51 protein-coding genes, 1 tRNA gene and 1 pseudogene (1 of these 53 running past the window's edge) are annotated in these 55,940 nt (G+C 70.2%); 25 read left to right on the top strand and 28 right to left on the bottom strand.

What is annotated here, in order from left to right:
- A partial coding sequence (locus J7I98_RS32100; RefSeq protein WP_214928575.1) for a homocysteine S-methyltransferase family protein occupies positions 1-908 on the bottom strand: 908 nt, incomplete at its 3' end.
- A gap of 206 nt (positions 909-1,114) precedes the next feature.
- On the opposite strand from J7I98_RS32100, the gene J7I98_RS32105 reads away from it, so the two are divergent.
- From J7I98_RS32105 to J7I98_RS32130, 6 genes are all read left to right on the top strand, one after another.
- Complete coding sequence (locus J7I98_RS32105) at positions 1,115-1,879, top strand: IclR family transcriptional regulator (protein ID WP_214928576.1); 765 nt, start codon at positions 1,115-1,117, stop codon at positions 1,877-1,879.
- A 246-nt stretch (positions 1,880-2,125) separates the two neighbouring features.
- Positions 2,126-2,917, top strand: coding sequence for an MIP/aquaporin family protein (locus tag J7I98_RS32110; RefSeq protein WP_214928577.1), 792 nt, complete (start codon positions 2,126-2,128; stop codon positions 2,915-2,917).
- A 39-nt stretch (positions 2,918-2,956) separates the two neighbouring features.
- Entirely contained in the window at positions 2,957-4,492 is a 1,536-nt protein-coding gene (gene glpK, locus J7I98_RS32115) for a glycerol kinase GlpK (protein WP_214928578.1), read from the top strand.
- Between the two features lie 6 nt (positions 4,493-4,498).
- Positions 4,499-6,109, top strand: a complete 1,611-nt coding sequence (locus J7I98_RS32120) for a glycerol-3-phosphate dehydrogenase/oxidase (RefSeq protein WP_214928579.1) — start codon at positions 4,499-4,501, stop codon at positions 6,107-6,109.
- A gap of 119 nt (positions 6,110-6,228) precedes the next feature.
- On the top strand, positions 6,229-6,900 hold the full coding sequence (locus tag J7I98_RS32125; RefSeq protein WP_214928580.1) for a FadR/GntR family transcriptional regulator: 672 nt from the start codon (positions 6,229-6,231) through the stop codon (positions 6,898-6,900).
- Positions 6,901-7,082: 182 nt separating this feature from the next.
- Positions 7,083-8,096: a PAC2 family protein gene (locus tag J7I98_RS32130; RefSeq protein ID WP_214928581.1), complete on the top strand. Its 1,014-nt coding sequence runs from the start codon at positions 7,083-7,085 to the stop codon at positions 8,094-8,096.
- Between the two features lie 399 nt (positions 8,097-8,495).
- On the opposite strand, the gene J7I98_RS32135 is transcribed toward J7I98_RS32130, so the two are convergent.
- From J7I98_RS32135 to J7I98_RS32155, 5 genes are all read right to left on the bottom strand, one after another.
- On the bottom strand, positions 8,496-11,537 hold the full coding sequence (locus J7I98_RS32135; protein WP_214928582.1) for an NPCBM/NEW2 domain-containing protein: 3,042 nt from the start codon (positions 11,535-11,537) through the stop codon (positions 8,496-8,498).
- Positions 11,538-11,639: 102 nt separating this feature from the next.
- Positions 11,640-12,869: a cysteine--1-D-myo-inosityl 2-amino-2-deoxy-alpha-D-glucopyranoside ligase gene (gene mshC / locus J7I98_RS32140; protein WP_214928583.1), complete on the bottom strand. Its 1,230-nt coding sequence runs from the start codon at positions 12,867-12,869 to the stop codon at positions 11,640-11,642.
- Between the two features lie 99 nt (positions 12,870-12,968).
- Positions 12,969-13,805 carry an SCO1664 family protein gene (locus J7I98_RS32145; RefSeq protein WP_214928584.1) on the bottom strand — a complete coding sequence of 279 codons (837 nt, stop codon included), beginning with the start codon at positions 13,803-13,805 and terminating at the stop codon, positions 12,969-12,971.
- Positions 13,769-14,359, bottom strand: coding sequence for a DUF3090 domain-containing protein (locus tag J7I98_RS32150; RefSeq protein WP_214928585.1), 591 nt, complete (start codon positions 14,357-14,359; stop codon positions 13,769-13,771). Before J7I98_RS32150 ends, J7I98_RS32145 begins: the two co-directional genes overlap by 37 nt.
- Positions 14,360-14,427: 68 nt before the next feature.
- The gene (locus tag J7I98_RS32155; RefSeq protein WP_214928586.1) at positions 14,428-15,114 is read right to left on the bottom strand and encodes a histidine phosphatase family protein; all 687 of its coding nucleotides are present in this window, start codon (positions 15,112-15,114) and stop codon (positions 14,428-14,430) included.
- Between the two features lie 59 nt (positions 15,115-15,173).
- Here J7I98_RS32155 and J7I98_RS32160 point away from each other — a divergent pair, with 59 nt between their 5' ends.
- Entirely contained in the window at positions 15,174-16,166 is a 993-nt protein-coding gene (locus J7I98_RS32160) for a magnesium and cobalt transport protein CorA (RefSeq protein ID WP_214928587.1), read from the top strand.
- A gap of 55 nt (positions 16,167-16,221) precedes the next feature.
- On the opposite strand, the gene J7I98_RS32165 is transcribed toward J7I98_RS32160, so the two are convergent.
- Together J7I98_RS32165 and J7I98_RS32170 are read right to left on the bottom strand one after the other, a co-directional pair.
- Positions 16,222-17,013: a ferritin-like domain-containing protein gene (locus J7I98_RS32165; protein WP_214928588.1), complete on the bottom strand. Its 792-nt coding sequence runs from the start codon at positions 17,011-17,013 to the stop codon at positions 16,222-16,224.
- 252 nt (positions 17,014-17,265) lie between these two features.
- Entirely contained in the window at positions 17,266-18,315 is a 1,050-nt protein-coding gene (locus J7I98_RS32170; protein ID WP_214928589.1) for an LLM class F420-dependent oxidoreductase, read from the bottom strand.
- A gap of 140 nt (positions 18,316-18,455) precedes the next feature.
- On the opposite strand from J7I98_RS32170, the gene J7I98_RS32175 reads away from it, so the two are divergent.
- Together J7I98_RS32175 and J7I98_RS32180 are read left to right on the top strand one after the other, a co-directional pair.
- On the top strand, positions 18,456-19,439 hold the full coding sequence (locus J7I98_RS32175; RefSeq protein WP_214928590.1) for an aldo/keto reductase: 984 nt from the start codon (positions 18,456-18,458) through the stop codon (positions 19,437-19,439).
- Positions 19,436-21,958 (top strand): ATP-binding domain-containing protein, encoded by a 2,523-nt coding sequence (locus J7I98_RS32180; protein ID WP_214928591.1) that lies wholly within the window; start codon positions 19,436-19,438, stop codon positions 21,956-21,958. The genes J7I98_RS32175 and J7I98_RS32180 overlap by 4 nt, the downstream gene beginning before the upstream one ends.
- A gap of 4 nt (positions 21,959-21,962) precedes the next feature.
- Here the strand turns inward: J7I98_RS32180 and J7I98_RS32185 are convergent, their stop codons facing one another.
- Entirely contained in the window at positions 21,963-22,625 is a 663-nt protein-coding gene (locus J7I98_RS32185; protein ID WP_214928592.1) for a hypothetical protein, read from the bottom strand.
- Between the two features lie 47 nt (positions 22,626-22,672).
- On the opposite strand from J7I98_RS32185, the gene J7I98_RS32190 reads away from it, so the two are divergent.
- Positions 22,673-22,861: a DUF5703 family protein gene (locus tag J7I98_RS32190; protein ID WP_030907692.1), complete on the top strand. Its 189-nt coding sequence runs from the start codon at positions 22,673-22,675 to the stop codon at positions 22,859-22,861.
- Positions 22,862-22,931: 70 nt separating this feature from the next.
- Here the strand turns inward: J7I98_RS32190 and J7I98_RS32195 are convergent, their stop codons facing one another.
- From J7I98_RS32195 to J7I98_RS32205, 3 genes are all read right to left on the bottom strand, one after another.
- Complete coding sequence (locus J7I98_RS32195; protein WP_214928593.1) at positions 22,932-23,723, bottom strand: chaplin; 792 nt, start codon at positions 23,721-23,723, stop codon at positions 22,932-22,934.
- Between the two features lie 143 nt (positions 23,724-23,866).
- Positions 23,867-24,100, bottom strand: coding sequence for a chaplin ChpH (gene chpH / locus J7I98_RS32200; protein ID WP_214928594.1), 234 nt, complete (start codon positions 24,098-24,100; stop codon positions 23,867-23,869).
- 161 nt (positions 24,101-24,261) lie between these two features.
- Positions 24,262-25,614 carry a M20/M25/M40 family metallo-hydrolase gene (locus tag J7I98_RS32205; RefSeq protein WP_214928595.1) on the bottom strand — a complete coding sequence of 451 codons (1,353 nt, stop codon included), beginning with the start codon at positions 25,612-25,614 and terminating at the stop codon, positions 24,262-24,264.
- Between the two features lie 137 nt (positions 25,615-25,751).
- On the opposite strand from J7I98_RS32205, the gene J7I98_RS32210 reads away from it, so the two are divergent.
- Positions 25,752-25,839 (top strand) — tRNA-Leu (locus J7I98_RS32210).
- A 62-nt stretch (positions 25,840-25,901) separates the two neighbouring features.
- Here the strand turns inward: J7I98_RS32210 and J7I98_RS32215 are convergent.
- The 4 genes and pseudogenes from J7I98_RS32215 to J7I98_RS32230 all read right to left on the bottom strand — a co-directional run bounded on the left by J7I98_RS32215 (position 25,902) and on the right by J7I98_RS32230 (position 30,828).
- Positions 25,902-26,531 carry an MBL fold metallo-hydrolase gene (locus tag J7I98_RS32215; protein ID WP_214928596.1) on the bottom strand — a complete coding sequence of 210 codons (630 nt, stop codon included), beginning with the start codon at positions 26,529-26,531 and terminating at the stop codon, positions 25,902-25,904.
- Positions 26,531-27,615: pseudogene (locus J7I98_RS32220) on the bottom strand (S-(hydroxymethyl)mycothiol dehydrogenase). The gene J7I98_RS32215 and the pseudogene J7I98_RS32220 overlap by 1 nt, the downstream one beginning before the upstream one ends.
- Positions 27,616-27,671: 56 nt before the next feature.
- Positions 27,672-29,315 carry an amidohydrolase gene (locus tag J7I98_RS32225; RefSeq protein WP_214928597.1) on the bottom strand — a complete coding sequence of 548 codons (1,644 nt, stop codon included), beginning with the start codon at positions 29,313-29,315 and terminating at the stop codon, positions 27,672-27,674.
- A 37-nt stretch (positions 29,316-29,352) separates the two neighbouring features.
- Positions 29,353-30,828: an APC family permease gene (locus tag J7I98_RS32230; protein ID WP_214928598.1), complete on the bottom strand. Its 1,476-nt coding sequence runs from the start codon at positions 30,826-30,828 to the stop codon at positions 29,353-29,355.
- 101 nt (positions 30,829-30,929) lie between these two features.
- Here J7I98_RS32230 and J7I98_RS32235 point away from each other — a divergent pair, with 101 nt between their 5' ends.
- The gene (locus tag J7I98_RS32235; protein ID WP_214928599.1) at positions 30,930-31,661 is read left to right on the top strand and encodes a TetR/AcrR family transcriptional regulator; all 732 of its coding nucleotides are present in this window, start codon (positions 30,930-30,932) and stop codon (positions 31,659-31,661) included.
- A gap of 97 nt (positions 31,662-31,758) precedes the next feature.
- On the opposite strand, the gene J7I98_RS32240 is transcribed toward J7I98_RS32235, so the two are convergent.
- From J7I98_RS32240 to J7I98_RS32250, 3 genes are all read right to left on the bottom strand, one after another.
- A complete protein-coding gene (locus tag J7I98_RS32240) occupies positions 31,759-33,222 on the bottom strand; it encodes an amino acid permease (protein ID WP_214928600.1) in 1,464 nt (487 codons plus the stop codon).
- Positions 33,219-33,956, bottom strand: coding sequence for a FadR/GntR family transcriptional regulator (locus J7I98_RS32245; RefSeq protein ID WP_214928601.1), 738 nt, complete (start codon positions 33,954-33,956; stop codon positions 33,219-33,221). The genes J7I98_RS32240 and J7I98_RS32245 overlap by 4 nt, the downstream gene beginning before the upstream one ends.
- Before the next feature lie 88 nt (positions 33,957-34,044).
- Positions 34,045-34,746 (bottom strand): FadR/GntR family transcriptional regulator, encoded by a 702-nt coding sequence (locus J7I98_RS32250; protein WP_214928602.1) that lies wholly within the window; start codon positions 34,744-34,746, stop codon positions 34,045-34,047.
- Between the two features lie 224 nt (positions 34,747-34,970).
- Between J7I98_RS32250 and J7I98_RS32255 the strand changes: the two genes are divergently transcribed.
- Together J7I98_RS32255 and J7I98_RS32260 are read left to right on the top strand one after the other, a co-directional pair.
- Positions 34,971-35,501, top strand: coding sequence for a gluconokinase (locus J7I98_RS32255; protein WP_214928603.1), 531 nt, complete (start codon positions 34,971-34,973; stop codon positions 35,499-35,501).
- Positions 35,498-36,895 (top strand): gluconate:H+ symporter, encoded by a 1,398-nt coding sequence (locus J7I98_RS32260; RefSeq protein ID WP_214928604.1) that lies wholly within the window; start codon positions 35,498-35,500, stop codon positions 36,893-36,895. Before J7I98_RS32255 ends, J7I98_RS32260 begins: the two co-directional genes overlap by 4 nt.
- Here the strand turns inward: J7I98_RS32260 and J7I98_RS32265 are convergent.
- The 4 genes from J7I98_RS32265 to J7I98_RS32280 all read right to left on the bottom strand — a co-directional run bounded on the left by J7I98_RS32265 (position 36,881) and on the right by J7I98_RS32280 (position 40,862).
- The gene (locus tag J7I98_RS32265) at positions 36,881-37,537 is read right to left on the bottom strand and encodes a cytochrome b/b6 domain-containing protein (RefSeq protein WP_214928605.1); all 657 of its coding nucleotides are present in this window, start codon (positions 37,535-37,537) and stop codon (positions 36,881-36,883) included. The two genes, J7I98_RS32260 and J7I98_RS32265, sit on opposite strands and share 15 nt — an antisense overlap.
- Positions 37,521-38,186, bottom strand: a complete 666-nt coding sequence (locus J7I98_RS32270; protein WP_214928629.1) for a molybdopterin-dependent oxidoreductase — start codon at positions 38,184-38,186, stop codon at positions 37,521-37,523. Before J7I98_RS32270 ends, J7I98_RS32265 begins: the two co-directional genes overlap by 17 nt.
- 129 nt (positions 38,187-38,315) lie before the next feature.
- Complete coding sequence (locus J7I98_RS32275; protein WP_214928606.1) at positions 38,316-39,884, bottom strand: APC family permease; 1,569 nt, start codon at positions 39,882-39,884, stop codon at positions 38,316-38,318.
- 27 nt (positions 39,885-39,911) lie between these two features.
- On the bottom strand, positions 39,912-40,862 hold the full coding sequence (locus J7I98_RS32280) for a hypothetical protein (protein ID WP_214928607.1): 951 nt from the start codon (positions 40,860-40,862) through the stop codon (positions 39,912-39,914).
- Positions 40,863-41,280: 418 nt separating this feature from the next.
- Between J7I98_RS32280 and J7I98_RS32285 the strand changes: the two genes are divergently transcribed.
- Complete coding sequence (locus tag J7I98_RS32285) at positions 41,281-41,706, top strand: ASCH domain-containing protein (RefSeq protein WP_214928608.1); 426 nt, start codon at positions 41,281-41,283, stop codon at positions 41,704-41,706.
- 5 nt (positions 41,707-41,711) lie between these two features.
- Here the strand turns inward: J7I98_RS32285 and J7I98_RS32290 are convergent, their stop codons facing one another.
- The gene (locus J7I98_RS32290) at positions 41,712-43,367 is read right to left on the bottom strand and encodes an FAD-binding dehydrogenase (RefSeq protein WP_214928609.1); all 1,656 of its coding nucleotides are present in this window, start codon (positions 43,365-43,367) and stop codon (positions 41,712-41,714) included.
- A gap of 112 nt (positions 43,368-43,479) precedes the next feature.
- Here J7I98_RS32290 and J7I98_RS32295 point away from each other — a divergent pair, with 112 nt between their 5' ends.
- From J7I98_RS32295 to J7I98_RS32325, 7 genes are all read left to right on the top strand, one after another.
- A complete protein-coding gene (locus J7I98_RS32295; protein ID WP_214928610.1) occupies positions 43,480-44,010 on the top strand; it encodes an NUDIX hydrolase in 531 nt (176 codons plus the stop codon).
- Positions 44,011-44,089: 79 nt separating this feature from the next.
- Positions 44,090-44,485 (top strand): YidH family protein, encoded by a 396-nt coding sequence (locus J7I98_RS32300; protein WP_214928611.1) that lies wholly within the window; start codon positions 44,090-44,092, stop codon positions 44,483-44,485.
- Positions 44,482-44,814 (top strand): DUF202 domain-containing protein, encoded by a 333-nt coding sequence (locus J7I98_RS32305; RefSeq protein WP_214928612.1) that lies wholly within the window; start codon positions 44,482-44,484, stop codon positions 44,812-44,814. The genes J7I98_RS32300 and J7I98_RS32305 overlap by 4 nt, the downstream gene beginning before the upstream one ends.
- A 145-nt stretch (positions 44,815-44,959) precedes the next feature.
- Positions 44,960-45,256 carry a hypothetical protein gene (locus tag J7I98_RS32310; protein WP_214928613.1) on the top strand — a complete coding sequence of 99 codons (297 nt, stop codon included), beginning with the start codon at positions 44,960-44,962 and terminating at the stop codon, positions 45,254-45,256.
- Between the two features lie 110 nt (positions 45,257-45,366).
- Entirely contained in the window at positions 45,367-46,320 is a 954-nt protein-coding gene (locus tag J7I98_RS32315) for an MBL fold metallo-hydrolase (protein ID WP_214928614.1), read from the top strand.
- Positions 46,321-46,413: 93 nt separating this feature from the next.
- Entirely contained in the window at positions 46,414-47,439 is a 1,026-nt protein-coding gene (locus J7I98_RS32320; RefSeq protein WP_214928615.1) for a phosphotransferase family protein, read from the top strand.
- Between the two features lie 6 nt (positions 47,440-47,445).
- Positions 47,446-48,666 (top strand): acyl-CoA dehydrogenase family protein, encoded by a 1,221-nt coding sequence (locus tag J7I98_RS32325; protein ID WP_214928616.1) that lies wholly within the window; start codon positions 47,446-47,448, stop codon positions 48,664-48,666.
- Between the two features lie 106 nt (positions 48,667-48,772).
- Here the strand turns inward: J7I98_RS32325 and J7I98_RS32330 are convergent, their stop codons facing one another.
- From J7I98_RS32330 to J7I98_RS32340, 3 genes are read right to left on the bottom strand one after another with little or no spacing between them, the layout of a single operon-like run.
- Complete coding sequence (locus J7I98_RS32330) at positions 48,773-49,366, bottom strand: TetR/AcrR family transcriptional regulator (protein WP_214928617.1); 594 nt, start codon at positions 49,364-49,366, stop codon at positions 48,773-48,775.
- A gap of 33 nt (positions 49,367-49,399) precedes the next feature.
- Complete coding sequence (locus tag J7I98_RS32335; protein WP_214928618.1) at positions 49,400-51,055, bottom strand: class I adenylate-forming enzyme family protein; 1,656 nt, start codon at positions 51,053-51,055, stop codon at positions 49,400-49,402.
- 56 nt (positions 51,056-51,111) lie between these two features.
- Positions 51,112-51,876, bottom strand: a complete 765-nt coding sequence (locus J7I98_RS32340; RefSeq protein WP_214928619.1) for an SDR family oxidoreductase — start codon at positions 51,874-51,876, stop codon at positions 51,112-51,114.
- Positions 51,877-52,047: 171 nt separating this feature from the next.
- On the opposite strand from J7I98_RS32340, the gene J7I98_RS32345 reads away from it, so the two are divergent.
- The 3 genes from J7I98_RS32345 to J7I98_RS32355 all read left to right on the top strand — a co-directional run bounded on the left by J7I98_RS32345 (position 52,048) and on the right by J7I98_RS32355 (position 55,503).
- Positions 52,048-53,298: an exo-beta-N-acetylmuramidase NamZ domain-containing protein gene (locus J7I98_RS32345; protein ID WP_214928620.1), complete on the top strand. Its 1,251-nt coding sequence runs from the start codon at positions 52,048-52,050 to the stop codon at positions 53,296-53,298.
- Positions 53,299-53,383: 85 nt separating this feature from the next.
- Complete coding sequence (locus J7I98_RS32350; RefSeq protein WP_214928621.1) at positions 53,384-54,700, top strand: serine-threonine protein kinase; 1,317 nt, start codon at positions 53,384-53,386, stop codon at positions 54,698-54,700.
- A gap of 191 nt (positions 54,701-54,891) precedes the next feature.
- Positions 54,892-55,503 (top strand): hypothetical protein, encoded by a 612-nt coding sequence (locus tag J7I98_RS32355; RefSeq protein WP_214928622.1) that lies wholly within the window; start codon positions 54,892-54,894, stop codon positions 55,501-55,503.
- 125 nt (positions 55,504-55,628) lie between these two features.
- Here J7I98_RS32355 and soxR read toward each other — a convergent pair whose 3' ends face one another.
- Positions 55,629-55,940, bottom strand: partial view of a redox-sensitive transcriptional activator SoxR gene (gene soxR, locus J7I98_RS32360; protein ID WP_214928623.1) — the 3' portion only. Its footprint extends 177 nt past the window's final position; only the last 312 of its 489 coding nucleotides appear in the window; the start codon falls outside the window, past its right edge; its stop codon occupies positions 55,629-55,631.

Raw genomic sequence — 55,940 nt, forward strand, 5'->3', positions numbered from 1 at the left:
ACCAGGGAAAGGCCGTACTCGCGTACGAAGGTCTCCTGGGCATCGGCCAGCTCGGAGGCCGACAGCGGGTAGTGCGCACCGTTCTTACCGAGTACAGGCAGGCCGGCGTTGGGCATGGCGGAGATCGGGACCCGCGAGTGGCGGGCCAGATAGCGCAGGTGCTCGCTCATCTCGGCCGGACCGGTGGCACAGTTCAGACCGATCATGTCGATACCCAGCGGCTCCAGCGCGGTCAGCGCCGCCCCGATCTCCGAGCCCAGCAACATCGTGCCGGTGGTCTCGACCGTCACGGAGCAGATCAGGGGGACGCTGATACCGGCGACGTCCATGGCGCGGCGGGCCCCGATGATCGCGGACTTGGTCTGGAGCAGGTCCTGGGTGGTCTCCACCAGGAGTGCGTCCGCGCCGCCGGCGAGCATGCCTTCGGCGTTCTGCTGGTAGGCGTCGCGCAGCGTGACGTACGGGGCGTGGCCCAGGGTCGGCAGCTTGGTGCCGGGGCCCATCGAGCCCAGCACCCACCGCTGGCGGCCGTCCTTGGCCGCGAACTCGTCGGCGACCTCGCGGGCGATGCGGGCGCCGGACTCGGAGAGCTCGAAGTTCCGCTCGGGGATGTCGTACTCGGCCAGGGCGGCGAAGTTCGCGCCGAAGGTGTTGGTCTCGACGCAGTCGACGCCGACCGCGAAGTACTCCTCGTGGACGGTGCGCACGATGTCGGGGCGGGTGATGTTGAGGATCTCGTTGCAGCCTTCGAGGTTTTCGAAGTCCTCAAGGCTGGGGTCCTGCGCCTGAAGCATCGTGCCCATGGCGCCGTCCGCCACCACGACTCGGCTGGCGAGTGCTTCGCGGAGGGCGTCTGCGCGGCTGCTATGAGCAGTCTTGGAGGTCGGCGGGGTCGGCAACGAGGCCATGGATGTGCTCCCTGGAGTGCGACGGCTGTCGGCTTTGCGGCTTCCCGGCGGAAGGCGCACATCGCCAGCGTAGCCGTGCAGAGGCGCACGGCGTGAAGGCGTCCCACGAGGCGGACGGGGGGCGCACGGACCCGCATCCGGTGACGCCAGGTCGACATGAACCGATAGTGTTCAGCATTGTCGAACCAAGGTGGAGGTAGCCGAGCGTGGCGAAGAATATCCAGTCGCTCGAGCGGGCGGCAGCGATGCTGCGCCTGCTCGCCGGCGGCGAGCGCAGGCTCGGCCTGTCCGAGGTCGCCTCGTCGCTCGGCCTCGCCAAGGGTACTGCGCACGGCATTCTGCGCACCCTGCAGGCGGAGGGCTTTGTCGAGCAGGACCCCGCGTCCGGCCGCTATCAGCTGGGCGCCGAGCTGCTGCGCCTCGGCAGCACCTATCTGGACGTGCACGAGCTTCGCGCCCGCGCGCTCGTGTGGACCGACGACCTGGCCCGCTCCAGCGGCGAGAGCGTCTATCTGGGCGTACTGCACCAGAAGGGCGTACTGATCGTCCACCACGTCTTCCGCCCGGACGACAGCCGCCAGGTCCTCGAAGTGGGCGCCATGCAGCCGCTGCACTCCTCCGCCCTCGGCAAGGTGCTCTCCGCGTACGACCCGGTGGCGCACAACGAGGCCCTGGAGAACGAACGCAAGGCCTTCACCCCGCGCACGATCACGGGCACGGAGGACTTCGAGGCGGTGCTCGACCTGGCCCGGGCGCGCGGCTGGGCCGCCGACGTGGAGGAGACCTGGGACGGCGTGGCCTCCCTCGCCGCGCCCATCCACGACCGGCGGCGGATGCCCGTCGGCGCGGTCGGCATCACCGGCGCGGTGGAGCGGGTCTGCGACGGCGGAGAGCTCCGCCCGGAGCTGATCGCGGCCGTACGGGACTGCGCCCGCGCGGTTTCCCGGGATCTGGGCGCCGGGCGCTTCTGAGGCGCCTTCCGGCACCTCCTGTCACGCTGGTAACGATGCGGATACCGGCCCTCGGAACTCTTGACGTGTGTGTTTACCGGGGGCAAAACTGCCGTTCATCGGTCGGCATTGTCGAACACCTAACGGCAATACACGCTAGAGTGTGGCAACGCCAAGGGACCGGCTAGGCCCTCATCGAGGGCGCGGACCACCCGGAGGGACCCGGGGTTCGCCTTTCCCCTGGAACGAAGGACAAAGGAGTCGCGGGTGTCCAGCTCCGACATCTTCATCGGCGAGATCATTGGTACCGCCGTGCTCATCCTGCTCGGCGCCGGCGTTGTCGCCGCCGTAGTACTCAAGCGCTCGAAGGCGCAGAACGCAGGCTGGCTCGCCATCACCTTCGGGTGGGGCTTCGCCGTCCTGACCGCCGTCTACATGACCGGCAGCCTCTCCGGCGCTCACCTCAACCCGGCCGTCACGGTCGGCATCGCGATCAAGGACGGGGACTGGAAGAACGTTCCAGTCTACTTCGCAGGCCAGCTCCTCGGCGCAATGATCGGCGCGTCCCTGGTCTGGATCGCCTACTACGGCCAGTTCCACGCGCACCTCAACGATCCCGACATCGTGGGCGACCCGGCCGAGAAGGCCATCGAGGGCCCGCACGACGAGGCGAAGAGCCACGCCGGCCCCGTCCTCGGCATCTTCTCGACCGGCCCGGAGATCCGGAACGTCTGGCAGAACCTCGCCACTGAGATCATCGGCACCCTCGTGCTGGTCCTGGCTGTGCTCACCCAGGGCCTCAACGACAGTGGCAAGGGCCTCGGCGCAGTCGGCGGCCTGATGGTCGCTCTCGTCGTCGTCGGCATCGGCCTCTCGCTCGGTGGCCCGACCGGTTACGCGATCAACCCGGCCCGCGACCTGGGCCCGCGCATCGTGCACGCCCTGCTCCCGCTGCCGAACAAGGGCGGCTCCGACTGGAGCTACGCCTGGATCCCCGTCGTCGGACCGCTGGCAGGCGGAGCGCTCGCCGCGGGTATCTACAACATCGCGTTTGCCTGAGCCGACCGGCCGACCCTCTAGACCTTCCGGGAGCACACCGTGACCGACGCACACACCACCGGCCCGTTCATCGCGGCCATTGACCAGGGCACCACTTCCAGCCGCTGCATCGTCTTCGACACCGACGGCCGCATCGTCGCCGTCGACCAGAAGGAGCACGAGCAGATCTTCCCGAAGCCGGGCTGGGTGGAGCACAACGCCGCCGAGATCTGGACCAACGTCCAGGAAGTCGTGGACAGCGCCATCGCGAAGGCCGGCATCACCGCCGCCGACGTGAAGGCCATCGGCATCACCAACCAGCGCGAGACCACTCTGCTCTGGGACAAGAACACCGGTGAGCCCGTCCACAACGCCATCGTCTGGCAGGACACCCGCACCGACGCGCTCTGCAAGGAGCTCGGCCGCAACGTCGGCCAGGACCGCTTCCGCCGCGAGACCGGTCTGCCGCTCGCGTCGTACTTCGCAGGACCCAAGGCCCGCTGGCTGCTCGACAACGTCGAGGGCCTGCGGGAGCGCGCCGAGGCCGGCGACATCCTCTTCGGCACCATGGACTCCTGGGTCATCTGGAACCTGACGGGCGGCGTCGACGGCGGCGTCCACGTCACCGACGTCACCAACGCGTCGCGCACCATGCTGATGAACCTGCACACCCTGGAGTGGGACGACAAGATCCTCCAGTCGATGGAGGTCCCGGCGGCCATGCTGCCGGAGATCCGTTCCTCCGCCGAGGTGTACGGCGTGGCCAAGTCCGGCGCACTGGCGGGCGTTCCCGTCGCATCCGCGCTGGGTGACCAGCAGGCGGCGCTGTTCGGCCAGACCTGCTTCGCCGAGGGCGAGGCCAAGTCGACGTACGGCACCGGCACTTTCATGCTGATGAACACCGGTCACGAGCCCGTCAACTCGTACAACGGCCTGCTGACGACCGTCGGCTACCGGATCGGTGACCAGGCCCCCGTCTACGCCCTCGAGGGCTCGATCGCCGTCACCGGCTCGCTCGTCCAGTGGATGCGCGACCAGATGGGCCTGATCAAGTCCGCGGCCGAGATCGAGACCCTGGCCTCCTCCGTCGAGGACAACGGCGGCGCGTACTTCGTGCCCGCCTTCTCCGGCCTGTTCGCCCCGTACTGGCGCTCCGACGCCCGCGGTGTGATCGCCGGTCTCACCCGGTACGTCACCAAGGCGCACATCGCCCGTGCCGTCCTGGAGGCCACCGCCTGGCAGACCCGTGAGATCACCGACGCCATGACCAAGGACTCCGGCGTCGAGCTGGCCGCCCTCAAGGTCGACGGCGGCATGACCTCCAACAACCTGCTGATGCAGACGCTCTCGGACTTCCTGGACGCACCGGTCGTGCGCCCCATGGTCGCCGAGACCACCTGCCTCGGCGCCGCCTACGCCGCCGGCCTGGCCGTCGGCTACTGGCCGGACACCGACGCGCTGCGCGCCAACTGGCGCCGGGCCGCCGAGTGGACACCCCACATGGACGCGGACACCCGCGACCGCGAGTACAAGAGCTGGCTCAAGGCCGTCGAGCGGACCATGGGCTGGCTCGAAGACGACTCTGACGAGGAGTAATCAACAATGAGCACCCTGCAGAGCGTCCCGGCACTCGGGACGCACCCGGCTGACGGTTCGACTGCGAGCCGGGCCGAGACCCGGGAGCAGCTTTCCAAGGCGACGTACGACCTCCTGGTGATCGGCGGCGGCATCCTGGGCATCTCCACTGCCTGGCACGCCGCGCAGTCGGGACTGCGGGTGGCCCTGGTGGACGCCGGCGACTTCGCCGGCGCCACCTCCTCCGCCTCCTCCAAGCTGCTCCACGGCGGACTGCGCTACCTGCAGACCGGCGCGGTCAGGCTGGTCGCGGAGAACCACTTCGAGCGCCGGGCCGTGTCGCGCGACGTCGCGCCGCACCTGGCCAACCCGCTCACCTTCTACCTGCCCGTGTACAAGGGCGGTCCGCACGGCGCGGCCAAGCTCGGTGCGGGCGTCTTCGCCTACTCCGCGCTGTCCGCCTTCGGTGACGGCGTCGGCCATGTCATCAGCCCGGCGAAGGCCGCGCGTGAGGTGCCGGAGCTCCGTACGGACAACCTCAAGGCCGTTGCCGTGTACGGCGACGACCAGATGAACGACTCGCGCATGGCGCTGATGACGGTCCGTGCGGCCGTCGCGTCCGGCGCGACCGTTCTCAACCACGCCGAGGTCACGGGCCTGCGCTTCACCAACGGCCGGGTCACCGGCGCCGAGCTCAAGGACCGCCTGGACGGTTCTGAGTTCGGAGTGACGGCACGGCTGGTCCTCAATGCCACCGGGCCGTGGGTCGACCACCTGCGCAAGCTGGAGGACCCGAACTCGGCCCCCTCCATCCGCCTCTCCAAGGGTGCGCACCTGGTCCTCAAGCGCACCGCCCCCTGGCGGGCGGCGCTGGCCACGCCGATCGACAAGTACCGCATCACCTTCGCACTGCCGTGGGAGGACCAGCTCCTGCTGGGTACGACCGACGAGGAGTACGAGGGCGATCCTGCGGACGTCGCCGTCAACGAGAAGGACATCGCCCAGATCCTGGACGAGGCCGCCTTCTCGATCCGCGACCAGCAGCTGTCCCGTGACCTGATCACGTACTCCTTCGCGGGTCTGCGGGTGCTGCCCGGCGGCCCCGGGGACACCTCGAAGGCCAAGCGCGAGACGGTCGTCACCGAAGGCCGCGGCGGCATGCTGTCGGTCGCGGGCGGCAAGTGGACGACGTTCCGTCACATCGGCCGCACGGTCATGAACAAGCTCGCCGCCCTGCCCGGCCACCCGCTGGGCGAGGACATGGAGCCGATCTCGCAGCTGCCCAAGAAGCTTCCGCTGCCGGGCATAGCAAACCCGAACGCGGTCGCCCACCGGCTGCTCGTCGACGGCGGTACGCCGGGCCCGCGGATGGCCGCGGACACCGCGCGCCACCTGGCCACGCACTACGGCTCGCTGTCGTTCGACATCGCGCGCCTGGCCAACGACGACCCGGCGCTGGCCGAGCGCATCCACCCGGACGCGCCGGAGATCTGGGCGCAGGTCGTGTACGCCCGTGACCACGAGTGGGCGGAGACGGCGGACGACGTACTGCGCCGCCGTACGACGCTGACGATCCGGGGCCTGGCCACGGACGACGTCCGCACCAAGGTCGAGGACATCCTGGGCAAGAAGGCCTGACAGAAGTAACGGACAGCAGCACGGCAACCCCCGGCAGATTGCCGGGGGTTGCGGTGTTCCCACGCGGTGTTCTCATAATCTGGCGCGATTGATCGGATGTCTGGATCTGGAGGACCGCCATGGCCGTCACCGACGAGGCGATCGAGAAGATCAAGGAAATGATCGTCTCGGGAAGCCTGCGCCCCGGCGACCGCCTCCCCAAGGAGAGCGAGCTCGCCGCCGAGCTCGGCCTCTCCCGCAATTCGCTGCGCGAGGCGGTGCGCGCCCTGTCGCTGATTCGCATTCTCGATGTCCGCCAGGGCGACGGTACGTACGTCACCAGCCTCGATCCGCAGGTTCTGCTCGAAGCGATGAGCTTCGTGGTGGACTTCCACCGGGACGACACCGTGCTGGAGTTCCTCGCCGTACGCCGCATCCTGGAGCCGGCCGCCACCGCAATGGCCTGCGCCAGGATCAGTGACGCGGAACTGGACGCGCTGAACGCCCGGTTGGACGTTCTCGGATCGCATCCGTCCGTCGAGGAGCTGGTCGCGGGCGACCTCGAATTCCACCGCACCATCGTCCGGAGCTCCGGCAACTCGGTGCTGTGCTCCCTCCTTGACGGGCTCTCCGGGCCGGCCACCCGGGCGCGCATCTGGCGCGGTCTGGCCCGGGACGACGCGGTCGGCCGCACCCTGCACGAGCACCGGGCGATCCTCTCCGCACTGCGCGACCGGGACGCCGAGGCGGCCAGGTCGTGGGCGACGGTGCACATCGCGAGCGTCGAGCAGTGGCTGCGGTCGACGCTGTAGGTGGTCGGGGCGGTAGGTGGTCGGGTCTCTGCTCGTATCGCTCCGGCTCGCTCCGCCGGGCGCATCTCGAATGAATCGGCGGTCGCAGGGCACGCTTCCCGCGTGCGCATCCGGCGTCACCGCATGTGGTGGAAGCCTTAAGGTTGGTGCGTGTACAAGGGAACTTCGAAAGGGGGCACTGGGTGATCGAGCTCGAGGGGGTTCCCGAGCTGATCGACCCGGTCATGGTGGCCGCGTTCGAGGGCTGGAACGACGCCGGTGACGCCGCCTCCACCGCGGTCGCGCATCTCGACCGGGAGTGGAAGGGCGAGGTCTTCGCCGCGCTCGACGCCGAGGACTACTACGACTTCCAGGTCAACCGGCCCACGGTGTTCCTGGACGGCGGAGTCCGCAAGATCACCTGGCCCACCACGCGGCTTTCCGTGGTGCGGATCGGCGGCGACAAGCCCCGTGACCTCGTACTGGTCCGCGGAATCGAGCCGTCCATGCGCTGGCGCTCGTACTGCAACGAGATCCTCGGCTTCGCCCATGAGCTGGGCGTAGAGATGATCGTCATCCTGGGCGCGCTGCTCGGCGACACCCCGCACACCCGGCCCGTGCCGGTCAGCGGTGTGACGTCGGACCCGGATCTGGCGCGGACCATGGATCTGGAGGAGACCAGGTACGAAGGCCCGACGGGCATCGTCGGGATCCTTCAGGAGGCCTGCACGCACGCGGGCGTACCGGCGGTGAGCCTGTGGGCCGCCGTGCCGCACTACGTCTCGCAGCCGCCGAACCCCAAGGCGACGCTCGCGCTCCTCAACCGCCTCGAAGACCTCATCGATCTGCGGATCCCGCTGGGCGAACTGCCGGAGGACGCGCGGGCATGGCAGGTCGGCGTGGACCAACTGGCCGCGGAGGACAGCGAGGTGGCGGAGTACGTGCAGTCGCTGGAGGAGGCGCGGGACACCGCGGAGCTTCCGGAGGCCTCGGGCGAGGCCATCGCGCGCGAGTTCGAGCGGTATCTGCGCAGGCGCGACGGCGGTCCTGGCGCGGGGCCCGGTGCCGGTCCCGGTCATGCCACAGACGGCGGCGAGGGCAGCGGTTCGTATCTGCGCGACACGTCGGGCGGCCGTGCGCGGCCTCCGAAGCCGCCGCGGGCGGAGCCCGAGCCTCCGGAGAGTGCGGACGGGACGGAAGACTCCCCGGAGGAGTAGCGCGGGAAGCAGCGGCAGGGAGCGGGGCGGTGCCATGGGGCGCCGCCCCGCAGTCATGGAAAGTCCTGGATTCCTTCGCTTGACCTGATAGCCACCTGGGCGTTATATAGGCATATACGTCGTAAACATAGGGCGTAAAGATACCTTCGCCGGCAACGGATCGAAGGTCACGTGATAGCGGCAGGCAGTACGTCCCCGCCCTGGTAGCGCGTGCCCTTCTGCTCTGCCACCATCGGCCGCGAGGCGCGCCGGGCGGCGCGGCGCGTCCTCGCTTCAGGCTGGCTGTGCTTCAGGTTGGCTGTGACGGCTTCAGGTTGGCTGTGAGGCGCCAAGTGCCTTCACGGCGCAGTGGGCGCCGGGCCGAAGGAGCCCGCCCGGCGCCCGCCTTGCCCGGTCCTGTCAGGCGCAGCTGAAGCGCGCAGCCGCCCAGTCCCCGTGGTCCCCGCTCTTGGACCCGTTGGTGTCGGTGACCTTCAGGCGCACATGCCGCGCACCCTCCAGCTTCACGTCCACCGGTACGGTCGCCGAGGCCCCCGTCACCTTGGGTGAGGTCCACAGCACCTTGCCGTCCGCCTCGACCGAGAACGCCACCTCCCCGTAGCCGTTGATCTCGTCGTCGATTCCGGCGTCGGCGGTGAAGGCCGTACAGCGTCCGCCGGTGTACACCTCGATGTCGGAGTCGGCGTGCGCGCCGATGCCCTTCTCGTAGGTCTTGCCCGCGAGGGTGAGGGTGTGCCCGTCGGCCGCCCCCGACTCGCCGTTGCTGCGGTCCCGTTCGGCCGGACCGTACCCGTTGGTGGCCTTCAGCCAGACCATGTCGCTCGCCCAGGTGTCGCCCACCGGCGGCTCCGGCATGACGCCGACGGCGAAGCGCTGTACGGCCGTACGCTCCTGGCCCGCCGCCCGGTGCCTGGCGGTCGCGGTCAGCGTCGTCTCGCCCGCCTTCGCGCTCTTCGCCGGGGTCACGCCGACCTCGACCCGCCGCGTCGTGCCCGCCGCGATCCGCCCGACCGGCTCTGCGGGAGTGACCTGCCAGCCCTCCGGTGCGTCCAGCGAGACCTCGACTCCCGTGGCGTCCTTGGTGCCCGCCGTGATGTCGACCGCCACCTTGCCCGCCGTGCCCGCACCGAGCTCCTGCCCTGCGGGTACGGAGACGGTGGCCGAAGCGCCGGGTACGGCGCCTCCGACCGCGCTGGTGTCCTGAAGTTCGAGCTCGAAGGCACTGTCCGTGGCACGCGGCGCGGTCTTCACCTTCACCACACCGCCGCGGTCGTCCCGGTCGTACCACCAGCCCTGTACGGCAGCCTCGTACGCCGCCTTCGAGGACAGGCGCGGCAGTTCGCGGCCTTCCAGCTCCACCCCGCTCGGCGCGTCACCGGTGTGCACGGCGAAGTGGTACGGGCGCTTGCTCTGCTTGCCCGAGAAGTCGCCCTTGCTCGCGCCGATCCGTATCGTCACATCGCCCGCGCCCCTGCCCGGCGCCTCGACGTCGGCGCGCTGGGTCGCGTACTTCCCCGCACGGTGCTGCCGGGTGACGCCGTCGTCCTCGTACAGCGTGAAGGACGACTTCCCCTGCGGGTAGATGTCCCAGGCGAGCGGCGAGGAGGCGGTGCGGTCGGCGTACGACCTGATGCCCGGCCACATGGGGATGTTCGCCCCGGCCTCGACGAAGAGGGGCAGGGTGTCGAGCGGCGCGCTGTAGCCGTCGACAGTGGTCGGGCCCTCGTACGTACGGCCGCTCCAGTAGTCGATCCACGTGCCCTTCGGCAGGTAGATGCCGTCGCGCACAGTCGTGTCCTTGTACACGGGCGCGACGAGGAAGTGTTCGCCGCTCAGGAACTCGTACTTGGCCGCGTCCGTACCGGCTCGCGGGTCGTCCGGGTATTCCAGTACGAGGGGGCGGACCGGGCCGACGCCGGTCTTCGTCGCCTCGTGCGCGTACGAGTACTGGTAGGGCAGCAGCGACTCCTTGAGCTTGAGGTAGTCGCGGTTGATGGAGGTGTACGGCTCGCCGTAGCGGAAGGGCTGCTTGTCGTTCGCGGCCCAGCCGTCCATCGTCATCGTCGTCCCGAGGAACATCTTCCACTGGAGGTCGCGGGCGTACGTCTTGGCGCTGCCGCCGAAGATGCCGTCCACGTCACCCGTCGTATAGGCGAGCCCCGACATGGTCGCGCCCGCGTACGTCGGGATCTGCCAGCGGATGTACTCCCACGATCCCGACTGGTCGCCGGACCACTGCACACCGCAGCGCTGTGCGCCCGACCAGCTCTCCGGAGCCCAGGTGAAGCCGCGGGCGTCGCTGTTCGCCTCGATGCCGCTGTACGCGTCCTTGCAGCCGTCGAGCGCGAACTTGTAGCCCTCGCCGACCCAGGCGACGTCGAGCTTGGCAACCCGCTGGCCCGCCTTGACCTGGTCGGCGAGTTTGGCGATGCCGTCCTCGGTCCACAGGCCCAGCTGCATCTTGCGGTCCTGGAGGCCCTTGGCGGTCTCGGCGAGGTCCTCGTAGCCGCAGCCGTAGCCGTCGTTGACGAGCATCCAGCCGTTCGGCATGTCGTTCTCGACGTAGCCGTCAGCGACCTTGAGGGCGTCCAGGGTGTGCCGCTCGCCACGGTTGGCGTTGTGCAGATAGCAGTCCGCGTCGCCGATTTCGAGCCCGTAAATGGGTGGCAGGAACGGCTTTCCGGTCAGCTTGGTGTACTGGCCGATGACGTCCTTGGCGCCCCGGCCCGCGAAGTAGTAGGCGTCGAAGCGCTGTTCCTTCGCGGAGGCGGTCACGGGCTCGTTGAAGGTGTACGTGTTGGGGGCGTACGTATTGCGGTAGACGCCGTAGCCCGCCGAAGAGAGGTAGAAGGGGACCGAGTTGGGGTGGCCGCCGTCGTTCCAGTTGTAGTCGACGCCGACTTCGACGGTCTTGCCGCGGTGCGAGGTGTTGCCGCGGCCGTTCTGCATCCCGGCCCCGTAGAACTGCTCGTTCGCGCCGCGCGCCAGGGTCTGGGTGGTCTTGTCGCCGTTCCAGGTCAGGCCCTTGGACTCGGCCCAGATCTGCCGGCCGTCCGCCCCGAACAGGGCGAAGCGCAGCGGCGCCTTGTACGCGCGCAGGGTGACCTCGGACGTGCTCAGTTCGTAGCGGTCGCCCCGGTCGCGCCAGCGGGTCTCGGGCGGGGCGCCCTGCGGCAGGACGATGTCCTTGCCGGTGGGGTCGGTGAACTTGCCGTCGGGGGCGAGTTCGATGCGGAAGGTCTCGGTGGACACGAAGCTGACGCGGGCCTCGGCCCGGCCCGCCGTCAGGTGGTAGACGGGCCCTTCGGCAGAGAACCCGGTGAGGTCGCCGACGGTGACGTCGGGCGGTTCGGCCTGTGCGCTTCCCGGTCCCGCGAACGCTGCCGCCAGACCGAGCAAGACGCCGACCACCGCCGCTCTGATGCGTATTGGTGATTGCATAGAGCGTATTTAGCGCAGAATCGAGCACGCCGCCAAGGACAAAACGGAACCGCCCCTGAACCTCTACGGGAGAGGTTCAGGGGCGGCTGGGGCCGGAAGCGGTTACAGAGCCACGCCGAGCAGTGCGTCGACGGCGCGCGACACCACGCCGGGCGCCCCCTCGTCCGTACCGCCCTCGGACTCCTGACGTGCGGCCCAGCGGTCCACGGCGAGGAGCGCCGCAGGGGCATCGAGGTCGTGGGAGAGCGCCTCGCGGATCTCGTCGACGAGGGCGTCGGCAGAGGGTCCGTCGGGGCGGGAGACGGCCGCGCGCCAGCGGCCGAGCCGCTCCAGGGCGTCTTCGAGCACCTGGTCGGTCCACTCCCAGTCGGCCCGGTAGTGGTGCGCGAGGAGCGACAGCCGGATCGCGGCCGGGTCCACGCCGTCACGGCGCAGCTTCGAGACGAAGACCAGGTTGCCCTTGGACTTCGACATCTTCTCGCCGTTCAGGGCGACCATTCCGGCGTGTACGTACGCCTTGGCGAACGGGTACTCGCCGGTCAGCGCCTGGGCGTGCGAGGCACCCATCTCGTGGTGCGGGAAGGCGAGATCGGACCCGCCGCCCTGTACGTCGAAGCCCATCCCCAGGTGGTCCAGGGCGATGGCCACGCACTCGATGTGCCAGCCGGGCCGGCCGTGCCCCAGCGAGGCACCGTCCCAGCTCGGCTCACCGTCACGGGCGGCCATCCAGAGCATCGGGTCGAGCGGGTTCTTCTTGCCGGGCCGCTCGGGGTCTCCGCCGCGCTCGGCGGACAGCAGCCGCATGGCCTCGGCGTCGAGGTTCGACACCTCACCGAAGTGCGGGTCGGACTCGACGGAGAAGTACGTGTCCCCTTCGAGCTCGTACGCGGCACCGGCGTCCCGCAGCCGCTCGATGAGCGGCACGATGCCCGGTATTGCCTCGACGGCGCCGATGTAGTGCTGCGGCGGGAGGATCCGCAGGGCGGTCATGTCCTCGCGGAACAGCGCGGTTTCGCGCTCCGCGAGCTCGGTCCAGTCGTGTCCGTCGCGGATCGCCCGCTCCAGGAGCGGATCATCGACGTCCGTCACGTTCTGGACGTAATGAACCTGCCGCTTGGTGTCGAGCCACACGCGCTGCACGAGGTCGAACGCGTTGTAGGTCGCCGCGTGACCGATGTGCGTCGCGTCGTACGGCGTAATGCCGCACACGTAGATACGGGCGACAGGACCGGGGTCGAGGGTAATCAACCTACTGGTCGCGGTGTCGTGGATCTGGAGGTCGCGGCCCTTGCCAGGCAGGGCGGGGACCTCAGAAGCGGGCCAGGCATGCATGCCTTGAGCGTAACCGGACGCACGTTCCGGATACGAACCGGATACGGAATCGTGGCCGGTTATGCCCTCTTGCGCGGCGCCGTGGTGGGAGCAGCCCGCCTACACCGGTGGCCACGGGATGGAGGGCCAGTCGCCGCTCGGCTCCGGGTGCCGGCCCGTGGTCCGCAGCGTCGTCACCCGCGCACGCAGCGCATCGATCTCGGCCGCCGTGATCAGCTCGGCCAGACGGGTAGCGAGCGACCGGCCCACCGCCAGGTCGCCGGACAGCCGGGCCAGCACCTCGACCGCCTCGGACGTCAGCGGCTCCCCCGCCCACCCCCACAGCAGCGTGCGGAGCTTGTCCTCCTCGTTGAAGGTGACCCCGTGGTCGATGCCGTACAGCTTCCCGTCCGCGGTCGGCAGCAGATGCCCGCCCTTGCGGTCGGCGTTGTTGATGACCGCGTCCAGCACAGCCAAGCGCCGCAGGCGCTCGTCGTCGGCGTGCACGAGCAGCGCGGTGCGGCCTTCGCCGACCTCGGCGAAGGCGATCGCCTTCCACCCCTCGGCCGGCTCCTCGTCCTCGACGAGAGCCAGCAGCCCCGCCCCCGCACCCTCCGCATCGGTCTCGATCCACAGCTGGCACATGCCCTCGCCGTACGGCCCGTCCCGCAGCACGGTCGGCGGCACAAGGCCCCAGCCCATCGCCTCGGAGATCTCGTACGCCGCCACCTCGCGCTGAGCGAGCGTGCCGTCGGGGAAGTCCCACAACGGCCGTTCCCCGGTGACCGGCTTGTACACGCAGGACACCGACACGCCGTCGTACTCGATCCCGCAGTACAACACGGCGTTGGACGCCTCGCGGACGCGTCCGCGCACCGTGAGCCGACCCTTCAGCAGGACGGTAAGGAGGTCCGCCGGGATCACGCTCCCCGGCGGTATCCGTTCTGGCGCGGGCATACGTGTCCCTCCGGGTCGAGCGGCAGGCTGCACAGCGGGCACGGCGGCCGCCCCGCGTTGACGACGTCCAGGGCACGCTTGGCGAAAGCTCTGGCCTGCGCGCCGCTGAGCCGGACCCGCAGCATCGGCGGACCGTTCTCCTCGTCCTGGAGCAGCCGTTCCTCGGCCTCCGCGAGATCCTCGTCGGTCTCCGCGTCCAGCTCGACGAGCGCTTGGGCCTCGACGATCATGCGCTGTTCCTCGCCGTCCCAGGCCAGCGCCATCGTGCCTACGCGGAACTCCTCCTCGACGGGGGCGTCCAGTGGCGCGCTGTCGGTGACGTCGGCGGGGGCCACGGCCGGGACGGGGGCGTTGCCGCCGGTGCGGCGTACCACCTCGTCGAGCAGTTCGTCGATGCGCTCGGCGAGTGCGGCGACCTGGGTCTTCTCCAGGGCGACGCTGGTGACGCGGCCGGCCGCGGATGCCTGGAGGAAGAACGTACGACGTCCAGGCAGCCCGACCGTACCGGCCACAAAGCGGTCCGGCGGGTCGTAGAGGAATACCTGACGGGACACGTTCTGTCTCCCTCGAAATCGTCTGTATGCGCGGTCTTGGAGCGCGTCCACCCTACTGCGCGGAGCGATCACGGTGCGCCTGCGCCGCCTCCTACGGCCGCGTCCCCGCCATTGCCGTTCTCGCGCGGCGCCAGGGAGGCGAAGTCGCCGGTGTCCCCGAGGCGCAGGAGAAAGGGCCGCTGACCGGTGTAACGGATGGCCGTCAGGGAACACGGGTCCACGTGAATCCGCTGGAAGAGATCGAGATGGAGGCCGAGGGCGTCGGCCACGACGGACTTGATGATGTCTCCGTGCGAGCACATCAGATAGATGGCGTCCTCGCCGTACTCCGCCTCGATCCGCGCGTTCCAGTCCCGCACGGCGTCGACCGCGCGCGCCTGCATGGCTCGCATCGACTCCCCGCCGGGAAACGTGACGGAGGACGGGTGCTGCTGCACAGCGCCCATCAGCGGCTCGTCGGCGAGCTCCGCGAGCTTGCGGCCCGACCAGTCGCCGTAGTGGCACTCCCCGATCCGCTCGTCGGTGTGCAGCGGGAGTCCGGGCCGTGCGTCGAGCAGCGGCCGGAGCGTCTCCTGGCAGCGCTGGAGCGGGCTGGTGACGGCGGCCGCCAGCGGCAGCCCGGCCAGCCGGTCGGGGAGCGCGGCCGCCTGGGCGGCGCCGCGCTCGTCGAGGGAGACGCCCGGCGTCCAGCCGGCGAGCAGCCCGGCGGTGTTGGCGGTGGAGCGTCCGTGGCGCAGGAGAATCAGCGTGGCCATGCCGGTCAGCCTAGGCGGAAAGCCGTACCGGGGTGCGCTGCGACCCTTACCGAGGAAGAATGCGCGCCGTGATCGTCGACTGCGCCATCTACCGGCAAGGGCGCCGCACCGAAGGCCCTGCGGACTTCTCCGACGCCCTCGACGAGGCGCGTGCGCACGGGGACGCCTTCTTGTGGATCGGGCTGCACGAGCCGACGGAGAAGGAATTCGACCTGGTCAGCAGCGAGTTCGGGCTGCACCCGCTGGCTGTGGAGGACTCCCTGTCCGCCCATCAGCGGCCGAAGCTGGAGGTGTACGAGGACTCCCTCTTCGCGGTACTGAAGCCGGTGATCTACGAGCCGGAGAGCGACACCGTGACGACGGGCGAGCTGATGGTCTTCGTCGGCGATTCCTTCGTGGTGACCGTGCGGCACGGCGAGGGCGCACCGCTGGCCGCCGTACGCCACCGCCTGGAGGCCGAGCCCGAGGTCCTGCGGCACGGGCCCACCGCCGTGCTGTACGCCGTCAGCGACGCCGTCGTCGACCACTACATGGAGGTCGGGGCGGAGCTCCAGACCGACCTGGAGGAGCTGGAGGCCCAGGTCTTCGCACCCGGCACCGGTGATTCCAAGAACACCGCGTCGCGGATCTACACGTTCAAGCGGCAGGTTCTGGAATTCCGCCGGGCGACGGGGCCGCTGGCCCAGCCGATGCAGCGCCTGTCCAGTCCGGGCCTGCCGTTCGTCGACGAGCACGCGCAGCCGTTCTTCCGGGACGTCAACGACCACCTCACGCGGGCCAACGAGCAGGCGGACGGCCTCGACCGGCTGCTGTCCGACGTCCTGTCCGCGCATCTCGCGCAGATGGGCGTGCGCCAGAACGACGACATGCGGAAGATCTCGGCGTGGGCGGCGATGGCCGCTGTGCCCACGATGGTCGCGGGGACCTACGGCATGAACTTCGATCACATGCCGGAGCTCACGTGGGTGTGGACGTACCCGGCGGTGGTCGCCCTGCTGGCGCTGTGCGAGATCGGTCTGTACCGCACGTTCAAGCGGCGCGGCTGGCTCTGAGCCGCCGCCGCGCCACCCAGGCGTACAGGTCAGGCGTACCGGCGATGCGTACCGGTCAGGCCAGCTCGGCCGCGGACGTCGCAGGGCCTGCGCCCAGCGCGTTGCGCCGTTCCGGCATCTTCAGGGCCACCATGCGGCGCCAGCCGCCGAGGCGCTCGTACGCGTACATGGCGTGAATGCCCGCCGCGAGCAGTGCGGACTTGGGCTTGGGCCAGCGCAGGATGCGGCCCATGCGGGCCATGACGGCGAGGCTGACGTCGCGGTAGACGCGGCACTCCGCCATGGCGGTCTCGCGCAGGGTGCGCTGGATGGTGCGGCCGTGTCCGGCACGGGCGAGATTGAGGAGTTCCTCGTGGCAGTACGCGAGGTGGTTCCCCTCGTCGTGGCAGATCATCTTGATCGGCTTGCCCGCCTCGGGGTGCTCGCCGAAGTACTTCACCAGCATGTCCATCTGGTCGGCGGCGCGCTGTTCCGTCACGCGGCTGTGCGAGAGGTACACGAGGATGTCCAACTCGGTCAGCGACTCGTCGCGGCGCAGCTTGTCGTGGGCGAGGCCGATGCCCTGCTTTTCGAGCAGCGCGGTGTAGTCGGTCTCCGGGGGGACAGGGACCGGTTCGAGGCCCCGCTTGTTCAGCAGGGCGTTGAACAGCTTGCCGTGCTTGTCCTCGTCGGCGCCGTGCCGGGTGATCTTCGGGGCGAGGTCACGCATGCTGTCGGGCACGAGAGCCGCGATCCGGGCGTTCTCCCAGCCGCCCTGTGTTTCGCCGCTTGCCGCGATGGAGCAGAAGAGCTGAAAGGAATCGTCGTTGTCGAGAATTTCCTGGAAGAGACTTCGGGCCGAGAGCATCTCTGAAACCTCCGTGCGCTCCGTGCGACATCCGCAAAGGACAAGTCAAGTGCGGTACGGGACGGCAGGCAACAGCAGAGCCGGTCAACTAAGCCGTTCGGAGGACCATGTGGGTGGCGCGGGCGCGTAACCGACCGGCCTGTGAAGCGTTGTTCTCCGTGACGGCCGTGGCGGGGAAGACCCCCGAGCCCCCACCACGGCCGCAGGAATTCACATCAGCGGTCTCCCCCGCAGGGTTACGCGAGACCGTGCTCACGCGAGACCCGCGCGCTCCAGAGCCTCGGTGCCGGCGCGCAGGGCCGTGATCCGCTCGTCGAGCGCGAAGCCCGCGGGGGCCAGCGTCAGCGTCGTCACCCCGGCAGCGGCGTACGCCTGCATCCGCTCGGCGATCCGCTCCACGGAGCCCAGCAGGGTGGTCTGGTCGATCAGCCGGTGCGGGATCGCGGCGGCCGCGCCCTGCTTGTCGCCGGACAGGTACTTGTCCTGGATCTCGGCGGCTTCCTTCTCGTAACCCATGCGCTGGGCAAGCTGGTTGTAGAAGTTCTGCTTACGGCTGCCCATGCCGCCGACGTACAGCGCGGTGTACGGGCGGAACATGTCGGCCAGGGCGTTCACGTCGTCGCCCACCGCGAGCGGCAGCGTCGGGCACACGTCGAAGCCGTCCATGCTGTTGCCGGCCTTCTCGCGGCCCGCGCGGATGTGCTGGATCGCCGTGTCTTCGATGTGCTCGGCGGACGGGAAGATCAGCAGCGCGCCGTCGGCGATCTCGCCGGTCTGCTCCAGGTTCTTGGGACCGATCGCGGCGATGTAGAGCGGAATGTGCTCGCGCTGCGGGTGGACCGTGAGCTTGAGCGGCTTGCCGGGGCCGTCGGGCAGCGGCAGCGTCCAGTGCTGCCCCTCGTACGACAGGCGCTCGCGGGTCATCGCCTTGCGGACGATCTCGACGTACTCGCGGGTGCGGGCCAGCGGCTTGTCGAACTTCACGCCGTACCAGCCCTCGGAGACCTGCGGTCCGGAGACGCCGAGGCCCAGACGGAAGCGGCCGCCGGAGAGGGAGTCGAGGGTGGCGGCGGTCATCGCGGTCATCGCGGGCGTACGGGCCGGGATCTGGAAGATCGCGGAGCCTACGTCGATGCGCTCGGTCTGGGCGGCGACCCAGGAAAGCACGGTGGCGGCGTCCGAGCCGTACGCCTCGGCGGCCCAGCAGACGTCGTAGCCGAGCCGGTCGGCCTCCTGGGCGACGGCGAGATTGTCGCCGTCCATCCCGGCGCCCCAGTAACCGAGGTTGATGCCGAGCCGCATAGCCACTCCCCTTACTGATCAGTAACGTCCCTGTGCGGGGGACTCTAGCGCGCAGGAGTGCGATCCGTCAGGGCCAGTCAGGGCCAGTTGTCCACAGGGGGCTCCTGCCCGCCGGCCCTTGGCCAGTAATCTCAGCGCCCATGGAGCAGAGGCATCTCGGGCGCACGGGGCTGCGCGTATCCCGGATCGGGCTCGGCACCCTCACGTGGGGCCGGGACACCGATGAGCACGACGCCGCCGATCTGATGAAGGTGTTCTGGGAAGCGGGCGGCACGCTCGTCGACACGGCGGATGTGTACGGCGACGGGGACGCGGAGTACGTCCTCGGGCAGCTCGTGGAACGGCTCGTACCGCGGCGTGAGCTGGTCATCGCGACCAAGGCGGGCAGCGTGCCCGATCCCGACCGGCGTTTCGACGCCTCCCGCGGCCACCTTCTGGCCGCGCTCGACGCCTCGTTGGAACGCCTCGGCACGGATTACGTCGACCTGTGGCAGGTCCACGCCTTCGACCCCGCGACACCGCTCGACGAGACGCTGCAGGCGCTCGACATCGCGGTCAGCAGCGGCCGGGCGCGGTACGCCGGGGTGTCCAACTTCTGTGGCTGGCAGCTGGCCAAGGCCGCCACCTGGCAGCTTGCGGCGCCCGGCGTACGGACCCGGCTCGCCAGTACGCAGATGGAGTACTCGCTGCTCCAGCGCGGCGTGGAACGGGAGGTGTTGCCGGCCGCGCTCGACCTGGGGGTCGGGCTGCTGCCGTCGTCGCCGCTGGGCCGTGGCGTACTCACCGGCAAGTACCGGAACACCACCCCGGCCGACTCGCGGGGCGCATCGGATGACCTGTCCGCCTTTGTCGCCCCGTACCTCGACGACGCCGCGAGCCGCATCGTGGACGCGGTCGCGACGGCCGCGGACGGGCTGGCGACGAGCACGCTCCAGGTGGCGCTGGCGTGGATCCGCGACCGGCCCGGCGTGGTCGCCCCGATCGTCGGCGCGCGCAACGCTCAGCAGCTCACGGAGGCATTGTCAGTGGAGGCGCTTAGTCTTCCAGACGAGATCTGCCAGGCGCTCGACGACGTGTCGGCGCCCGTGCACCGCTATCCCGACCAGGACTGGAGCACGCTGTGACTGCGCTTCCCCGGGGGGAAACCCCCGGATCCCCGGCCGAAGCCCGCGACACCACCGCGGCAACCGAGGCCCCCGACACGGCCCCGGAGCCGACCACGGCCGAGGCCGACGCGGAGCCGCCCGCACGGTCGGCGGGGACGGCCGGGGAGGACGCACAGGCCCCTGCCCCGGCCACCGAGACACCCGGTGCCGGAACGGACGCAGCTGACGCCGACCCGGCCGCGCAGGGCGCGGGCGACGGGTCGGCCGGGGCGGACGAACCGGCCGCCACGGCCGACGAGCACAGCGACGCCGGCCCGGCCGCGACCAACGCTCGGCACGACCCCACTGCCGCCGGCGAATTGGCCGCTACGGCCGAGGAACACGGCGGCGCCGGGCAGGGTCGGGATGAACATCTGCCTTCGCGCGAGTCCGAGGATGCCCCTGCCCAGGGGAGCGGTGCGCCGGACAGCGAGGCCGACGCAGAATCCGTCGCCAAGACGGGCGCCGCTGAGGGCGAAGGTGCGGCGGCCGTGCCGCAGTTGTCGGAGGCCGAGGCCGAACTGGCCGCGCAGCGGGCGTTGCGTGAGCGTATTGAGCAGCGCAAGGCCGAGCGGGCGGCTCCCGTCGAGGCCGGGGCCAAGCTGAGCGGGCAGGCCGCCGACCTACTTGCCGCCGTACGCGCCGTCGAGAGCGGCCAGAAGCCCGCAGGAGCCGTCTTCGCGACCCCGCGCCGCGTCGCGGCCGCTCCGGCCGCGCCCGTACAGGCGCCACAGACCGCGGCCCCGGCGCCCACTTCGGCGGACGCGACCCGAGCCGTGGCGGCCGTGCTGGCCGAGGGCGGGGCGCCGGAGGCACTCGCCGGTCCGGTTGCCGGCGTACTCGGCGAGCAGGCCGGGCAGGTGCTGCGCGACGACCCCTGGCAGCTGCTGTCCGTACCGGGCGTACGGCCCGAGCAGGCCGACGGATTCGCGCGGGCGCTGCTCGGCGCGGAGTGCGGGCCCGGCGACGAGCGCCGGACGGCGGCGCTCGTCGGGTGGCTGCTGGAGCGGGCCGCGCTCCAGGGCCACACCGCGCTGGAGGCGGCCGCGGTCCGCAAGGCGCTGGCCGAGTACAAGGTGCCCGACCCGGACGAGGCCGTTCAGAACGCGATCGCCGACGGCGTGGTGCTGGTCTTCCAGGACGCCGTCGCTGACGCTACCCAGGAATCCCAGCAGGAGGGCGAGGAAGCGGCCGGCGATGCGGAAGCCGAGGCGCTGCTCGGGCTCGAACGGTACGCCCTCGCCGAGGAGAGCCTGGCCGACGGACTCGCCCGGCTGGCCAGCACCTTCGACGACGCGGCGGCCTGGGACACGACCACCGCCCCGTCGCCCTCCGCCGCCGAAGTGATCCGCGCCGTCGCCGCGAACGGCCTGGTCGCACACAGCGGCGGCGAGGCGGCCCGCGCCGAACCGGCCGCACTGGTCGACGTGGCACGCGGGCTCGGCCTGCGGGCGTACGCCGCGTCGCACAGCACGGACGGCCGCAGGCGCCTCGCGGAGGCGGTCGAGGAAGCCTCGGCCTCGGTCACCGTCGCCGGCCTGCTCGCCGGAACCGAAGGCCCCGGCCGGGACGAGGAGGGCACGCTCGCCCTCGACCTCCTGGTCGTACTGGACGCTCCGCAGCTGGACGTGGAGACCGCGGCGATCCTGGTGGAGTCGCTCCCCGACGGCACCAGACTCGTCCTCAGCGGCGACCCCGGCGTGCTCCCGTCCGCAGGCGCGGGCCGGGTGTTCGGGGATCTGCTGGCCGCCCGCGCGTGCCCGCAGATCGTCTCGCGTACGCCCGACCCCGGCCCCGTCGGCGAGCTGGTCTCCGGTATCGGCATCGGCGAGCTGAACCAGGTCGAAGCACCCGGCAAGGAGGTGGTGATCGTCCCGGTCCGTGACGCCGGAGAGGCGGTGCACCGCACCGTGCAGCTGGTCGCCGATTCCGTGCCGCGCGCCTTCGGGCTGTCCGCCGGGCAGACCCAGGTGATCACCCCCGGGCACGGCGGCTCGGCGGGCACCCGCGCGCTGAACGCCGCGCTCAAGCAGCGGCTGAACCCCGGCCCCGGCCGGTTCGGCGGCTTCGACCCGGGAGACCGGATCGCGTACGTACCGGCGCCAGGCCGGACACTGCCGGGTGCGGTGGTGTCGGCGGACGCCGAGGGCCTGCACCTGGACTGCGAGGGCACACCCGTGGTCGTGCCCAAGGACCGGGTGGAGACCGCGGTCCGGCACGCCTGGGCGCTCACCGCGCACCAGGCGGCCGGGATGCGGTGGCCCGCCGTGGTGGTCGTACTGCCGGGCGACGCCGCACCGGCGCTGAGCCGCCCCTGGGTCTACACCGCGTTCAGCCGGGCCGAGCGGCACCTGTCCGTGGTCCACGGCGTGGACCAGGCGCTGCCGCACGCAGTTGCCCAGATCCCGGACCGGCCCCGCACGACGCGCCTGCGCACGCTCCTCCAGCCCCCCGCCGCGCGTCCCGACCCGTCGGAGCCGGATCAGCCCGCCTCGTAGCAGGTCAGTCCTGCTCGGGACCTTCGACCTCGTCGAGTTCGTCGTCGAAGACCGAGCTGACGTCGAAGCGGCACACCACCTGCTGCGGGTCGGCCTGCTCGAACGGGGCGTACAGCCACTCCCCCGGCTCGGGCAGGTCCTCCGCGGCTGCGACCCACAAGGTGGAGTCGCCCTCCGCAAGGCCGAACTCCTTGTGGCGGGATGCGATTTCATCCGGTTCGTACTCGCCGAAGAGCACACCCAGGGCCGCATGGACGCTGCCGCCGACGATCGCCGCCGTTCCGGCCCGCTGGGCGGCATCGAGGGCGACGTCAGGGTCCGCGTCGGCGATCCGCTGCGCCTGCGCGAGCAGGCGCTTCGTCTCCACCACCGCGTAATCGCGACGGATCAGGACACTCACCGCATTCGGCTCCTCGGGGCCCGTGTACGGCGGCAGGGATTCCTCGGATCCGGGGATCTCGAAGGGTGTGACCTCGTCGTAGCGGTCGTAGAGCCGCTCGTCGTACGCCTCGGCGGCCGCGGCGAGCTCGTTGAACGCGTCATAAACGGCCGGATCGTCGTCCCCGGTGCGACGTTCGACCGCGTCGAGGTGACGGTCGAGCGCGACTTTGACCGCCTCGGCGGCGGCGCGTACCTCGGCAGCGGTGGGCTGCGCAGCATCAGACATAGTGCAGACGCTATCCGTACTGGGGCTCTGCCCGCACAATAGATGCGATGCCGGAATACGAATTTGTCGACGTGTACGTACCGCGCGGGGTCTCCCGCAAGGACGCCACCCGTCTGCTGACCGACCATGCCGAGTACGGACACTGGGAGTTGGACCGACTGAGTCTGCACCGCGACGGCAGCCGCCGCGTGCGGCTGCGCAGGCGGATCATCCGCCAGGTGCGGGCCACCTGGTGAAGACGGAGCGGGCCCCGCACTGCGGGGCCCGCTCCGTCTCATGCCGGGCTGTACCGGCGTGCTTTTTCCGTTACGCCGCCGAGCGACGGGCCCGGTGGTAGAGCACCGCTCCGCCGAGCAGCAGCCCCGCGCCTGCCGGAATCAGCAGGTCGAGCGGGCCCGCGCCGGTCTCTGCCAGCAGCTCGGTGCCCTTGGGCTGGGTGACCGTCTGGGTGTCCGGGTTGTTCGGCGTACCCGGCTTCGACGGATCGTCCGGCCCGGTGATCCCCCCGGGGTTCTCCGGATCGACCGGCGAGCCCGGGTTGCCCGGCTCCCCGGGCTTCCCCGGCTCAGAGGGCTCTCCGGGCTTGCCCGGCTCCTCCGGCTCGGTCGGCGGCTTCCCGTCGCCGGATCCCGGCGGAGTCGTGTCGCCGGAGTTGTTGCCGCAGGTGTTGCCCTCGGCGCTGTTGCCGAGGCCGCCGACGGTGACGGTGTTCCCGCAGGCGTTCACGGGTACGTCGACCGGCACCTGGACGGTGTTGCCCGAGCCGACGCCGGGCGAATCGCTCGCCCGTCCGTCGGCGGACGCTCCGCCGCCATTGTTCTTGCCACTGCCGGGCTTGGATCCGCTCGCTTTGCCGGATTCATTGACGCAGTTGTTGCCCATTGCGGGATTCAGTACGCCGATGACGTTCACGGTGTTCCCGCACGCGTTGACCGGGACATTCACCGGCGCCTGCACGGTGTTTCCCGACAGCACGCCCGGCGAGTCCGACGTGGATCCGTCGGCTCCTGAGCCGGCGTGCGCGTAGCCGCCGCTCATGGCCAGCACGCCACTGGCGGCCGCCACGGTGATCAGGCCTTTTCTGGTGACCTGTCGCATAGCTTCGTACCCCTGACTTCTGCCGTCGAACGAGGCCCGCGGACGTCCGTGCCCGCGGGCGGAATGCCCAGCGGCCCCGGAGTGCATGGCGCGCACTCCGGGGCCGCCCGGGGCTTCAGACCCTTACGGGTTGAAGCGCAACGTCACGCGTTGGTGCAGGTGTTGCCGAAGGCGGGGTTCAGGAGACCGATCACGGAGATCGTGTTTCCGCACGCGTTCACCGGCACGTGGATCGGGGCCTGAACGACGTTGCCCGAGAGCACGCCGGGGGACTTGACAGCAGCACCCTGGGCACCCGCGTCGGCGACGGCCATTCCCGCGCCGGCGAGAACCAGACCACCAGTGGCAGCCGCAGCAGCGACGACCTTCTTGATCATTACTTTTCCTCCTTGTTGGCAAATGCGATCCCAGCCGCGGACCGCACACCCTGTAACGAAGGGAAAGTAATGAAGCTACGACCCTATGGTCGCATTCACTCTTTTCAGTCAAGTAGCACGTGCAGCCGAATAGTTGGAGTATCGGCCCGGTAGTTGTCCAGTCAGCAGTTGTCCAGAAAGCGGTCGAGCACGCGCACGCCGAATTTCAGCCCGTCGACCGGCACGCGCTCGTCGACTCCGTGGAACATGCCCGCGAAGTCCAGCTCGGGCGGCAGCTTCAGCGGTGCGAAGCCGAAGCAGCGGATCCCCAGGTCGTCGAAGGACTTCGCGTCCGTACCGCCGGAGAGCATGTACGGGACGGCGCGCGCGATGGGGTCCTCGGCCTTGAGCGCCACCTGCATCGCGTCGACGAGATCCCCGTCGAAGCTGGTCTCCAGCGCCTTGTCGCCGTGCACGTCCTCGCGCCGCACGCGCGGGCCGAGGATGCGGTCGAGATCGGCAAGGAACTCGTCCTCGTACCCCGGCAGGAAGCGCCCGTCGACATGCGCGGTCGCCTGGCCCGGGATCACGTTCACCTTGTAGCCGGCGCCGAGCATGGTGGGGGCGGCGGAGTTGCGGAGCGTCGCGCCGACCATCTTCGCGATGCCGCCGAGCTTGGCGAGCGTCGCGTCCATGTCCTCGGGGTCGAGCGGGGTGCCCAGCGCGTCCGAGAGCTCGTCCAGGAACGAGCGCACGGTCTTGGTGACCCTGACCGGCCACTTGTGCCGCCCGAGCCGCCCGACGGCCTCGCACAGCTCGGTGATCGCGTTGTCGTTGTTGGTCATCGAGCCGTGGCCGGCCGTGCCGTCCACGGTGAGGCGCATCCAGTGCATGCCCTTCTGCGCCGTCTCGACGAGATACAGCCGCAGGTTCTCGTTGACGGTGAAGGAGAAGCCGCCGACCTCGCCGATCGCCTCCGTGACGCCGTCGAAGAGATCCGGGTGCTTGTCGACGAGATGCCGCGCCCCGTACGTACCGCCCGCCTCCTCGTCGGCGAGGAACGCCAGCACGATGTCGCGCGGCGGCTTGCGCCCGCTGCGCATCCGGTCGCGTACGACCGCGAGGGTCATCGCGTCCATGTCCTTCATGTCGACCGCGCCCCGGCCCCACACACAGCCGTCGGCGATCTCTCCCGCGAAGGGGTGGTGTGTCCAGTCGTCGGCGTTGGCCGGTACGACGTCGGTGTGACCGTGGATGAGCAGCGCGGGCTTGGACGGGTCCTCGCCCTCGATCCTGGCCACGGTCGACGCCCGTCCCGGGTGGGATTCGAAGATCTGCGGCTCCAGCCCCACCTCGGCGAGCTTCTCCGCGACGTACTCGGCGGCGGCCCGCTCCCCCGGCCCCGAGTGGTCCCCGTAGTTACTGGTGTCGATCCGGATCAGGTCACGGCACAGGTCGACGACCTCGTCCTGGCCCGAGACCGGCTTGGCCCCCTCGGCCCTGTCGGGCCTGTCGGCCCTCTTCGACTCGCTCACGCTGCTTCCTCACACTGGCGGTGCTGGTGGTCCCCCTCATCCTCCCGCTACCCGGTCAGGTGGTGTGATCAGGGGGTCTGAATGTTTGCTATGGTTTTCCACGTCGGAACGGCCCAGGGCCGCGAGACAGACACCTTGTCCGGGTGGCGGAATGGCAGACGCGCTAGCTTGAGGTGCTAGTGCCCTTTATCGGGCGTGGGGGTTCAAGTCCCCCCTCGGACACCAGCGAAAACCTCCCAGTTCAACTGGGAGGTTTTCTGTTTTCAGCGCCCGACCCGCGCCCCTGGTCAGTGCCCCCTGGTGATCCATTCCTGTACGTGCGGGGCCTCCGCGCCGATGGTGGTGCCGTCGCCGTGGCCCGTACGGACCTCCGTGTCCGGCGGCAGGGTCAGCAGCCGGTCGCGGATCGAGTCGACGATCGTCGGGAAGTCCGAGAAGGAACGCCCGGTGGCGCCCGGGCCGCCCCGGAAGAGCGTGTCGCCGGTGAAGACCGTGGACAGCTCGGGAGCGTAGAGACAGACGGCGCCGGGTGCGTGGCCGGGTGTGTGCAGGACCGTGAGCGTGGTGCCGCCGACCGTGAGGGTCTGGCCGTCCGTGAGCTCGCCGTCGGGGGCGCGGTCCGGGTGGGTCTGCTTCCAGAGCGGGAGATCGTCCTGGTGGAGCAGGACCGGGGCGCCGGTGGCGGCGGCGAGGGCCGGGGCCGCGTCGATGTGGTCGTTGTGCGCGTGTGTGCAGACGACGGCGCGGAGCGTACGGCCGCCGAGTGCGGCAGCGATGGCCTGCGCGTCGTGGGCGGCGTCGATGACGATCGCCTCGTTGTCGTCGCCGACGATCCAGACGTTGTTGTCGACGTCCCAGGTGCCGCCGTCGAGCGAGAAGGTGCCGGACGTGACGAGGTGGTCGATGCGGGCGGCCATCAGAAGACCACCACGGAACGCAGGACGTCGCCCTCGTGCATCCGCTCGAAGGCCTTCTCCACGTCGCCGAGCGCGATGGTCTCGGTGACGAAGGCGCCGAGGTCGATACGGCCCTGCTGGTGCAGGTCGATGAGCATCGGGAAATCGCGGGACGGCAGACAGTCGCCGTACCAGGAGGACTTGAGCGAGCCGCCGCGGCCGAAGACGTCGATGAGCGGGAGATCGATCCGCATGTCGGGGGTGGGCACGCCGACGAGGACGACGGTGCCGGCGAGATCGCGGGCGTAGAAGGCCTGCTTGTACGTCTCGGGCCGGCCCACCGCCTCGATCACGACGTCCGCGCCGAATCCGCCGGTCAGCTCGCGAATGGCTTCAACGGGGTCCGTGAGCGGGAGTTGACGGTGTGGGTGGCGCCCATGGTGCGGGCGGTCTCCAGCTTGCGGTCGTCGATGTCGACGGCGATGATCCTGCCCGCCCCGGCGAGCCGGGAGCCGACGATCGCCGCGTCGCCGACGCCGCCGCAGCCGATGACGGCGACCGAGTCGCCGCGGCCGACCTGGCCGGTGTTGATGGCGGCTCCGATGCCCGCCATGACGCCGCAGCCGAGAAGACCCGCGACGGCGGGCGACACGGCCGGGTCGACCTTGGTGCACTGGCCGGCCGCGACCAGGGTCTTCTCGGCGAACGCTCCGATGCCGAGCGCCGGGGACAGCTCGGTGCCGTCGAGCAGGGTCATCTTCTGTTCGGCGTTGTGCGTGTCGAAGCAGTACTGGGGGCGGCCGCGCAGGCAGGCCCGGCACTGGCCGCACACGGCACGCCAGTTGAGGATGACGAAGTCTCCCGGGGCGACATCGGTGACGCCCTCGCCGACCGACTCGACGATGCCGGCCGCCTCGTGGCCGAGGAGGAAGGGGAAGTCGTCGTTGATGCCGCCCTGTTTGTAGTGCAGGTCGGTGTGGCACACCCCGCAGGCCTGGATCTTTACGACGGCCTCGCCCGGGCCGGGGTCGGGGACGAGGATGGTCTCGACCCGCACGGGCCGGTTCCTGCCCGGGGAGACGACCCCTTGGACCTGCTGTGACATATGCGAACTTCCTTCCGTACGCGCCGATACGAGCCCCGCCTGCGCACCGTACCCGTCTACAGACCGGCGTCGTAGACCTTCTGGCCACCCACGTACGTCCGGGCGACGCGGGTCGCGGCGATCTCCTCGGGCGGGGCGGCGTACAGGTCGCGGTCGAGCACCACCAGGTCCGCGAGGGCCCCGGCGCGCACGCTCCCGGTGTCGTCGAGGTGGTTCACATACGCGGAGCCCGCCGTGTACGCGGCGATGGCGTCCGTCAGGCCGATGCGCTCCTCCGGGAAGAAGACGGGGCCCTTGCCTTCCGGCTCGATCCGGTTCACGGCGGTGTGGATGCCGTGCAGCGGGTCGGGGCTGCTGACCGGCCAGTCGCTGCCCGCGGCGAGGGTGGCGCCGGCGCGCAGCAGCGCTCCGAACGGGTACTGCCACCCGGCTCGTTCCTCCCCGAGGAAGGGGATGGTCAGCTCGTCCATCTGCGGCTCGTGCGAAGCCCACAGTGGCTGGATGTTGGCGGTGGCGCCGAGTTGCCGGAAGCGGCCGATGTCGTCGGGGTGGACGATCTGGAGGTGGGCGAGGTGCGGGCGGGTGTCGCGCGTGCCATTGGCGGTGCGGGCGGCTTCGACGGCGTCCAGGGCGTCGCGTACGGCGCGGTCGCCGAGGGCGTGGAAGTGGGCCTGGAAGCCGAGGGCGTCCAGCTCGGTGACGTACGCGCGCAGGTCGGCGGGGTCGATGAAGCGGGTGCCGCGGTTGGCGGTGGCGCAGCCGCAGCTGTCCAGGTAGGGGTCGATGAGGGCGGCGGTGCCTGTCTCGGCGACCCCGTCGACCATGAGCTTGACCGATCCGGCGCGGAACCGGCCGTGGCTCAGTTCGGCGCGGCGCGCGGCCAGTTCGGGGATCTGCTCGGCACCGCGTTCACGGTCCCACCACAGGGCGCCCGCGACGCGGGCGGTGAGTGAGCCGTCGCGGGCCGCGGCGAGGTAGGCGTCGGCCGGGTCGGCCATCGAGCCGAAGGTGCCGACGATGGCGTCCTGCCAGGCGGTGATGCCGTACGAGTGGAGCAGGCGCTGGGCGCGCAGCAGGGCGGCGAGGCGGTCGGCGGGCGTGGACGGCGGGGTGAGGCGGGCGACCAGGTTCATGGCGCCCTCCTGGAGGAGCCCGGTGGGCTCGCCGGAAGCGTCCCGCTCGATGCGCCCGTCGGCGGGGTCCGGGGTGGTGCGGTCGATGCCCGCGAGGTGCAGGGCACGGCTGTTCGCCCAGGCGCCGTGATGGTCGCGGTTGGGCAGGTAGACGGGGCGGTCGGGGACGACGGCGTCGAGCAGGTCCTTGGTGGGGCTGCCGCCGTCGAACGCCTCCATGGACCAGCCGCCGCCGGTGATCCACTCCCGCTCGGGGTGGGTTTCGGCGTACGCCCGTACGGCTGCGACGGTTTCCGCTGCCGTACGGACGGCCGTCAGGTCGCACTGCGCCAGTTCCAGGCCGGCCGATACGGGGTGGACGTGGGCGTCCTGGAAGCCGGGGACCAGCAGCCGCCCGGCGAGGTCGACGACCTCGGTCTTCGGGCCTATGAGGTCGCGCACCTCGTCGTGGCCCACGGCGGTGATCCGGTCGCCGGTGACGGCGACGGTAGTGGCCCGGCTGCGGGCCGCGTCGAGGGTGAGGACGGGGCCGCCCGTGAAGACCAGGTCGGCGGTGGTGTGGCGCATGGTGCGAGTTCCTTCGGTAGGAGTTCGGTGTGAGGGGTCAGACGGTCACGGGGACTGTCTCCGGGTCGGTGCCGCGTCCGGTGACGAAGTACGGGGACTTGCGGACCCACTTCGCCCAGGCCGCCGCCACGACTCCGCTCAGCAGCATGATCGCCGGGCACAGGAGCATGAACCAGCCGTTGTCCGGGCTGATTTCGAAGTGGTCGGCGGAGGTGTAGAAGCTCCAGCCGAGATAGCCGCCGAGGCCGAGGAGGACGGCCGCGCTGAGTACGGGCAGCACCACGACGCGGGGCGTGGAGCGGAAACGTACGGCGGCGGCCAGCGCGGTGAGGGCGTAGTAGAGGGAGACGACGATGCCGATCGCGTTGACCGAGGCCAGGATCAGGTCGCCGATCTTCGGGATGACAAGGGAGAGGACTGCGACGGCAGCCGCGATGCAACCGATCGCGACCGTACCGGCCGCCGGAGTTCCGTACCGGGGGCTGATCCTCATCCAGAGCGGGCCCATCGTACGGTCGCGGCTCATCGCGAACATGCCGCGCACGGTGGGGATCACACCGGCCTGGAGCGAGGCGACGGCGGAGAAGGTGAGGGCGATCAGCGGGAGCGCGGCGAGCGGCTGATCGGCGAGACGGTCGCCGAAGAAGGTGAGGCCCTGGGCTCCGTGGCCGGCCAGCTCGTCCTGGGTCAGGACACGTTGGAAAGCGAAGGAGCCGAGCAGGAAGAGGCCCAGCATGGTGAAGAGCGTGATCAGTCCGGCCTTGGAAGCGTCCTGCGGGTCGCGGACTTCTTCGTTCACGCTGAACGAGGACTCGAACCCCCAGTAGCAGAAGACCGAGAGGAGCAGACCCTGGGCGAGGGCTTGCCCGGACGGGATGGTGAAGGGGTTCAGCCAGTCGAGACTGAAGGGGTGCGGGCCGGCGAAGAGTCCGTAACCGCAGAAGCCGAGCAGGACCGCGTACTCGAACACGAGCAGGTACTTCTGCAGATTCGCGGCGGAGCGCAGGCCGGTGACGGCGGTGAGGGTGACGGCGATCAGGACCAGAATGCCGAGCGCGGTGGACTGCGCGGTGGATTCGGGGTCGAGGGCCAGCCCGGCGACGCTGCGCAGCCCCGCCCCGGCCGCGAGCTGGAGGAGAGCAGAGCCGGTGACCGCGGTGGTGTACGCGAGGAAGACGACCGTCGCGACAAGGCTGATCCAGCCGACGAGGAAGCCCAGCCAGGGGCTGAGGGAGCGGCCAACCCAGACGTAGCCGCTGCCCATGTTGGGCTCGGCCTTGTTGAGCCGGGCGTACGCACTCGCGATCCCGAGGACGGGGAGGAAGGCCAGCAGCATGATGATCGGCAGGTGCAGGCCGACCACGCCCGCGGTGACGCCGAGTCCGATGCCGATGCTGGTGGTGGCCGCCGTGCTGGAGGCGGCGATGGCGAAGCCGTCCGCAACGCCGAGGGTCTTGGGCAGCCCGCCCCGGGCCGGTGGGTCGCCGGCGTACGGGGTTTTCGAAGGCGACATCGCTCGCTCCTTCACCGAGGGGCCTACAACGGCCCCGATGGCGGCACATCGAACTCTCCGGACCCTTCACACGTCAACGGCGTTGTCGTAAGGTCCCGGCCATGAGCGAGCGAGTGGTGCCCGAGGAGGGGCGGCGGCGCAGACGCCCCACCAAGCAGGGAACCGTCCTCTCCGAGGAGCTGATCGTCGAGACGGCGCTGCGCCTGATCCACGAGCACGGGGCAGCGGCGCTCACCGTGCGGCGGCTCGGGGCGGCGCTGGGTGCGGATCCGAGCGCGCTCTACCGGTACTTCCGGGACACCGATGATCTGCTGCTCGCGGTCGCCGACGAGCTCATCGGCCGTACGCTGCGCCGGTTCCGGCCGACCGGGGAGTGGCGGGCGGACCTGCGGACGCTGGGTCTGATGATGCATTCCGACTACCAGGCGCATCCGCAGGCGGCGATGCTGACGTGCGCGCGGGTGACGGGGCGGGCGAATGAGACCCGGTCGGTGGAGACGATCCTGGGCATTCTGCGCGGGGCGGGTTTCCCCGACCCCGAGGCGGTGCGGATCTACCACGTGTTCGTCGACCAGACGCTGGCCTTCGCGGCGCTGGACGCGGCGGTGTTCGTGCTTCCGCCGGGCGCGCGGAAGGCGGAGGAGGAGACGTGGCGGCGGACGTACGCGCGGCTTCCGGCGGACAGCCATCCGCATATCGCCGCCGCGGCGCCGGTTCTGGTGGCCGAGATGGGGCGCAGTGGGTATCCGGCGGCGCTGGAGATGATTCTGGCGGCTGCGGCGGCGCGGCTGCAGCAGGTGCGTTCCCAGCACCGCCCGGAGAAGCGCCCGTAACAATGCTCGCCGCAATGCGAGGAGGGCGGCACCCCGCGTGGGGTGCCGCCCTCCTCGTCGTATCGAAAGGTGCTGCCAGACGATACGAACGGTGCTGCTAGACGCGCTCGTGGCGGTCTGCGGCCAGCGTGGCGACCCGGTTGCGGACCAGGTACCAGCCGCCGACCAGCGCCGCCGCGATCAGCGGCAGGCACATCACGGTCGTACGGCCCACGCCGCCGCCCCACCACATCAGGAAGACAACGCTGGCGAGGAAGAACAGCGTGACGATCTGCGTGTACGGGGCCCACGGCAGCCGGTAGGCGGGGCGGGTGACCCGGCCGTCCTTCGAGCGGTGCCAGAAGAGCAGCGAGCAGAGCATGATCATGCCCCAGGTGCCGAGGATGCCGATCGACGCGAAGTTCAGGACGATCTCGAAGGCCTCGCCGGGCATGACGTAGTTGAGGCCGACGCCGAGGACGCCGAAGCTCGCGGTCAGCAGGATGCCGCCGTAGGGCACCTGGCCCTTGTTCATCCGGCCGGTGAACTTGGGCGCGGAGCCCGACAGGGCCATCGAGCGCAGGATGCGGCCGGTCGAGTACAGGCCCGAGTTGAGGCTGGAGAGGGCCGCGGTCAGCACGACGAGGTTCATCACGTCAGCGGCGCCGGCGACGCCGAGCTTGTTCATGACGGTGACGAAGGGGCTCTCGTTGCCGGAGTACGCCGTGTACGGGAGCAGCAGCGCGAGCAGCACGACCGAGCCGACGTAGAAGAGACCGACGCGCCACATGATCGAGTTGATCGCCTTCGGCATGATCTTCTCGGGGTTCTTGGTCTCACCGGCGGCGACGCCGCACAGCTCGACCGAGGCGTACGCGAAGACGACGCCCTGGATCACGAGGAGCATCGGCAGCATGCCGACCGGGAACAGGCCGCCGCCGTCGGTGACGGTGGAGAGGCCGGGGGTGTGGCCGCCGAGCTCGTGCTGGGTGACGACCAGGAAGATGCCGACGCACATGAAGGCGACGAGCGCGCCGACCTTGATGATCGCGAACCAGAACTCCATCTCACCGAAGTACTTCACCGAGATCAGGTTCGCGGCGAGGACGACGGCGAGGGCGATCAGTGCGAGCAGCCACTGCGGTACGTCGCTGAACATGGCCCAGAAATGGGCGTACGTCGCGGCTGCTGTGATGTCCGCCACTGCGGTGGTCGACCAGTTGAGGAAGTACAGCCAGCCCGCGGCGAACGCGCCCTTCTCGCCCATGAACTCACGGGCGTACGACACGAAGGCGCCCGAGGACGGGCGGTAGAGGACCAGCTCTCCGAGTGCGCGGACGACGAAGAAGGCGAAGACGCCGCAGACTGCGTACGCGATGGCCAGCGAGGGGCCGGCTCCGGCCATGCGGCCGCCGGCGCCGAGGAAGAGGCCGGTGCCTATCGCTCCGCCGATGGCGATCATGTTGATGTGGCGGGACTTCAGGTCTTTGCTGTAACCCTCGTCACCCGCGTCGACATGTGGGGATGTCGACACAGGATCGGTGGGACCGGCGGGGGCCGCAGGGAGGGTGCGGTCGCTCATGCTGTTTCTTCGCCTTCATTTGGGGGGTGCTGTGCGGTACCGGGCCGCACGATGGTGTTGAGAGTGATCTCGACGTGTTCGAGGTGAGCGGCCATGGCCTGCACCGCCGCCCCCTCGGAGCCGCCGACAATCGCCTCTACGAGGGCCCGGTGCTCGAGGTCCGACTGGCGTCGTCGGTCCCCGAGTTGGTTCAGGAAGGTTGACTGCCGGGCGAGGGCGTCCCTGATCTCTTCGATGATCTTGTGGAAGACAGGGTTGCCCGACGCCTGGGCGACGGAGATGTGGAAGAGCATGTCGAGCGCCACCCATGCGGTGGGGTCGGGCTCCTGCTCCATCTTCCCGATCAGGTGCGTCAGCAGGTCCACGTCGTCCTGCGTGCGCCGGGTAGCAGCGTAACCCGCGACGGGGATCTCGACGTGCCGTCGCACTTCGAGCAGGTCCCGGGCGGAGTACGCGCCGAAGATCGGGTTCTGGTCGGGTCCGCTCGCTGCGACGTACGTCCCCTTGCCGGCCCTGGACACCGTGAGGCCGAGCGCCTGGAGTGCGCGCAGGGCCTCCCGTACGACGGAACGGCTGACCTCGAAGCGCTTTCCGAGCTCGGCCTCCGTAGGGAGCTTCTCGCCGACGGCGAGTTCACCCCGCTCTATGGCGTCCCGGAGGTGGGTGAGGACGGCTTCCATCGCACTGATGCGCCGGGGTGCGCCGCCACCTGTCCGGCTGTCTGACAAGACCATGCGCTGAATGCTCGGAGGTGAGACATAGAAGCGTCAAGAGTGAACAGCGAGTTGATTTAAAACGTCAAAAAGGATAAAGGGGTGGACATTATGGGGCGAGGACATCGAGCTCCTGAAGGGCCCCGACGGCGATCCGGCGCGTCAGCTCCTCCGCGCGCGCGGCGTCGCCTTCCCTTACGGCTTCGGCGACTTGGACATGCAGGGTGACGGCCGCCGGGTCCGGATCCTCGAACATCACCTGGTGCCTGGTACGTCCGCTCAGGACCTCGGCGACCACATCGCCGAGCCGGGCGAACATCTCATTGCCCGAGGCTCGCAGCACGACCCGGTGGAAGGCGATGTCGTGCACGAGGTACGCGTCGAGCTGCCGGCCGCGCGAGGTCGCGACCATGCCGAGCGCGTGTTCCGTGAGATCCGCGCACTGCTCCGGGGTCGCGAACCGGGCGGCGAGCCCGGCGGCGACCGGCTCCACGGCGGAGCGCAGCACGGTCAGTGAGCGCAGCTGGCGCGGCCGGTCCGCGCCGGCCAGCCGCCACCGGATGACCTGCGGATCGTAGACATTCCACTCCTCGGTGGGGCGTACGGTCACGCCCACCCGGCGCCGGGACTCCACGAGGTGCATCGACTCCAGGACCCGGACGGCCTCGCGGACGACGGTGCGCGAGACGTCGAAGTGCTGAGCCAGCTCGTCCGTGCGCAACACGCTGCCGGGAGCGTACTCACCGGCTGTGATCGCAGGGCCGAGGCTCTCCAGCAGCTGCGCGTGCAGTCCCCGGGCCTGATTCTCCATGGGCTCAGCGTACGGGGCACCCTTCGGCACTCAAAAGTACGACGTTTATGTCACAGGCTCTTGAATACGTCGTATCTAAAGGGTTTCCTTGGCGCGGCGACAGCCCGACAGCGTCGCGACAGCCGACGGATCGATGTCGTTACGGACCGATGTCGTACGGACCGGTGTCGTACGGACCGATGTCGTACGGACCGATGTCGATGAAGACAGCGAGGCATCCACACATGAACAGCCCCCACGTCGTCGTGGTGATGGGCGTGGCAGGGACCGGCAAGACCACCATCGGTCCCCTGCTCGCCGACCGGCTCGGCGTTCCGTACGCCGAGGGCGACGACTTCCACCCCCCGGCCAACATCGCCAAGATGTCGGCCGGAACCCCGCTCGACGACACGGACCGGTGGCCCTGGCTCGATGCGATCGGGCAGTGGGCGCACAGCCGGGCGGGGCTCGGCGGGGTGGTGAGCAGTTCCGCGCTCAAGCGGTCCTACCGCGACCGGCTGCGCGCGGCCGCTCCCGACGCCGTGTTTCTCCATCTCACCGGCGACCGCGAGCTGATCGAGTCACGGATGCGGGAGCGCAAGGGCCACTTCATGCCCGCCGCGCTGCTCGATTCGCAGTACGCCGCCCTCCAGCCGCTGCAGGAGGACGAGGCGGGCGTGTCCGTCGACGTCACCGGCACACCGGAAGACATCACCGAGCGAGCCGCCGCGGCCCTGCGCCGGCTCGGCAGCAAGCAGAAGGAAGGAACACCGTGACCAGTCTCAGCGTCGAGACGCTGGCAGCGGGCGTCGTCGAGCCGATCACCTCGGCGGGCAACGGCCAGTTGGGCATAGCAGTCCTCGCCGGCATTGCCGTCATCGTCCTGCTCATTACGAAGTTCAAGCTCCACGCCTTCCTGGCGCTGACCATCGGGTCGCTGGCGCTCGGTGCGTTCGCGGGTGCCCCCCTCGACAAAGCGATCACCAGCTTCTCGACGGGCCTCGGCAATACGGTCGCGGGCGTCGGCGTCCTGATCGCGCTCGGCGCGATCCTCGGCAAGCTGCTCGCCGACTCCGGCGGCGCCGACCAGATCGTCGACACGATCCTCGCGAAGGCGAGCGGCCGTGCGATGCCGTGGGCGATGGTGCTGATCGCGAGCATCATCGGTCTGCCCCTCTTCTTCGAGGTCGGCATCGTGCTGCTGATCCCGGTGGTACTGCTCGTCGCCAAGCGCGGCAACTACTCGCTGATGCGTATCGGTGTTCCGGCGCTGGCCGGCCTGTCGGTCATGCACGGCTTGATCCCGCCGCACCCGGGACCGCTGGTCGCGATCGACGCGATCGGCGCCAACCTCGGTGTCACGCTTGGCCTCGGTGTGCTCGTCGCGATCCCGACCGTGATCATCGCGGGCCCGCTCTTCTCGAAGTACGCCGCCCGCTGGGTGGACATCCAGGCGCCGGAGAAGATGATTCCGACGCGTCCCTCCGAGGACTTGGAGCGTCGTCCGGGCTTTGGCGCCACCGTAGCCACCGTGCTGCTGCCGGTCGTGCTGATGCTGGCCAAGGCGGGCGTCGACATCGTGGTCAACGACCCGGAGAACGCCGTCCAGCGGGTCACGGACGTCATCGGCTCGCCGCTGATCGCGCTGCTCGCTGCGGTGCTGGTCGGCCTGTTCACGCTGGGCCGGGCCGCCGGTTTCACCAAGGACCGGCTCTCCTCGACCGTCGAGAAGTCCCTCGCGCCGATCGCCGGCGTGCTGATGATCGTGGGTGCGGGCGGCGGCTTCAAGCAGACGCTCATCGACGTGGGCGTGGGCCAGATGATCCTGGACTTCTCCAAGAACTGGGCGATACCGACGCTCCTGCTGGCCTGGTTGATCGCCGTCGCCATCCGGCTCGCGACGGGCTCGGCGACGGTGGCCACCATCTCGGCGGCCGGTCTGGTCGCGCCGCTGGCAGCCGACATGTCGACGTCGCACGCGGCGCTGCTGGTGCTGGCTGTCGGTGCGGGCTCGCTCTTCTTCAGCCATGTCAATGACGCCGGGTTCTGGCTGGTGAAGGAGTACTTCGGCATGGATGTCGGCCAGACGATCAAGACGTGGTCGGTGATGGAGACGATCCTTTCGGTGGTCGCGCTGGGCTTCGTCCTGCTGCTGTCACTCGTCCTGTAGAGCTTGTAGATCCTTCGACTCCGCTGCCCACAGCGGGTGTTCGAGCTCCGCCCATTCGCGGTCGACAGTCCCGGTGCGCATGCCGCGCCGGGACTCCGGCCGCATCAGGGCCATCCCCACATGGCCCGCGACGACGAGGCCCATGGCGAGTGCCAGCCAGTCGTGGACGAACGTGGCGCTCGTACGCCAGAGCAGCGGGGCCAGGTCCGTGAACCACATCAGCAGGCCGGTGCCGAGCATGACGAGCACCGCGCCCGCGATCCAGCTCGCGTAGACCTTCTGGCCGGCGTTGAACTTCCCGGCGGGGCGCGACTCGTGGCGGTGGTCCCGGCGCAGCGCGGCCCGCAGCCAATGCCGGTCGTGCGGCCCGAACCGGTTGAGCCTGCGCAGATCGGAGCGGAACGCCCGGGAGGCCAGGCCAAGGACGAACGGTGCGGGGATCAGCAGCCCCGACCACTCGTGCACGGTGACCACCAGGTGCCTGCGGCCGACGAGTTCGGCGAGCGGGGGTACGTACAGACAGGCCGCCGTCGCGACGCACAGGAGGGTCAGGCCTGCGGTGGTGCGATGGATCCAGCGCTCGAAGCGGGTGAACCGCCTGATGCGGACGGGCAGTTCAGGCTCTTCAGACTGTAGGAGCATCGTCGCGTCCGTTCGACCGGCCGACCCACGCGTCGACGTCATAGCCGAGCTTCTCCCAGTATCCGGGCTGCACCTCAGGGGTGAGGGTGATGCCGGAGAGCCATTTCGCCGACTTGTAGAAGTACATGGGTGCGACATACAGCCGCACCGGGCCGCCATGGGAATGGCTGAGCGGCTTGTCCTGCATGCGAAGGGACACCAGGACGTCTTTTCTGCGGGTCTGTTGGAGGGTGAGGCTCTCGCTGTACGTACCGTCGAAGCACGTGAAGCGGACCGCCTTGGCCTCCGCTTTCACGCCTGCGGCGGCCAGCAGCCGCGACAGCTCCACACCCTCGAAGGGAGTTTCGGGGACCCGCCATCCCGTGACGCACTGGACGTCGCGCACGATCCGGGTCTGCGGCATTCCGCGCAGATCGTCGAGCGTGTACGTGGTGGGCCGCTCGACCAGGCCGTCGATCTTGAGCCGGTAGTTGTGCGGGCCCTTGCGCGGTACGGACGAGGCGACCGAGTAGTAGCGGAAGCCGCCGCCGTTGGGGAGCAGGCCGGTCAGGCCCGTCGGGTCCTTCTCCGCCGCCGAGCCGAGGAAGGAGTCCAGGCCGCTCTGGAGGTACGGCGCGGTGGCCACGCCGGCTGCGCCGAGGCCCAGCATGCCGAGGACGAGGCGGCGGCCGACGGGTGCGCCGCCGCCGTCCGGTTCCGGTGATTGAGGAGTCACAGCTAGATCTGAGCACCTGCGGCCCCCGGAGGCCAGGGGCCGCAGGTGATCGTCAGACTTCCGTCACACCTTGGCGGCGGCGCTCTCCGACTCGGCGGCCTTCTCCAGCTGGAACGCCTCGTTGCCCAGGCCGATCCTGGCATGCACCTCCGGCTTCGCCGCGCGCAGAACCGCGCCGTACACCAGCCCCCCGACCAGGGCGACACCGATGACGCCCGGCAGGATCCAGCTCAGGGAGGACCCGGGGCCGGCGCCCACGAGCACGTCGAAGTCCTTCACCGTATAGACGGCGATGGCCAGGAGGGCGAGCCCGGCGATCCCGGAAGCCACCAGCCGCCCCGCCTGCGTGCGGCCGGCACCACGGCGTACGAAGAAGGCGATGACCGCGAGAGATGCGGCGGCCATCAGCAGGATGACGCCGAGCGCGCCGACATTGCCCATCCAGGTGAACAGGTGCAGCACGGGCACGGTCGGGTCGCCCGCCGGCGTGTCGTCGGTGACCGCGAAAGCGAGGACGACGACCAAGGAGATGACGGACTGGAGCAGCGAGCCCGCGGCGGGTGCGCCGCTCGTCTTGTTCGTACGGCCGAAGGCGGCGGGCAGCAGGCCCTCGCGGCCCATGGCGAAGGCGTACCGCGCGACGACGTTGTGGAAGCTGAGCAGTGCCGCGAACATGCCGGTCACGAACAGGACATGGAGTACGTCGGTGAAGGTGGAGCCGAGCCTGCTCTCGGTGAGGCCAAAGAGAAGACCGGGTCCCTGTTCCCCCGCCACCTTGACGATCTGGCCGGGCCCCGTGGCGACGCTGAGCGCCCAGGCGCTGAGGGCGAGGAAGAGTGCGGCGTATCCGACCGCGAGGAACATCACGCGGGATACGACGATCTGGGGGCGGCTGGTCTCCTCCGCGTACACCGGGGCCTGCTCGAAGCCGACGAAGGCGGCGATGCAGAAGCAGAGGGCGGTGCCGAGTCCGGCGCCGGTGAGGGTCTCGGGGTTGAACGCCTGGAGCGACAGGCCTCCCTTGCCCGGGTCGGTGATCGCCGCCACGTCGAAGATCACGACGAGCGCGCACTCGACGACCAGCAGGACGCCGAGCACCTTGGCGTTGAGGTCGATCTTGAGCCAGCCGAGCGCGCCGACGACCACGACGGCGACGAACGCCGGGACCCACCAGGCGAACGTGATGTCGAGGTAGGTGGCGAAGATCCCGGAGATCTCGAAGCCGAGGATGCCGTAGATGCCGACCTGCATGGCGCTGTACGCGACGAGGGCAACCACGGAGGCGCCCGCGCCGGCGGTCGGGCCGAGGCCGCGGGCTATGTACGCGTAGAAGGCGCCGGCGTTGTGGACGTGCCGGCTCATCTCGGCGTATCCGACACTGAACAGCATCAGGACCACGCCGAGGATGACGAAGAGCAGGGGCTGGCCGACGATGCCCATGACGCCGTATGTGGTGGGCATGACACCGGCGACGACCATCAGCGGGGCGCTCGCGGCCAGTACGGACAGCAGCAGGCCGGTCGTGCCGAGGCGGCCCGCGCGCAGGGCCCGCTCCTGCCCCTTGTACGTACGAATCTCGCTTCCGCTGTCGCTGTCGCTCTGCACGCTCGTGCTCGATCTGCCCGTCGACATGGCGGGGGTTGTCCCTTCGGTGAGGAGTTACGCGGTGCCGAGCGCGGCATTGCGCGCGGCGTTGAAAGCCTTGTGGGGGTCCCGGTCGGGGTAGGACCACGGAGCCGTGGTGGCATGCGGCCCGATGCGGTGGAAGAGGGCGGCCGCCTCGGCGGCTCTGCCCTCGCAGAACTTCGCGTGGGCGAGGAAGTTGAGGTCGACGTGGTGACGCGGGTGCCCCTCGTGCTCCCACTCCAGCCACCAGTCGAAGGCCGCCTTCATCACCTGGCGGGCGCGGCGCCCCGTCCAATGGCCGGACGCGACGGGGTCCTTGGGCTCCTGGCCCGCGACGGCGAGGGCGCGGTAGCGCTCGGCGTGCGCCACCACGGGGAGTACGGCGAGCGGGGAGTCCGCGGGGGCCTGTTCCGCGGCCCAGGCGGCGAAGTCGTACACCTCGTGGAGGGGGTCGCGGCCGGTGTCCGGTCTGCGTTCGGCGAGGCGGGCGGTCATCAGGTGGTGGGCGTGATGGTGCTCGGGGTGGCGCAGCCGCACCTGGTCGAAGAGCTGGGTGACCTCCTCCTCCGTACCGAGGGAACGGGCGATCAGCAGCAGGCCGAGCCAGGGCGTCGGGTCGTCGGGTGCGCGCGCCGCGGCCCGTCGGCAGGCGTCGCGTGCGCGGTCCTGGGGCTCCTTGCCGCGCAGCGCGCCGAAGACGGCGGCGCAGGCGAGGAGGGTGGTGGCGTCGGCGCTCTCGGGCTCGGCGAGCAGCCAGTCGCCGGCCCAGGCGGCGGCGCCGGTGACCTGGGCGAGTACGACGAGGCGGTGGCCGCGACGGTCCCAGTCGTCGCCGGTCGCGGCGAGTAACGCGCGGGCCCGGGTCCAGCGGCCCTGCGCCAATTGCCCTCGTACGTCGACGAGTTCGGTGTCGTCGAGTGCAGGGTCGAAGGAAGGGGCGGTCCGGCGGCGTGAGCGGCCGAGGGGTGGCGGAGGTGGGGGCATCCGCGGGTCCTCCACGACGCAGAGTGCGAGCGTTTGATCACGCACAGCAAAGCGGTAGGCACTGCTCCGCGTCAAGGGCAGACCGGCCTGGACCAACCCGCCGGATGCCCTGGGGCATTGGTCCGTCCCGGTTGCTGTGCCTGCCAGGCTCAGGGCGTGTCCGGCGGATCAGGCCTGGGCCGCGGGGTCTGGCACGCACTCCCCCTAGGCCTTAAGGGCCAGGGGGGACCCCCACCGGCGTTGTCGTCAGTCGCTGACTCCCCCAAGTTCTCGACTGCGCTCGAACAGGGGGACCCCCATCGCGTCGCCTCCCTCCTCCGCCTTGCAGCTGCACGCACCAGACCCCGCTCACCAGCACAGAGAAGGAGCCGCACCGCGAAGTCGGCCTGATCCGCCGGACACGCCCTACTCTTGGCCCATGTCTGATCACTCATCGCTGCCGCCCTGTCTGCTCGCCTTTCCGGGGCCGCTGCGGGACCGGCTGGTCGCCGCGGTGCTGTCCGGCGAGAAGGTCTCGACGACCGGTCTGCTCGCCGAGTACGAGGCCGAGAAGGAGGAGCTGCCGCCGGTCGGCGAGCGTTCACTGGTGATCGACTCGGACGGGCGCGGGGTTGCGGTGATCGAGCTGACCGAGGTACGGGTGCTGGCGCTCGGCGACGTAGACCTTCAGCACGCGCTGGACGAGGGCGAGGGGTACGACTCGGTCGCGGCGTGGCGGGCGGGTCACGAGAGGTTCTGGCACAGCGAGGAGATGCGCGAGGCGTTGGGCGACCCGGAGTTTGTGGTGGATGACGCGACGATGGTCGTCGCCGAACGCTTCCGGGTGGTGGAGCGGCTGGCGTAGGCGCCCTACCCCACCGCCCGCGCCGCCGCACGACCCGCCGCCCGCCCCGAGAAAAGGCAGCCGCCCAGGAACGTGCCCTCCAGGGAGCGGTAGCCGTGGACGCCGCCTCCGCCGAAGCCCGCCGCCTCCCCCGCCGCGTACACGCCGGGCAGTACACCGCCGCCCTCGGTGAGCACCCGCGACGACAGGTCCGTCTCCAGCCCGCCCAGCGACTTCCGCGTGAGGATGTGCAGGCGTACGGCGATGAGCGGGCCTGCCTTGGGGTCGAGGATGCGGTGCGGTGTCGCCGTACGGATCAGCTTGTCGCCCAGGTAGTTGCGCGCGCCTCGGATCGCCATCACCTGGAGGTCCTTGGTGAACGTGTTGGTGATCTCCCGGTCCCTCGCGGTGATTTCGCGGCGCAGTTCCGCCTCGTCGATCAGCGGCTCCTTCGTCAGGGCGTTCATTCCGCGGACCAGTGACGTCAAGTCCCTCTCGACCACGAAGTCCGCGCCCTTGTCCATGAACGCCTTGACCGGCCCCGGTACGTCCGCCCTCGCCCGGCCGATGACGTCGCGGACCGACTTGCCCGTCAGATCGGGGTTCTGCTCGGAGCCCGAGAGCGCGAACTCCTTGCCGATGATCTTCTGATCGAGGACGAACCAGGTGTAGTCGTACCCGGTCTTCATGATGTGATCGAGCGTGCCGAGAGTGTCGAAGCCCGGAAAGAGCGGCACCGGCAGCCGCTTGCCGCGTGCGTCGAACCACAGCGACGAAGGGCCCGGCAGGATGCGGATGCCGTGCTTGGCCCAGATCGGGTTCCAGTTCTGGATGCCCTCGGTGTAGTGCCACATCCGGTCACGGTTGATCATGCGACCGCCGGCCGCCTCCGTGATGCCGAGCATCAGGCCGTCCACGTGCGCGGGTACGCCGGAGAGCATCGAAGCGGGCGGGGTGCCGAGCCGCTGGGGCCAATTGGCACGTACGAGGTCGTGGTTGCCGCCGATGCCGCCCGAAGTGACGATGACCGCTTGTGCCCTGAGCTCGAACGAACCGGTCACCTCGCGGCTGCTGGCCTCCCCGCGCCCGATTCCGGACGGCTCCAGGATCTCGCCGGTGACGGTGTCCACGGCCCCGGCGCTGCGGCCGAGGCCGGTGACGCGGTGGCGGAACTTCAGCTGGACGAGGCCGCGCGCGACGCCCTCGCGTACGCGGCGCTCGAAGGGCGCGACGATGCCGGGGCCCGTGCCCCAGGTGATGTGGAACCGGGGTACGGAGTTGCCGTGCCCGGTGGCGTCGTAACCGCCGCGCTCGGCCCAGCCGACGACCGGGAAGAAGCGCACGCCCTGGCCGTGCAGCCACGCCCGCTTCTCGCCCGCCGCGAAGTCGACGTACGCCTCGGCCCACTTGCGCGGCCAGTGGTCCTCCTCGCGGTCGAAGCCGGCCGTGCCGTACCAGTCCTGGAGGGCCAGCTCGCGGCTGTCCTTGATGCGCATACGGCGCTGCTCGGGGGAATCGACGAAGAAGAGGCCGCCGAAGGACCAGTGCGCCTGGCCGCCGACGGACTGCTCGGGCTCCTGGTCGAGCAGGATCACCTTGCGGCCCGCATCGACGAGTTCCGCGGTGGCCGCGAGCCCCGCGAGGCCCGCCCCGATCACGATCACGTCAGCGTCGTACGCCATGGGTTCCGTCCTTGCCGGGGCGAGTGGAGCGAGAAGTTACTCGTGCGTCAGATCTTCGGGAGAGGCGGGCGGGGCGTCAACCTGTTGGCGGCAGTGAGGTTGGATGGCCCGTATGACTCCCGCTGACGAGATTCTGGACATCGTCGACGAGTACGACGAGGTCGTCGGACAGGCGCCGCGCGGCGAGGTGTACGCGCGTGGCCTGCGCCATCGCTGTGTCTTCGTCCTCGCCCGGGACGGCGAGGGGCGGTACTTCGTGCACCGCCGAACGCCGGTGAAGCTGGTCTTCCCTTCCCTGTACGACATGTTCGTGGGCGGGGTCGTCGGCGCGGGCGAGTCCTACGACGACGCGGCGCTGCGCGAGGCGGAGGAGGAGCTGGGAGTGTCCGGACTGCCCCGGCCCGTACCGCTGTTCAAGTTCCTGTACGAGAGCGGGGACGGCGTACAGACCTGGTGGTCGTACGTCTACGAGGTGCGCTGCGATCTGCCGGTGAGCCCGCAGGTGGAGGAGGTCGCCTGGCACGGGTTCCTCACCCGGGAGGAACTGGACCAGAGGCTCGGGGAATGGGAGTGGGTGCCGGACGGGCTGGCCGCCTGGGAACGGCTGCGGGCGTCCGGGGCGGCGGGCCCGGGCCGCCGGTGACGTTCGGCGCGTCGGCCGGGCGGGGCCGCCGGTAAGGCGCGGAGCGGCGGCGGCCGGGCCCGCCGGTAAGGTGCGGCGCGTGATCGACTTCGTACAGAGCCTGCGGCTGTGGTTCGCGCCCCAGCGGATCCGCGACGAGGGCGAGACCCCCGACTACCGCTTCTCGCTCGCCAACGAACGCACCTTCCTGGCCTGGATCCGTACGGCACTCGCCCTCATCGGCGGCGGTTTCGCCGTCGACCAGTTCCTGCCGGACCTCGCCTGGGGCGCACGCACGGGCATGGCGCTCGGGCTGCTGGCGGCCGGTGTGCTGTGCGCGCTGCGGGCGGTCAATCACTGGGTGCGGTGCGAGCGCGCGATGCGGCGCGGCGAGGACCTTCCCGTGACCCGGTTCCCGACGCTGCTGGGCCTTGCGGTCGCCGTCGTCGCGGTCGCCATGGTGGTGGCTGTCCTCTTCGGCTGGGACAACGGGTGACCACCCCCGTCCCTGCGCCCGTCCCCGACCGGGACCCCGGTCTCCAGCCGGAGCGGACCAGGCTGGCCTGGCGCAGGACGACGCTGACGTGCACCGTGGTGGCCGTGCTGGCCGGCAAGCAGGCGGTCCATGAGGAGTTCACGGTGGCGTCCGCGGTCGCCATGACGCTCAGCGCGCTCGTCTGGCTGGGGTTCCTGGCGGTGGCCAACCGCCGCATCCAGGTTCTCGGGAGCGCGGCCCGGCCGGGCCCGCTGTCCGTGCGGGGCGCGATGACGGCGACCGTGTGCACGATCGCGCTCGCCGGGTTCGCCGTGGCGATGGTGGTGTGACCGGCGGAGGGGTGCTCGGCCGAGTACGGCGACGAAATCGCCGCGGCACAGGGCTGCGAAACGGATTGTCAGGCCACTCGCGGATTAGCCTGGGAAATGGCACAAACCATCCTGAATCGCACCCTAAGCACCAGAGGTGAACGACATGGCCACCCTCCACCAGGAGCACACGACCCACGAGCACATCCACGGCCCGACCTGCGGGCACATCGCCGTGCCGCACGGCGACCACACCGACTACGCGCACGAGGGTCACATGCACCGGGAGCACTCCGGCCACTGGGACGAGTGCGAGTCCACCGACCATGTCACGCACAGTCGTCACCCCCACGAGCACGGCGAGGGATGCGGACACGGCGCCGTCCTGCACGGCGACCACCTGGACTACGTCCACGACGGCCACCGCCACGCCGCCCACGACGGCCACTGGGACGATCACTGAGATCGGACGACCTCCGAGATCATTCGCCGGATTCCGCTCCCCCGCGTCCGCGTCAACTGGCAGGCTCGGACTCACGACCAACCAGTTCGACCACTACTCGGGGGAGCCCGGTGCCTGCCACGGATCCGTACACCGTCCAACTCGCGCCTGAGGTGCATGCGTACATCCAGCCCGACGGCGGATGGTGCCTGAACAACGCGGGCTTCGTCAGCGACGGCCGATCGACCCTGCTCGTCGACACCGCGGCCACCGAGCGCCGGGCACACGCCCTGCGCGACGCGCTCCTCGCGACCGGAGCGCCCCTTCCCCGCACGGTCGTCAATACGCACCACCACGGTGACCACACCTACGGCAACAGTGTTTTCGCCGGCCGGGGGTCCGGGGGCGGCCCCCCGGGAAAGCACAGCGGGGGCGAGGCCACGGTCGTCGGGCACGACACCTGCCGCGCCGAGGTCCTCGCGGTCGGCCACCAGCTGCACCTGATGTGGCCGCAGAACGACTTCGGGGACATCGCCATCACCGCCCCCACCCTCACCTACAGCGACCGCCTCACCGTCCACGCGGGCGGCACCGAAGTGCGGCTGATCCACCCCGGCGTCGCGCACACCACGGGCGACACGGTCGTCCATCTGCCCGAGTACGGGATCGTCTTCACCGGCGATCTGGTCTTCCAGGGCGGCACGCCCTTCGTTCCCATGGGCTCGCTGAGCGGTTCGCTGCGCGCCCTCGACCTGCTCCGCTCGCTCGACGCGCCCACCGTTGTGCCCGGGCACGGCCCCGTCACCGACCCGTCGGCGTACGACGCCACCGAGCGCTATCTGCGGTACGTCGCCGAGCTCGCGCTGGCCGGTCGCACCAAGGGCCTCACCCCACTGGAGACCGCCCGCGAGGCCGACCTCGGGGTCTTCGCCGAGCTGCGCGAGAGCGAGCGGCTCGTCGCCAATCTGCATCGCGCGTACGCCGAACTGGACGGCCTGCCGGAGGGCTCGCCGCTCGATCCGGTGGCCGTATTCGGCGACATGGCGGCCATGAACGGCGGGAAACCGGTCGCCTGCCACGCGTGATCCCCGTCTCGGGGTACGTCGGCACACTGGACGGCATACCGACTGGTCGGCATGATGAGGCGAGACGTCCTGTCCGCCCTCGGAGGTGCCCCCATGAGTTCAGTCCACCCGCCAGGCCTCGATCCCGAGCAGCTGCGCGGTCATCTCGACCGCGAGCGGCCGGGACTGGTGAGCGGACCGCTCAGCGCCCGGCTCATCGAGGGCGGCCGCTCGAACCTTACGTACGCCGTCACCGACGGCCGCTCGCGATGGGTGGTGCGCCGGCCGCCGCTCGGCCATGTGCTGGCGACGGCGCACGACATGAAGCGCGAGTTCCGCGTGATCAGCGCGCTGCACCCGACGAATGTACCGGTGCCGGAGCCGCTGCTGCTGTGCGAGGACGACTCGGTCATCGGATCGCCGTTCTACGTCATGGAGTTCGTGGACGGCGTTCCGTACCGTACGGCCGACGAACTGGCCGCGCTCGGCCCCGAGCGCACCCGTAACGCGGTGCTCGGCCTGGTCGACACCCTTGTCGCCCTGCACGCCGTGGACCCCGAGGCGGTGGGCCTCGGGGACTTCGGCCGCCCCGAAGGCTTCCTCGACCGGCAGCTGCGCCGCTGGGGCAAGCAGCTCGACGCCTCCCGCAACCGCGAGCTGGCGGGCATCGACGAACTGCATGCCGCGCTCGGCCGCTCGCTGCCGGACTCGCCCGCGCCGACGGTCGTACACGGCGACTACCGGCTCGACAACGTCCTGATCGGCGGCCCGGACGACCGGATCAGGGCCATCCTCGACTGGGAGATGTCGACGATCGGCGACCCGCTGACCGACCTCGGCCTCCTCGTGATGTACAGCTCCGAGCTGGGGCTGCCCGACTCCCCCGTCTCCACGACGGCCGGCGCCGCGGGCCACCCGTCGGCGCGCGAGATCGTCGAGCGGTACGCCGCCGGGTCCGGCCGGGACACGTCCGCAATCGCCTGGTACACGGCATTCGCCTGGTTCAAGCTCGCCGTGATCCTGGAGGGCATCCACTACCGCTACACGCTCGGGCAGACCGTCGGCGCCGGCTTCGACCGGATTGGCGACCTCGTGCCCGTGTTCATCGAGCACGGCCTCACCACCCTGCAGGAAGGCTGAGACACCATGGACTTCGCATACGACGCACGGACCGAAGAGCTCCGCACCAAGCTGGTCGCTTTCATGGACGAGTTCGTCTATCCGGCCGAGAAGGTCGCGCACGAGCAGCGCGAGCAGCTCGCCTCGCCGTGGGACACGCCGCAGGTCGTGGAGGACCTCAAGGAAGAGGCGCGCAGGCAGGGCCTGTGGAACCTCTTCCTTCCGGACGCGGAGTACGGCGCCGGGCTCACGAATCTGCAGTACGCGCCGCTCGCCGAAATCACCGGCCGCAGCCCGCAGCTGGCGCCGACCGCGCTGAACTGCGCGGCGCCGGACACCGGGAACATGGAGCTGCTGGCCCAGTTCGCCTCCGACGAGCAGAAGAAGCAGTGGCTGGAGCCGCTGCTCTCCGGTGAGATCCGGTCGGCGTTCGCGATGACCGAGCCGGAGGTGGCCTCGTCGGACGCGACGAACATCGAGACGCGGATCGAGCGAACCGCCGACGGGGCCGAGTACGTCATTACGGGACGTAAGTGGTATATCTCCGGCGCGATGAACCCCGACTGCAAGATCTTCATCGTGATGGGCAAGACCGACCCGGACGGCGCCGACGTCCGCCGCCAGCAATCGATGATCCTGGTGCCGCGTGACACGCCGGGCGTCGAAGTCCGGCGCGCGATGCAGGTGTACGGGTACGAGGACCACTCCCACGGCGGTCACGCCGAGGTCGTCTTCGACGGGGCGCGGGTGCCGGCGTCTGCGCTGGTCGGGGAGGAAGGCAGCGGCTTCGCCATCGCGCAGGCGAGGCTCGGCCCCGGGCGGATCCACCACTGCATGCGGCTGATCGGCATGGCGGAGCGGGCGATCGAGCTGATGTGCCGGCGGGCGGTGTCGCGTGAGGCGTTCGGCAAGCCGCTGGCCCAGCAGGGCGTCGTACACACCTGGATCGCGGACGCGCGGGTGGCGGTCGAGCAGCTGCGGCTGCTCGTGCTCAAGACGGCGTGGCTGATGGACACGGTGGGCAACCGCGGTGCGCACACCGAGATCCAGGCAATCAAGATCGCTACGCCGCGGGCGGTTGTCGACATCATCGACAAGGCGGTGCAGCTGCACGGCGCGGGTGGCGTGAGCCAGGACTTCCCGCTGGCGGAGCTCTGGGCGGGGGCGCGGACGCTGAAGCTGGCGGACGGCCCGGACGAGGTTCACCAGCGGTCGCTGGCACGGCGGGAATTGAAGAAGTACCTGTAGGGGGTGCGGTTGCGGGTGCGGGCTGCCTGCGGCGCAGTTCCCCTGGCGGGTCGGGGAAAGCGCCGCAGGCGACCCGCACCGCACCGGCGCCCCCAGCCAGCCGCACCTACGGCCGCAACGCCCTGAGCAGCAGGTCCGCCAAATGGTCCGCCACCTGCTGCGGAGTCAGCGGCCCGTCCGGGCGGTACCACGTCGACAAGTGGTGGACCGAGCCGAAGTGGTAGTCCACCACCAGATCCGCCGGCGTCGCCGTCGAGAAGACGCCCTCCTTCTGCCCCTCCTCGATCAGCGCGCGGAACCGCTCGTGATACCGCCGCCGTTCCGCCCGCACCTGCTTGTCCTTCTCCGGACTCAGATGGTGCATGGAACGGAAGAAGATCGACGCGTCGTCGAGATTCTCGATGGTCGTCACGACCACGTCCGCCGCCGCGTCCCGCAGCCGCCGCTCCACCGGCGCGTCCGCGTCCGCGAACGCGTCGAGGCGCTCCTGCTGGAGGCGCAGGACTCGCGCGTACACCTCGTGCAGCAGGTCGTCCTTCGAGCCGAAGTAGTGGTAGAGCGCGCCCTTCGTGACACCGGCCGCCTCGACGATCTCCTGCACCGAGGTGCGGTCGTAGCCGCGCTCGGCGAACAGGCGGGTGGCGGCGGCCAGCAGCCTCTGGGGGACGGGGATGCCGCTCCCGTCCGTCGTCCTGGCCATTGCCGCCACCTGCCTTTCAACTAGAACAATCGATTACGAGCGGGAACGCAGTTCCCGCCTGAGGATCTTCCCACTCGTCGTCTTGGGAAGCTCGGGCAGTATCTCCACCTCGCGCGGGTATTTGTACGCGGCCAGCCGTTCCTCGCAGTACGCGGAGATGTCGGCCGGCGCGACCTCCGCTCCGGGGCGCAGGCTGACGTACGCCTTGACGCTCTCCCCCCGGTACGCGTCGGGGATGCCGACGACGGCCGCCTCGCGCACCGCCGGGTGGGTGTAGAGGACATCTTCGACCTCGCGCGGCCAGACCTTGAAGCCGGACGCGTTGATCATGTCCTTCTTGCGGTCGACGACGTAGAGCCAGCCGCCCTTGTCCATGAAGCCGATGTCGCCCGTGCGCAGTTCGCCGCCGGGGAAGGCTTCGGCGGTGGCCTCGGGGCGGCGCCAGTAGCCGGAGACGACCTGCGGGCCCCGGACGGTGATCTCGCCCTGCTCGCCGAAGGGCACGTCGTCGCCCTTCTCGTCGACGATCCGTACGACCGTGTCCGGTCCCGGCACGCCGACCGACAGCGTCCCGGACACCGGGTCGACGGGGGCTTCCTTCTCCGGCGGCACCGAAGCGCACGGCGCGGTGCATTCGGTGAGTCCGTAGCCGTTGCGGATGTACGGTCCGAAGCCCTCGCGGAACTTCTCCACCAGCGCAGGGGGCACCGGCGCCCCGCCCGAGGAGATCACCTGGAACGAGGCGAAGTGCTCGGGCGTCACGCCGGGCGTCGCCGCGAGCGCCATGAAGGCGGTGGACGGGCCGACGGTGTACGCGGGGCGGTGCTCGGTGAAGGCGTCGAGGACGACGCCGGGGTGGAAGCGGTAGGCGAGGACGAGGGTGCCCGCGTTGGCGAGGCAGACGGCCAGTTCGCAGACCATTCCGGTGATGTGGAAGAGCGGCGCGAGCGCGAAATAGGACTCGCCCTCGGCCAGAGGGTGGCCGGTGCGCTGGCGCTCGGCGTTGTACGTGATGTTGCCGTGGGAGTTCATGGCGCCCTTGGGGGTGCCGCTGGTGCCCGAGGTGTAGCTGATCAACGCGATGTCGGTGGCGGTGAGTTCGCGGCCGGTGGGGGCGGGAAGGCCCTGGCGGGCGACGGTCACCAGGTCGTCGGCGTCCGAAGCCTGCGGCGCACGCTCGAAATTCAGGACCCTGGTGTCGTTCCTGGTCTGGAGGTCGAGCTCGCAGGCGGTGAGGGCGATGCGTACGGGAGAGTCCGCGGCCGTCTCGCGCAGATACGCCTCCCATGCCCGGTCCGAGCAGATCAGCGCGGTCGCTTCGGAGTCCGCGAGGGCGTGGCCGACCTCGGCCGACTTGTACATCGGGTTGAGCGGAACGACGGTGGCCCCGGCCTTCCAGGCGCCGAGGAGCGCGATGACGAAGTGCGGGGTGTTCTGGAGCATGATCGCGACGCGGTCGCCGCGTTCCAGGCCCTTCGCGGCCAGGTGGCCGGCGACGGAGTCGGAGAGTGCGTCGGTCTCGCGGTAGGTCAGCCGTCCGTCGAAGTAGGCGAGGGCGGGGTGCTCCGGTGCGCGGGCGACCGTGGCGCGGAAGGCGTGCAGCACCGTCTGCGGTGGCTGGACGGGCGCCAGCTGGGCGGCGCTGAGCTGGGCGAGCCAGGGCTTGGCGGCGTAAATCGATCCACTCATCGGCTCACTCGTCCGCTCAATCGTCGGCACGCTCATCGGCTCACTTGTCGGCTGACTCACTGGGCTGCCTCTTCCCACTTCTGCTGCAGGTGGTTCATGCCAGCCAGCCAGCGGTCGGGGTTCCCTGCGCGTGCCTGGTAATAACCGGCGACCTCACGGTGCGGCAGAATCAGGAAGCGGTCTGCCTCGATGCCGTCGAAGAGGGCATCGGCGACGTCCTCCGGTTCGATGGCGGTCGGCGCGAGCACCAGTTCGCCGGCCGAGCCGGCCGCGGTCAGCATGTCGGTGCGTACGCCCTGCGGGCAAATCGCGTGGACCTTGATGCCGCGGTGGCGGTAGGTGAGCGAGAGCCACTCGGCGAAGGCGAGCGCCCCGTGCTTGCTGACGCTGTACGGCGCCGCGCCGACCATGGTCAGCAGTCCGGCCGCCGAGACGGTGGAGACGAAGCGGCCGCTGCCGCGCTCCAGCCAGTCGGGCAGCAGCGCGCGGGCGGCCCTGACGTGGGCCATCACATTGACGTCCCAGGCCGCCGCCCAGACCGCCTCGTCCGCGAAGGCATCACCCGGCGAGGCGAGGCCCGCGTTGGCGCAGTACACGTCGACCCGGCCGCCGAGCGCCTCGCGCGCCTCGTCGACGATCACGGACGCGTCGCCCGCCACGGCGACGGCGCCGGTCTCGTCGGCCAGCGCCTTGATCTTCTGCCCGTCGAGGTCGTTGACGACGACGCGTGCGCCCTCCGCCGCGAATCTGCGGGCGAGAGCGGCTCCGATGCCACCTCCCGCACCGGTGACGACGACTCCCGCGTCCTGGAACTGGCTCATCTTTGAGGCCCGCCTCTCGCTGCCGACAACCCGAGCAGACTAACCAGTCGGTATGGAGCTGCGGAAGGGGTGGAAGGCCTCGAACCGCCGTGCGCGACTCGTTCCCGGCGGCCGGTCCGCGCGCTAGCGTGCGTGGCCATGACAGACAGTGCCGATCACGGAGGTAGTGGGATGAGCCTGTCCAGACGGGGACTGCTGGCCGCCACCGGGGCGGCGGGAGCGGCAGGAGCACTCGCCGCAGCCGCCACTCCCGCCACCGCACGGCCTGCCCGCACCCGCGTGCGTACCGGCTTCGACCGGCTGGCCGGCGACGGCTACGCACTCCTCCAGGGGCAGAAGGTCGGTGTCGTCACCAATCCGACCGGTATCACCCCGGAAGTCCGCCACATCGTGGACGTCATGCACGCCGACGACCGCGTGAACCTGGTCGCCGTCTTCGGCCCCGAGCACGGCTTCCGCGGCACCGCGCAGGCGGGCGGCTCGGAAGGGCGTTACGACGATCCGGCGACCGGACTGCCCGTCTACGACACGTACTTGAAGAGCGGGCAGCCGCTCGCCGACATCTTCAGGACGTCGGGAGTGGACACGGTCGTCTTCGACATCCAGGACGCGGGCGCACGCTTCTACACGTACATCTGGACGCTGTACGACTGCATGGTGGCCGCCGCGCTCGCGGGCAAACGTTTCGTCGTCCTCGACCGGCCGAACCCGGTGACCGGACGCGCCGCGCTCGGCCCGGTGCTCGACAAGGCCTTCGCGACCTTCGTCGGGCGCGAGCCGATCGCCCAGGCGCACGGGATGACGGTCTGCGAGCTGGCGCGGCTCTTCAACGGCGAGTTCCTGGCAAAGCCGGTGGAACTGGACGTGGTCAGGATGTCGGGCTGGCGGCGCGGTGACTTCTTCGACGCGACGGGCCTTCCGTGGGTGCCTCCGAGCCCCAACATGCCGACGCCCGACACCGCGCTCGTATACGCGGGCACCTGCCTGTTCGAGGGTACGAACCTGTCCGAGGGGCGCGGAACGACCCGGCCCTTCGAACTGCTCGGCGCAGACGGCATCGACCGCAGGTGGGCCGGGGCCGCGAACGCCGAGGGACTGGCCGGCGTGCACTTCCGCGAGGCCTACTTCGCGCCCACGTTCTCCAAGTTCCAGGGCAAGACCGTCGGCGGCGTACAGCTGCATGTGCACGACCGGGAGGCGTACGACCCGGTGCGCACCGGCATCGCGCTGCTCGTGACCGCGAAGAGGAGCTGGAGCGGCTTCGCCTGGCGGCCCGACAACTGGATCGACAAGCTGACGGGCAGCACGCGGGTCCGCACGATGATCGACGCGGGGGCGGGCACGGACGAGGTCGTGGGGGCCTGGGGCAGCGACCTCGCGGCTTTCAGGTCCGTACGCCGGGAGTATTTGGTTTACCGCTAACTGGTCCGACGTGGCGTATGGCCGACTCTCCGTTCCGGCGGGATGCTGTTTTCGCAGCACACGGCTCGGACCGGAGAGGTGCGCCATGGCGGATGTGGGTGTGAGGCCGTACCGGGAAATCACCTTCGACGCGGACGGGGATGTCGACGCGCGGCAGCGCGACCGGCTGGCGGAGCTCGATGTCACGGACCTGGTGATGTTCGCGCACGGCTGGAACAGCGACCGCTCGGTCGCCACCCGGCTGTACGACCGCTTCTACGCCCCCTTTCCAGGCCTGTTGGCGGACTCCCCGGGTGTACGACTGGGCTATGCGGGCATCGTGTGGCCGTCGATGCGCTTCACGGACGAGCCGATCCCGGACTTCGAGCCGCGGACCGCCGCCCCGGCCGGTGACCTCGGGCCCGGCCTCGACGAACGCACGCAGCAGTCGCTGGCCGAGCTCTTCCCCGGCCGCGAGGCGGTCGTGGAGCGGCTGGCGCAGCTGCTCGACGAGCAGCCGGAGGAGCGGGCCGCCTTCGACGAATTCGGCCTGCTGGTACGGAAGTTGATCGAAACGCCGACCGACCGGCCCGCCTCGCTGTACGGGTCCGACATGGAATCGGGCGACGCATCGCGGAACGAGCCGACGATGCTGTACGAAGACACCCTGACCGTGTGCCGCGACTTCACACAGGCGCTGGCCGAAACCGGCACGGAGCCGGGGCAGGAGCCGGAGCGGAGCCTCGCGCTGGGCGGTGGCCTGAAGAAGGTGTGGAACGGCGCCAAGGAGCTGCTGCGCCAGGCGACGTACTACGCGATGAAGCGGCGGGCGGGGACGGTGGGGCACTTGGGGCTCGGTCCGGTGCTCGGGCAACTCGCGCGGTCCTCGCCGTCGGTGCGGGTCCATCTCGTCGGGCACAGCCAGGGGGCGCGGCTGGTCGCGTTCGCGCTGCGCGGCCTGCCCGACGGCGTACGGAACGTGAAGTCCGTGACGCTGCTCCAAGGGGCCTTCTCCCACTACGCGTTCGCCGGCCGCCTTCCGCACTCGACGCGCAACGGCGGCGCGCTCCGCGACGCCCAGCAGCGGGTGGACGGCCCCGTGGTGGCCTGCTACTCGCACCATGACACGGCGCTCGGGGTGATCTATCCGCTGGCTTCGCGGCTGGCGCGCGATTCGACCGGGATGGTGAGTCTCGGCGCAGAGTGGGGAGCGATGGGTTTCGACGGAATCCAGGCCGTCCTGGACACCCCCGTGTTCACGCTGAATCAGGCGCTGCGGGACGGCATTCCTGGCTCGGGATGTGTGAATGTCGACGCGGCTTCGGTCGTACGGCGCGGGGGTCCGCCGTCCGGTGCGCACAGCGACATCTGCCATGAGGAGCTGGCGAGGGTGGTGCTGGCCGCGGGTCGGATCGGCGGCTGAACGCCCCCGGCGCCCGGGGGCGGTTGTGGTGGTGCGCGGTGGTGGCGGTGCGCGACTGGCGGAAAGCGAATGCGCGTCAACTCGCCAAAATCCCCATTGATGGGTTCGATTCGAATTTCGATGGAGCCGATCCGGGTAGGCGTACGTCCACTCTGTGACGCCGAAGTACCAGCGACGGAGGTGGCAGTGCAATGGCCGGTTTCCGGAGTCTTGCGAGACAGGTGCGCGATCCGCGGTGCGATCTGGCACTGCGGCGGTATTCGCTGCGCAAATGCCTGGAGAGGTTTGCCCCTTATGGACACCGGGCGACCTGGGACCACCTGTGCTCACGGCACAGGATCGAACCCGAGGACAGGGAGCCCGATCCGGCGCGGCTGGTGGCCGCGCTCGACGAACTGGAAGAGGCACGGGCCGTCTGGCTCGTGTACGAAGTGGAGTTCGCCAAGCGCCGCAAGCGCGAGAAGCACGACGGGCTGCGGCGCCCCGGCACCTTCGACGACTGGCACCGGCGCACGTGGGGAGGCTGCGGGATTGCCTGGTGCAACGATCCCTCGGTCCATCCGGCGGCGACGCTCGGCGACGTACTGCGCCGGCTGATCTCCGCCCTGGAGTCCGAGCCCGGCGCGGTGTGCCCGGTGTGCGCGGAGGTCAGGATCGTCTGGAAGCAGGAGCTGGCTCACGAGCCGTGGTCGGGACCGGTCTGCACGGGCTGCGGCATCCTTGTGCCGCAGCCCGTTCTGACGCCCGAGGCACTGGCGGAGTCCAAGAAGGCACGGCGCAGGGAACTGGCATCGGTGGCGTGAGCGATCGGTGGGTGAGCACACGGGGGCGCGGCGCGCAGTGTGCTGCCGCGCCCCCGCGTTGACCCCTTCGACCCCGTTGGCCCTGTTGGCCCCGTTGTCGACGCGTCGCCACCGCGTGCGCCCGCTCAGGTGGCCGACTGCTCGCAGTCCTGCGCGCTCTTGCGCTCGGGGAGCAGCCGGGATCCTGTCATGCGCTCGCCGAAGACGTCGTCCGGGTTGGACAGTACGCAGGTCTCCATGGACAGGCAGCCGCAGCCGATGCAGTCGGTGAGGTGGTCTCGAAGCCGGCCGAGCTGCTTGATCCGTTCGTCCAGTTCCGAGCGCCAGGCCTCGGAAAGCCTGGCCCAGTCCGCGCGGTTGGGCGTGCGCTCCTCGGGAAGTTCGGCCAGGGCGTTCCTGATGGTGGCGAGCGGGATGCCCACGCGCTGCGCCGCGCG

The organism is Streptomyces sp. ISL-98 (assembly GCF_018614055.1).
Taxonomy (GTDB): domain Bacteria; phylum Actinomycetota; class Actinomycetes; order Streptomycetales; family Streptomycetaceae; genus Streptomyces; species Streptomyces spiramyceticus.

Bases quoted from the DNA above. Each gene is read 5' to 3' on its own strand.
- J7I98_RS32340 (WP_214928619.1), bottom strand. From the start codon at position 51,876: ATGAGCCAGTTCCAGGACGCGGGAGTCGTCGTCACCGGTGCGGGAGGT.
- J7I98_RS32345 (WP_214928620.1), top strand. From the start codon at position 52,048: ATGAGCCTGTCCAGACGGGGACTGCTGGCCGCCACCGGGGCGGCGGGA.
- J7I98_RS32125 (WP_214928580.1), top strand. From the start codon at position 6,229: ATGGCCGTCACCGACGAGGCGATCGAGAAGATCAAGGAAATGATCGTC.
- J7I98_RS32295 (WP_214928610.1), top strand. From the start codon at position 43,480: ATGACTCCCGCTGACGAGATTCTGGACATCGTCGACGAGTACGACGAG.
- J7I98_RS32275 (WP_214928606.1), bottom strand. From the start codon at position 39,884: ATGTCGACGGGCAGATCGAGCACGAGCGTGCAGAGCGACAGCGACAGC.
- J7I98_RS32120 (WP_214928579.1), top strand. From the start codon at position 4,499: ATGAGCACCCTGCAGAGCGTCCCGGCACTCGGGACGCACCCGGCTGAC.
- J7I98_RS32175 (WP_214928590.1), top strand. From the start codon at position 18,456: ATGGAGCAGAGGCATCTCGGGCGCACGGGGCTGCGCGTATCCCGGATC.
- J7I98_RS32335 (WP_214928618.1), bottom strand. From the start codon at position 51,055: ATGAGTGGATCGATTTACGCCGCCAAGCCCTGGCTCGCCCAGCTCAGC.
- J7I98_RS32165 (WP_214928588.1), bottom strand. From the start codon at position 17,013: ATGCTCTCGGCCCGAAGTCTCTTCCAGGAAATTCTCGACAACGACGAT.
- J7I98_RS32195 (WP_214928593.1), bottom strand. From the start codon at position 23,723: ATGCGACAGGTCACCAGAAAAGGCCTGATCACCGTGGCGGCCGCCAGT.
- J7I98_RS32155 (WP_214928586.1), bottom strand. From the start codon at position 15,114: ATGGCCACGCTGATTCTCCTGCGCCACGGACGCTCCACCGCCAACACC.
- J7I98_RS32185 (WP_214928592.1), bottom strand. From the start codon at position 22,625: ATGTCTGATGCTGCGCAGCCCACCGCTGCCGAGGTACGCGCCGCCGCC.
- J7I98_RS32355 (WP_214928622.1), top strand. From the start codon at position 54,892: ATGGCCGGTTTCCGGAGTCTTGCGAGACAGGTGCGCGATCCGCGGTGC.
- J7I98_RS32310 (WP_214928613.1), top strand. From the start codon at position 44,960: ATGGCCACCCTCCACCAGGAGCACACGACCCACGAGCACATCCACGGC.
- J7I98_RS32255 (WP_214928603.1), top strand. From the start codon at position 34,971: ATGAACAGCCCCCACGTCGTCGTGGTGATGGGCGTGGCAGGGACCGGC.
- J7I98_RS32325 (WP_214928616.1), top strand. From the start codon at position 47,446: ATGGACTTCGCATACGACGCACGGACCGAAGAGCTCCGCACCAAGCTG.
- J7I98_RS32160 (WP_214928587.1), top strand. From the start codon at position 15,174: ATGCGCGCCGTGATCGTCGACTGCGCCATCTACCGGCAAGGGCGCCGC.
- J7I98_RS32215 (WP_214928596.1), bottom strand. From the start codon at position 26,531: ATGGCCGCCCGCATCGACCACCTCGTCACGTCCGGCACCTTCTCGCTC.
- J7I98_RS32330 (WP_214928617.1), bottom strand. From the start codon at position 49,366: ATGGCCAGGACGACGGACGGGAGCGGCATCCCCGTCCCCCAGAGGCTG.
- J7I98_RS32320 (WP_214928615.1), top strand. From the start codon at position 46,414: ATGAGTTCAGTCCACCCGCCAGGCCTCGATCCCGAGCAGCTGCGCGGT.
- J7I98_RS32285 (WP_214928608.1), top strand. From the start codon at position 41,281: ATGTCTGATCACTCATCGCTGCCGCCCTGTCTGCTCGCCTTTCCGGGG.
- J7I98_RS32170 (WP_214928589.1), bottom strand. From the start codon at position 18,315: ATGCGGCTCGGCATCAACCTCGGTTACTGGGGCGCCGGGATGGACGGC.
- J7I98_RS32190 (WP_030907692.1), top strand. From the start codon at position 22,673: ATGCCGGAATACGAATTTGTCGACGTGTACGTACCGCGCGGGGTCTCC.
- J7I98_RS32235 (WP_214928599.1), top strand. From the start codon at position 30,930: ATGAGCGAGCGAGTGGTGCCCGAGGAGGGGCGGCGGCGCAGACGCCCC.
- mshC (WP_214928583.1), bottom strand. From the start codon at position 12,869: ATGCATGCCTGGCCCGCTTCTGAGGTCCCCGCCCTGCCTGGCAAGGGC.
- J7I98_RS32135 (WP_214928582.1), bottom strand. From the start codon at position 11,537: ATGCAATCACCAATACGCATCAGAGCGGCGGTGGTCGGCGTCTTGCTC.
- J7I98_RS32280 (WP_214928607.1), bottom strand. From the start codon at position 40,862: ATGCCCCCACCTCCGCCACCCCTCGGCCGCTCACGCCGCCGGACCGCC.
- J7I98_RS32265 (WP_214928605.1), bottom strand. From the start codon at position 37,537: ATGCTCCTACAGTCTGAAGAGCCTGAACTGCCCGTCCGCATCAGGCGG.
- J7I98_RS32270 (WP_214928629.1), bottom strand. From the start codon at position 38,186: ATGCTGGGCCTCGGCGCAGCCGGCGTGGCCACCGCGCCGTACCTCCAG.
- J7I98_RS32145 (WP_214928584.1), bottom strand. From the start codon at position 13,805: ATGCCCGCGCCAGAACGGATACCGCCGGGGAGCGTGATCCCGGCGGAC.
- J7I98_RS32225 (WP_214928597.1), bottom strand. From the start codon at position 29,315: ATGCGCCACACCACCGCCGACCTGGTCTTCACGGGCGGCCCCGTCCTC.
- chpH (WP_214928594.1), bottom strand. From the start codon at position 24,100: ATGATCAAGAAGGTCGTCGCTGCTGCGGCTGCCACTGGTGGTCTGGTT.
- J7I98_RS32245 (WP_214928601.1), bottom strand. From the start codon at position 33,956: ATGGTCTTGTCAGACAGCCGGACAGGTGGCGGCGCACCCCGGCGCATC.
- J7I98_RS32350 (WP_214928621.1), top strand. From the start codon at position 53,384: ATGGCGGATGTGGGTGTGAGGCCGTACCGGGAAATCACCTTCGACGCG.
- J7I98_RS32290 (WP_214928609.1), bottom strand. From the start codon at position 43,367: ATGGCGTACGACGCTGACGTGATCGTGATCGGGGCGGGCCTCGCGGGG.
- J7I98_RS32250 (WP_214928602.1), bottom strand. From the start codon at position 34,746: ATGGAGAATCAGGCCCGGGGACTGCACGCGCAGCTGCTGGAGAGCCTC.
- J7I98_RS32230 (WP_214928598.1), bottom strand. From the start codon at position 30,828: ATGTCGCCTTCGAAAACCCCGTACGCCGGCGACCCACCGGCCCGGGGC.
- J7I98_RS32240 (WP_214928600.1), bottom strand. From the start codon at position 33,222: ATGAGCGACCGCACCCTCCCTGCGGCCCCCGCCGGTCCCACCGATCCT.